This is a genomic window from Streptomyces morookaense, assembly GCF_013030945.1.
GTDB classification, from domain to species: domain Bacteria; phylum Actinomycetota; class Actinomycetes; order Streptomycetales; family Streptomycetaceae; genus Streptomyces; species Streptomyces morookaensis.
In genome coordinates, this window is the sequence record NZ_JABBXF010000014.1 from 1 (window position 1) to 57,336 (window position 57,336).

The following is a 57,336-nucleotide window of genomic DNA, read 5'->3' on the forward strand; positions in this document are numbered from 1 at the left end:
GCGGGCCGGGCGGGCGGCGGCTGCGGAGGCCTGCCGGGAGGCGGGGGGCGGTGTGTGCATCGGGCCGCGGCTCAGTGCGACCGGCTTGCGGAGTGACGGGCCGCCGGGCCCGGGGGCAGGCCGCCCTTGGGCTGCGTCGCCCGGCTGTCGTTGTCGCCGCTGCTGCCCACCGGGCGCTCGAACCACTCGCCGTTCGCGGGGTCGTGGACGACGATCGCCTCCAGGACCGATTCGGCCGGCGTGACGACGACGACCTTCGCCGGGTCGTACGAGTCCCACGTGTCGCCCCGGGCCCGGGGCGTGCCCTGGACGGCGACGGGCGGTCCCAGCGGGTTGCCGCAGGCGCAGCGCACCCGGGGGGTGCCCCGGTCGTCGACGAGGACGGCGGTGCCGGTCTGCAGGACGGACTGGAAGCTGGTGACGGAGCCGTCCTTGTAGCCGTGGTCGGTCACCCGGGTGTCGGCGCGCAGATGGACGGGGGTGAGGCCGCGCAGATAGGCGGGGAGGACGTCCGGGTCGATGCCGGCCGCGGCGGCGAAGGCGCGGCCCTTGCCCTGGTTCCCGGTGAAGTAGTCGATCTGCTGTTCGACATCGCAGCCGGCGGCCTTGCGGGTGCCCGCATAGAGGCCGGGCGTGGCGCCCGGCAGGCTGCGGGAGTCGCCTGCCACGGCGGCGGCGCCGGCGTCGTCCATGACGGAGGAGTACCCTCCGGCGCTGCGGGCCGTCGAACGGGTGAAGGGGTCCTTGCCGTCGGCCGAGGCGGCCTGGAGGAAGACCTCTCCCGAGCCGCCGCCCTGGCGGAGGAACCAGACGGCGAGGGCGGCGGCCAGCAGCAGCGCGCCCATGACGATGGCGGTCCTGGACCGCCACCACGGCGCGCGGCCGGCGAGGCGGGTTGCTGACGGCGGTTCGGACGACACGGCCGTGTCTCATCTCCTGTGCTGAAGCCGGTTCATTCTGCTTTGTACCGCATTCATGATTGATGCGGCTTTTTGTGGGGCTCGCAAGCCGGGGCGCCCCGTAAGGGGGCGCACTCCCGGTCAGGGGGCGCCCGGTCAGCGCCCCGTCAGGGGCGCGGGGAACTGCGCGACCAGCCCCCACCGGCCCGCAGCCGACGCACCACCCAGGAGGTCCGGGGCGCAGCCCTGGGGGCACCCCCAGCGGTAGCTGGGGGAACCTCGGCTGCGGGCGCGTCGTGCTTGCTCGCGCAGTTCCCCGCGCCCCTGACGGGGCGCCTGCTCGCGCCCACGCGGCGGAGCCGCTTAGGTTGGCCGCAGCCGTACCGGAGAAGGACGGAGACTCCATGAGCCGGCCATTGCGCGCCTGGGGCGAGGCCCTCGCGGCCGTGGTCGCCGGAACAGCGGCGATGGCGGCCGTAGCGGCCGCAGGCCTCTGGGCCGCAGGCGCCGACGGCCTGCCCGGCGACGCCTTCCCCTCGGTGGTCGCCGCCACGATGGTTGCGGCGGTCGGCGGCTCGGTGGAACTGACCGGCGGCGCGGGCTTCTTCGGGCACACCGCCGCGGAGCTCACAGTCGTACCGCTGTCGGTGACGCTGGCCTGGGCCCTGGCCATGGGCACGGTCTTCCTGCACCCGCTGCGGCACCGGGCGGTGACGGGCGGGACGGAACTGCTGGGCCGGGTCGCCCGGACGGCCGTGCTGTGGCTGCTGGTCCTGCTGCTGCTCACGCGCGCCGCCCGGCACACCTTCACCCTGCGCATCGGCGGGGACATCCTCAACGACATCGGCGAGGCGCTGGGCGTGACCCCGGCCGTGGGTTTCCGGGCGGACCCCGGCCCCACCCTCGGCTTCGGGCTGCTGTGGCTGCTGGCCGTGCTCGCCGCGGCCCTCGCGGTGTCCCGGCGGGCCCCGCTGCCCCCGCGGCTGCTGCCCCTCCAGGACGCGGTCCGGCCCGCCGCCTTCGCGATGCTCGCCGTGCTGCTGGCCTACGTCGTACTGGGCGTCGTCGTCGGCGTGGTCACCCTCTTCACGCACGGCCACCCCGCGCAGACCTGTGCGGTCCTGCTGCTCGGCCTGCCGAACCTGGCCTGGATGGCGTTCGGCGTCGGGCTCGGCGGCTCCTGGACGGGCCATGTGCCCGCCGGCATCGGGCTGCCGATGCCCTCCGCCCTCGCAGCGGTCCTGCGCGAGCCGCACCGGGGCGAGGCCACGGTGAACGCCGCCACGCTGGCCGAACACGACGGCCGGGCCTGGGTGCTGGTCGCCCTCGCCGTGCTCGCCCTGCTCGCGGCCGGCTTCCTGGCCGCGGTGCGCGCGCCCGCGCGGACGCGGACCTGGCAGCACGCGGTGCACCTGGCGGTGGCCCTGGCCGTGACCCTGCTCGCGACAGGACTGCTGACGAACGTCTCGGCCCGCTACGGGCTGTCCCTGCTGGGTCTCGGCGACCTGGGCGGCTTCGGCAGCGGCGAAGTGCGGCTGCACGCACGCCTGCTGCACCTGGTGGGGCTGGGAGTGTTGTGGGGGCTCGCGGCGGGCGTGCTCGGGAGCCTGCTCGCGGTACGAGTGCGCAGGCGGGGGGAAGTCGAGGAAGAGGTGGAGGGGGAGGGCGCCGGTCCCTGACACCGGACGGAGGGATTCCGGTGCCGCGTACGCGAAGGGAATCCGACGTGACCCCGCAGGACCACCGGCAGTTGCCCGTCTTCGTCTACGGCACGCTGCGCCCCGGCCAGTGCAACCACGACCTCTTCCTGCGCGGCCGCACCACCGCCGTCCGGCCCGCGCGGCTGCACGGCGCGGTGCTGTACGAGGGGCCGGGCTATCCGTACGCGGTGGCCGATCCCGCGGGCGACGTGCTCGGCGAGATCATCACGCTCGCGCCCGCCGATTATCGCCATGTGCTCGCCGCGCTCGACGTGTTGGAGAACCACATGCCGGGCGATCCCGCCAGTCTCTACGACCGGGTCGAGCGCGAGGTGCGGCTCACCGGCTCCGGCGAGGCCGTCCGCGCCTGGGTCTACCTGGCGGCGGACCGGGTCGCCCGGCGGCTGCGCGCCTCGGGAACGACCGTGCCGGGCGGCAGTTGGCCGGGGCCGCGTCTCACATAGTGATCACTTCCCGAACGGCGGCAACCCTCCGGCAGGTTGACCCGTCTTGAGGTGCAACGGAACGGGAAGTTGCCCACTCGTTACGGGCCGTTGGTCCTTTGTTAACAGTTGATCAACTGTCCGGACAGGTCACCCTTCCCCTCTTTTCATGCGCATGCCAAAGCGGCATTGTCCTCGGCGGGACCACAGGTCCCCGTGGTGCCGATGTGACGGCACCACGTGCATTGCGCGCGTCCGGGCCTGCCCGGACCGCCCAGGACAAAGGGCGCAGACCCCATGCGTACAACCCCCACACACAGACGAATAGTCACCGTCGCCGTCGCAGTCGTCGCGGCGGCGACCATGGCGGGCACGGCCACGGCCGCCCCCTCGCCCGCCTCCGCGGCCAAGGTGACCTCGGCCTCGGCCCGGCCCACCGGCAGCGCGGAGACCCAGCTCGTGAAGGCGGCCCGCGCCGCGGCCTTCGCCCACGCCGGAGCCACCGGTGTGAGCAAGGCCGACACGCTGACCGTCAAGGACGCCCTCGTCGACCCCGAGGGCAAGCGCCACGTCCGCTTCGAGCGCAGCCACAAGGGCGTTCCCGTGATCGGCGGCGACATCGTCGTCCACCTCGACGCCCAGCAGAAGTACGTCGGCGCGAGCCGCGCCGTCCACCACGACGTGACCGTCCCCACGGTCAAGCCCAAGCTGGCCGCCCACGAGGCCGCCGCCAAGGCCGCCGCCTCCGCCGAGGGCACCGCGGGCTCCGCCCAGCTGGTCATCGACGCCCGCGAGGGCAAGAGCGTGCTGGCCTACCAGGTCACCGTCACCGGCAGCCGCAACGCCGAGGCCGGCAGCGCCCATTCGGTGGTCGTCGACGCCGCCTCGGGCAAGGTGCTCAGCAACACCCCGCTCACCGACGGCTTCATCTCCCCGCAGCTCCAGGCCAAGCTCCGCGACCTGGGCCTGCAGGCCGCCCCGCGCACCGGCGCGAGGACCCCGGCGAAGAAGCCCGCCAAGCCCACGACCGGCAGCTTCCCCGCCCCGGCGACCGGCAGCGGCACCTCGTTCTACGTCGGCACCGTGCCCCTGCTCACCACGCAGACCGGCCAGAACTCCTTCGTCCTCAAGGACTCCTCCCGCGGCAACACCGAGACCCGCGACGCGGGTTCGCAGGAGCTGGGGGCCTTCGCCAACGGCAAGGAGCTGACGACCACCGACAACAAGTGGGGCAACGGCACCACGTCGGACGTCAACACCGCCGCGGTGGACGCCCAGTACGGCATCACCAGCACGTTCGACTACTACAAGAACGTCTTCGGCCGCAACGGCATCAAGAACGACGGCGCCGGCCCGCACGCGCTCGTCCACTTCGGCAGCAACGTCGGCAACGCCTTCTGGTCGCCCGACTGCTCCTGCATGCTCTACGGCGACGGGGACGGAGAAACGTTCAAGCAGCCGCTGGTGGCCCTGGACGTCACCGGTCACGAGCTCACCCACGGCGTGGTCGAGGCCACCGCCAACTTCCAGCCCACGCGCACCGACGCGCGGGGCAACCAGTTCGGCGAGGCGGGCTCCCTCAACGAGTCGTTCGCGGACATCTTCGGCACCGCCGTGGAGTTCAAGACGAACAACCCGCAGAACCCGCCGAACTACCTCATCGGCGAGAAGCTCGGCCTGGAGCAGACCTTCCTGCGCCGCCTCGACCACCCCTCGCTCGACAAGCTCGAGGGCACCGTCGACTACTGGGACAGCGGCTCCTACGACCGTGAGGTGCACGCGGGTTCGGGCGTCTCGTCGCACGCCTTCTACCTGCTCGCCGAGGGCAGCGGCCAGAAGACCGTCGGAGGCGTGGCGTACGACTCCCCGACCTACGACGGCTCGACCGTGACCGGCATCGGCCGCGACAAGGCCGAGCAGATCTTCTACCGGGCGCTCACCCGTTACCTGGTCTCCAGCTCCGACTTCCACGACGCGCGCACGGCCACGCTGCAGGCGGCCGCGGACATCTACGGTCAGGGCAGCACCGAGTACCAGACCGTCGACAAGGCGTGGGCCGCGGTCAATGTGACCGCGGACAATGCGCCGCAGGGCAACGTGCAGCGCTGACGCTCCGCTGGAAGCGTGGTCCGTCGGCTGCAGGCCGTCTGTGGCTGATCGCGCAGTTCCCCGCGCCCCTTACGGGGCGCGGGGTTTCTGTTCTACGAGTCCCAGGACGGGAACGCGTATCCGTCCCACAACGCACGTTCGTTGTCCCTCGGCGCACTGCGTACCACGGGGTTCAGGTCCCAGAACCTGGTTGCGCGGTCCGTGCCCCAGTACGCGCGCCAACCCGGATTGCCCGTGCGGGCGAAGGAAGCCCAGGCGTCCATCATCGCCTGCGACAGCCGGGTGAGTTCCGGCCGCTGCGCCGCCAGGGTCTCCTTGCCGCGCGGCACCCAGCCGAGGTCGAGCGTGCCGAAGACGAACGGCAGCTCCAACTGGTGCATGGCGCCGAGGTTCTGTGCGTCCGGTACTCCCTTCGCGTACGGCACATGCCAGTCGAACTGGTAGACGTACGAGGGCCGCCAGCGGGACTGGGCCTGGGCCAGCCGGACCGAAGGGATCCGCCAGATCTGGTCCGTGAGCATGGCGTTCACGACCCGGCCCTCGGCCAGTCCCGGGCGGTCGGCGGCGTAGACGTCGTACATCTGCTGCTTGCGCGCCGCGAGCGGGGCGGGGAACACCGCATACGCGCTGAGCGGCAGTTCGAGGATGCCCGGCTGGAACAGGGCCCAGAAGTCCGTCTCGTTGCTGTTGCTGCCGGTCATCACGTCGACGTTCCGGGCGCTGCCCGCCGCGACCCGGTCGAGCACCTGGCCGGGCACCAGCGAACCGTCCACGTACGGCCCGAAGAAGACCGCGCCGGCCAGTCCGGGCGCCGCTGCCCGCGCCGTGCGCTGGAGTTCCAGGATCTGCCGGGTGTCCAGCGCGGCGAGGTCGCCGACCCGGTGGATGCCGCCCGCGGTGAAGACGCGCTGGGCCGCGGACTCGGCCGAGTGCCGGGTGTGCACGAGGTAGCCGGGCCCGCTCTCGGTGACCGCCCGGCGGAACAGCCGCTCCGGGTGCTCGCCCGCCAGCAGCGCATTGATGGACACCGAGCCCGCCGACTGCCCGAAGACCGTGACATTGCGCGGGTCCCCGCCGAAGGCGGCGGCCTGTTCGCGCACCCAGCCGAGGGCGGCGGCCTCGTCGCGCAGCCCGTTGTTGCCGGAGCCGGCGTACGAGCGGTCCAGGGAGCCGAGTTCGGTCCAGCCGAGGATGCCGAGCCGGTAGTCGGCCGAGACCACGACCGCGTCGCCGCGTGCGGCGAGGGCGGCTCCGTCGGTCATCGCGTCGCTCGCGCTGTTGATGACGTTCTCGCCGCCGTGGAGGAACACCATGACGGGCCTGTGCGCCCCGCGCGTCCGCGGGGCCCAGATGTTCACGTGGAGACAGTCCTCGTCGCCCTGCCCGTTCCCGTCGGCCAGATCCTGCGGGCACGGCGGCTTCGCGACGTCGGCGTTCAGCGTCCCCCGCCGGGCCGCGGGCGGCTCGGGCGGGCGGAAGCGCCGGGGCCCGGTGGGTGCGGCGGCGTACGGCACGCCGAGATATGCGCAGGTGCCGGCGCGGACCGTGCCCTGCACCGGGCCCTGCGACGTGGCGGCCCGGCAGTTCTCCGCATCGCCCGCCTGTACGGACGCACCGCCCGGCAGGCAGGTCACGGCGCCCAGCGCGAGGGCGGCGAGGGCCACGGCGGCGCGCCCGCGCAGCCGGCTGTCCCGAGGGAACACGACGTCACTCCTTCGTCGTCGGCGGCACCGGCGCGAGGGTACCGGGCCCGCCCTCCAGCTTCGCGGCACCGACGGCTCCGGGGCCATCCCCCGTCCGAGGGGCGGGAGCCGTATCCTCCGGCGCGGGGCCGTGCCATGCCACGCCCCGAATGGACGGAACCTCTGACTCCGCTTATCCGGCGTCCAGTTCGCGTCCGGAATTCAATGGCGCCGCAGTTGAACTGACCGTTCAACTGTCACAATTCGTCGATCACGGCGGCGCCTTCACCCAGGACGGCCCCGGCCTTCCGGAAGGGGCGGCGGGCGTGGTGCCCGCTCTTCTCGCCGCCACCACCGGCAACGCCCCCACCTGGGACCGGGCGTTGCTCCTGGCCCGGCAGGAGGGATGCCCCCGGGCCCTTCCGCACCCCTGTAGCGGAAGGACCCGGGCTGACGTTCTTGATCCTCCGACAGGGAAGCTGTCGCGTACAGTGACCGATTATGCTGGTATCGACACCACTACTATCCGGACCACCACCCATACCCGCCGCCGGCCCTCGAGAGACGGGGGTTTGATGGCTGACCTTGAACGACGCCGCGCCCTGGCGGAGTTCCTCCGGTCCCGCCGGGCCCGGATCACCCCCGAGGACGTCGGCATTCCGGGCGGCTCCCGCCGCCGCACGCCCGGCCTGCGCCGGGAGGAAGTGGCCCAGCTCTCGGGGGTGAGCGTCACCTGGTACACCTGGCTGGAACAGGCCCGCGACATCACCGTGAGCCGCCAGGTACTGGAGAGCCTGTCCCGCGCCCTCCAGCTGAACAGGGACGAGCGCCGCCATCTGTACGCACTGGCCGACGAGCCCCTGCTGGAATACCCCTGTCCGGCAGACGCTCCCACGCCCGCGCTGCAGAAGCTGGTGGACGCCCTCGACCCGCACCCGGCCTACCTCAGCGACGCCAACTGGGACCTGGTGGCCTGGAACCGCTCCATGGCCGGCCTCATCGGCGACCCGGGCCGCCTGCCGGCCGCCGAACGCAACCTCATCCGGCTGACGTTCAGCGATCCCGGCATGCGCACGCTGATGGCCGACTGGGCGGGCCAGGCCCAGTCGCTGCTGGCCCAGTTCCGCGCGGACTCCCGGCAGCGCATCGGCGATCCGTACCTGGACCGCATCACGGGCGAACTGCGCGAGTCGAGCCCGGAGTTCCGCGACTGGTGGGACAAGCACGACATCGCGGAGTTCCACTCGACCCAGCGCGAATTCCTCCACCCCGAGCTCGGCAGCCTCACGTTCGACTACGTGATGCTGGAGGCCCTGGAATCCCCGGGCATGAAGCTCTTCACCTCCATGCCGTCGGACACCGCGACGACGGCCAAACTGCCCGCCCTGCAGGAGTACGGCACGAGGCACTCCCTCGCCGCACCCCTCGCCTAGCCCCGCCCGGCGGCGGGCACCGGCGGGTGTCCGCCGCCGGGCACGACGAAGAAGAACGACAGATGACTTCGTGGGACACGATGCTGGATGCCGCAGGCATCCACGACCCGCAGCTGCGCGCCGACTTCACACGCGGGCGCGTCCTGGTGGCCGGCTACCGCCGCCAGGCCTATCTGGCCGTCCGGCTGCTGCTGCCCCCTGCCCTGGTGCCGCACGTCGTCGCCGCGACGGCCTTCATGCACCACACCGACCGGCTCCTCGACGAAGCCCGCCCCCTCGCGGAGCGCATGGCCGGGCACGCGGAGTGGGAGAAGCAGGTGCGCGAGGGCCTGGCCACAGGTTCCGCCGGTCACCCGATACTCCGCCCGCTGCTGCACACCGCCGCCCAATACCCCGTGCTGCGCGGCCACATCGAGGACTTCCTCGCCGCGGCCCCGGCCGACCTGTCCTTCAAGGGCTTCGCAACCGAGGAGGACTACGCGCACTACGTCGACTCCTACTCGTTGCCGGCCTTCATGCTCATCGCCTCCCTCCTCGCCCCCGACGACCGCACCGACGCCTTCCGGGAGGCCTGCCGTTCCTACATCGACGGCAGCCAGCGGCTGGACTTCGTCAACGATCTGGCCGAGGACCTGCGGGACGAGCGCCTGGGCCTCTCCGAGGAGACCCTGCGGGAGCACGGTGTGGCCCGTACGGACCTGGAGGACGGGCGGGACACCCCGGGGGTGCGGGCGCTGCTGGCCCGCCATCTGGGGTCGGCGCGCGAGGACTTGGCGGCCGCGCGCCGCATGGCCGGCTTCGTGGCGCCGGTGCACCGGCCGTTCGTCCATGCGGCGGTGCGGATCGAGTTGCTCACCGCCGACGCCGTGGCGGCGAAAGGGGCGGGGATTCTCCGCGGTCCGGCCCACCCCTCGGTGCCCGCGGCCCTGGCGGTACTCGTCGGCGAGTACCGCCGGACACGACGGGTGCGCCACGCGGCGTAGGCGGCTCCGCCCCTACTTCCCCGCGCCGATCGCGAACGGCAGTTCCCGGGAGGAGAAGGACTGGTCGCCGTTCGACACGGCGATGCCCGACTCCGCGGTGGCCACGTCCGCCGGAGCCGTGCGGGACACCGCGACCCGCAGCCGGTAGTCGGCCGTCGCGCCCGGTGCGACGGAGCGGGACGACGGGCGCAGCGGCGTGCTCATGCCGGGGTCGCAGCCGTTGGCGACCAGCGGGACCCGTTCCCAGCCGTGGCCGGCGCGGTACTGCTGGAGGATCAGGTCGGCCGGGCGCAGGGCGTGGCTCCTGCCGGCCCCGTACGCGAAGTACGAGACGGCGATGGCCGGATACGTCCGGCCGGTGGTGTTCTTGACGGTCAGGGTGAACGGGCGTGCCGCCCCGCCCCGCGTCAGCGTGACGCCCTTGGCCGGCCAGCCGGTGACCGTCGTCGTCGGCCGGGTCGCGGCGGACGTGCGGGCCGGGGCCCGGTAGGTGTGGCCGCGGCCGTCGTCAACGGTCGCGGTGACGGTGAGCGTGCCGGGGCGGTCGAGGTCCTGCAGCCGCAGGGCCACCGTCTGCGGGTGGCGGGCGTCCGCGGACGTCGTCACGGGGAAGGTGAAGACGCCGTGAGTCGGCGCACTGCCGCCGCCGGGGCCCGTCTTGAGGTCCGTCCAGGTCCGGGTCGCGGGCACGTAGCGCTGCACGACCAGGGAGTCGGTGCTGAAGCCGCGGCTGTCGACGTCCAGCCGCACCGTCCCCTTGCGGACCGGCGTGCGCAGGGTGACGGCGGAGGAGGACCAGAGCCCGATGGGCAGTTCGGGGGCCAGGCTGTAGGAGATCTGCTGTGCCGCGTTCCCGACGGCCTTGAGGTCGGGGGCCGGTGCCGCCTCGGGCACGGCCGCCGCCCGCCCGGCGAGGGCCCCGCAGGCGGTCCGGACCGCCGCCCGCCCGCCGGCCGCCTGGCCGGCTCCCGCCGCGCTCATGACGAGCGCCAGTCCCGCGGCCAGGACCACGGCCGGTCTCGCGGCGGACCGCAGTGCCGACGACGACCGTTGTTGCGCGAATTTGTGCGTCATCCCGTGCTCCCCGCATGCGAGTTGTCCGTACGACTGTGCACCTTCGGCCTCAGAGAGTGCCTTCCACAGGGGATGGTTCCCCACCAGGAACAGAATTCCCTCGGATGTCGGTGACGATCCGGTGGATCAGGGCGGACGGATCGGGCTGCAGGTAGAAATGGCCGCCCTCCAGGACGTGCGCGCCCACGAACCGGCTGCTGTGCGCCGCCCAGGTCTCCATCAGGTGCGGGAGGGCGCCCTTGTCGGCGTCGCCCGAGAACACCGACAGCGGAACGGGCAGCGGTACGGCCGCCCGCGGCTGCCAGGTCTCGGCGAGCTGCAGGTCGGCGCGGAGGATGGGTTCGAGGTAGGCCCAGAGCCCGGGCTCCTCCAGGACCTCGCGCGGTGTGCCGCCCATTTCCAGGACGGCGGTGCGCAGTTCGGCGTCGGGCAGGTCGAAGCGGCGTCCGTCGCGGCGCGGGTGGTGCTCGGGCGCCCTGACGGCGGAGAGGCCCAGCCAGCACGGCAGCGGCAGGCCGTGGTCGCGCAGGGCGAGGGTCAGTTCGTAGGCGGCGATGGCGCCCATGCTGTGGCCGAAGACCGCATAGGGCCGGTCCGTCCAGGGCCGGACGTCCTCCAGGAAGACGCCGGCCAGTTCGTCCGCCGTGCGGGCCGGGGCGCCGCGGCGGGTGCCGCGGCCGGGCGCCTCCAGCAGGCACAGTTCCCACTCGGGCGGCAGGTGGCCGGCCCAGGCGCGGTACGGGACGTGGGAGCCGCCCGCGTGGTGCAGGACGAAGAGGCGAAGGCGGGGGTCCGGGACGGGACGGGGGCGGATGACGGCGTCGGTCGTGCTCACTGATCAACTCTGCACGAGCCGTTCGAAGGGCGTCAAGGCACGCGGTGACGGGCGACCCGCGCCCCGACGGGGCGCGGGACCTGTCGGCGTTACTTCGGGTCGGCCGGTGCGAGTTCCTTCACCCGGATCTTCTTCGCCGGGTCCTTCTGCATGGCGTCCCTCTTCACAGGGTCCTTCTTCGCCGGATTCTTCCTGCCGGTCGTCTTCTTGCCGTACCCCTTCTTGGCCGGGTCCTTCTTGGGAGCATCCCGCTTCGAGGGGTCCACCTTCTTCATGCACTTGTGGATCACATCGAGGTGCCGGGCGACGACCGGCCGCGCGTCGCGGGCCGCGTCGCGCGAGGCCGCGTCCTGGCCGTGGGAGATCTCGTCGTCGAGCAGCGTCATCGCCTGCATGTGCCCGGCTTCCTCGGCCGTCAGCCAGAGCTTGTCGTACGTCTTGGTACGGGCGTTCGCCCTGAGCGTCTTGAGGACCACCTGCTGGTCGGCCGGGATGTCCGAGGACAGGGACACGTCCTGCCGGTGGGCGATGTCACGGATGATCCTGTCGATCTTCTCGTGGTTCATCACCATCATCCTGCCGGCGTCCCGCGTGCACCGGTACACGGCGTGCTTCACGGCATCCTTGCTCGCCTGGATCTGGGCGATGTTGGCCTGGTGGAAGGTTCTCAGGAAGGCTTCGTCGCGGGGGCACTCCGTGGCCAGTGCCGTGCCCGCGGACGCCCCGGCCAGGACGATGGCCGCAATCGCCGTGGTCACCCGGTGTGGCATGCGCATGTTTCGCTGCTCCCTCTGCTCGACGGGGCGTCCCGGTCGACGCCCCACGCAGAGCAGATGCCTGCCCGGCCGCGCCCGGCGTCCGCGCGCCGCACGCCTCCAGTCGCCCCAATGGAGCAGGCAGGAGGGGGGAATCGCGAGGGCGGCGGCCGGGCGGCCGTGCCGGATGCCCGGCCGCCGCCCTCAGACGCCGGCCGTCCGCCGGGCCGGCCGCAGGTAGCCCGCCCAGGTGACCGCGAGGCAGAGCAGGTAGAGGGCGAGGAACGCCGCGTAGGCCGGCTCGCCCGAGCCGCTGTCGAGGAAGGCCTGGCGGAACGCGATGTTGACGAGCACTCCGCCGAGGGCGCCGACCGCGCCGGCGATGCCCATCAGGGCGCTCGCGTGCCGGTGGGACCGCTCCTCGGCGGCCCGCATGTCCGTCCCGGCGGCGGCCCCGCGGCGCAGCTCGGCGCGGAAGATGCCGGGGATCATCTTGTACGTCGAGCCGTTGCCGGCGCCGCTGAGGACGAAGAGCAGCACGAAGCCCGCCAGGAACAGCGGCAGGGAGTGGCGCTGCGAGGCGACCAGGACGAGCAGGGTGCCGGCGGCCATGGCGGCGAAGGTCCAGAACGTGACCCGGGCCCCTCCCCACCGGTCCGCCAGCCAGCCGCCCACGGGCCGCGCGAGCGAGCCCAGGAGCGGTCCGAGGAAGGTGAGCGCGGCGGCCCGTACCGGGGTCGGGAAGGAGTCGGGGAACTGCACCAGCAGCACCTGCCCGAAGGCGAAGCCGAAGCCGATGAAGGAGCCGAAGGTGCCGATGTAGAGGAGGGAGACCAGCCAGGTGTGCGGGTTGCGGCTCACCTCGCGCAGCGGGCGCCCGGCGGGCCGCACATGGGCCAGGTCGTCCATGCGCAGGAACGCAGCCGTGGCCGCGGCCACGACCAGCGGGATGTAGAGGAGCGGGAGGATCCGGGGGTGTGCGGCGCCCGCGGTCGCCAGGACGGCGAGTCCGAGCAGCTGGACGGCGGGGACGCCGAGGTTGCCGCCGCCCGCGTTGATGCCCAGGACGCGGCCCTTGAGGCGCTGCGGGTAGAAGGAGTTGATGTTGGCCATGGAGGAGGCGAAGTTCCCTCCGCCGACCCCGGCGACGGCCGCGACGGCGAGGAGCGTGCCGTAGGAGACGCCGGGGTGCAGGACCCAGGCGGTCAGCGCGGTCGGGACGAGCAGGGCGAGCGCGCTGACGACGGTCCAGGTGCGGCCGCCGAAGACGGCCACCGCGACGGTGTAGGGCAGCCGCAGCACCGAGCCCGCCAGGGTCGGCACCGCGGTGAGGAGGAACTTGCCGGCCGGGTCGATGCCGTACTCGGGCCCGAGGAAGAGGACGAGCACCGACCACAGGCTCCAGACGGAGAAGCCGATGTGCTCGCACAGCACCGAGTGAACGAGGTTGCGCCGCGCGACACGGGCGCCGGTGGTCTCCCAGAACACCGGGTCCTCCGGCCGCCATTCGGTGATGCGGTGCGGCCGCGCGGCGGGGGCCTCGGTGATGCGTACGGGCCAGACGGGCAGCGCGGCCGGGGTGTCCTCCTCGTCGAGACAAGCGCCCGAACGCAGGTCGAAGGCCTGCTTGTACATGGGCGAGGCGACCACCGGCACTCCGGCCCGGCTGCCGAGGATGCCCCGGGAGATCACGTGGGCCCCGCTGAACGGGTCCTGGTTGCCGACCGCGTAGAGCTCGCCCGCGCGGTCGCGGAAGAGCGCCACCTGGTGGCCGTCGACGAGCACGGTCACCCCGCGCCCGGGCTGCAGTTCGTCGTAGCCGCACACGGGCCGCCAGCCGCCGCCCGCGTCGATCTCGACCGTCCGTGTGCTCATCGCGCCGCCACCTCCGCCGCCGTGGCGGGGCGGATCTGCCCGCGCTCGGGCATGAAGCGCACCGTGGGGTCCGGGATTCCGGGCGCGTTGGCGAACGACACGAAGCGGCGCAGCCGTTCGGGGTCGTCGAGGGTGGCCCGCCATTCGTCCTCGTAGGTCGCGATGTGCCGGGCCATGAGGTCGTCGAGTTCGGCGCAGATGCCGAGTGCGTCGTCCATGACGACGGCCCGCAGGTGGTCGAGTCCGCCCTCCAGCCGTTCCAGCCAGGGGGCGGTGCGTTCCAGGCGGTCGGCGGTACGGATGTAGAACATCAGGAACCGGTCGATGGTGCGCAGCAGGGTGGCGTGGTCCAGGTCGGCGGCGAGCAGGTCGGCGTGGCGCGGGGTGGTGCCGCCGTTGCCGCCGACGTAGAGGTTCCAGCCCTGGGCGGTGGCGATCACGCCGAAGTCCTTGCTCTGCGCCTCCGCGCATTCGCGGGCGCAGCCGGAGACCGCGGCCTTGAGCTTGTGCGGGGCGCGCAGGCCGCGGTAGCGCAGCTCCAGTTCGATGGCCAGGCCGACCGAGTCCTGCACGCCGTAGCGGCACCAGGTCCGCCCGACGCAGGACTTGACGGTGCGCAGGGCCTTTCCGTAGGCGTGGCCGGATTCGAAGCCGGCGTCCACGAGGCGGCGCCAGATGTGCGGGAGCTGGTCGACGGTGGCGCCGAAGAGGTCGATCCGCTGCCCGCCGGTGATCTTGGTGTAGAGGCCGAAGTCGCGGGCGATCTCGCCGATCGTGATGAGTCCGGCGGCGGTGATCTCGCCGCCGGGGACGCGGGGCACCACCGAATAGGAGCCGTTGCGCTGGAGGTTGGCGAGGAAGTGGTCGTTGGTGTCCTGGAGTGCGGCCTGTTCGCCGTCCAGGACGTGGCCGTTGCCGAGGGCGGCGAGGATGGAGGCGACGGCGGGCTTGCAGATGTCGCAGCCCTCGCCGCGGCCGTGTTCGTCGATCAGGCGCGAGAACGAGGTGATGCCCTTGACCCGGATGATCTCGTACAGTTCGGCCCGCGTGCGGTCGAAGTGCTCGCACAGCCCGCGCGGCCGGGACGCCTGCGGGCCGAGGGCCTCGCCGACGATGCACTCCAGCGCCTTGGTGCAGGAGCCGCAGCCGGTACCGGCCTTGGTGAGCCGCTTCACCGAGGGCACGTCCGTGCAGCCCTTGTCCGTGACGGCCGAACACAGGGCGCCCTTGGTGACGTTGTGGCAGGAGCAGACGACCGCCTCGTCCGGCAGGGACGCCGGCCCCGCCGCGGCCGGTCCGGCGGAGGCGGGCAGCACGAGCTGTTCGGGCGGGGTGGTGAGCGGGTTGCCGGCCGCGGCGAGCGGGCGCAGCAGGTCGTAGGAGTCGGCGTCGCCGACGAGGACGCCGCCGACGAGCCGGCCCTCGGGGTCGATGCACAGCTTCTTGTAGACGCCCTCGCGGCTGTTGGAGTAGAGCACTTCGAGGACGCCGTCGCCGGTGCCGTGCGGGTCGCCGAAGGCGGCGACCTCGACGCCGAGGAGCTTGAGCCGGGTGGCGGTGTCGGCACCGGTGAAGCTGCCGCGGCCGCCGGTGAGTTCGGCCGCCGCGGCCTCGGCCATGGCGTAGCCGGGGGCGACGAGCCCGTACACGCGTCCGTCGGCGGCCAGGGCGCATTCGCCGATGGCGAGGATGTGCGGGTCGGCGGTGCGGCAGGCGGCGTCCACGACGATGCCGCCGCGTTCGCCGACGGGCAGTCCGCAGTCGCGGGCCAGCCGGTCGCGGGGGCGTACGCCTGCGGCGAAGACGACGAGGTGGGCGTCGAGGGAAGTGCCGTCGGACAGCACCATCCGCCCGGCGGAGCCGTCGGCCGCGGCTTCGACGGCCTTCGCCGCGGTGCCGGTGCGGACGCCCACGCCCATGCTCTCGATCTCGCGGCGCAGTGCGGCGCCACCGCCCTCGTCGACCTGGACGGCCATCAACCTGGGGGCGAATTCGACGACATGGGTGGTCAGGCCCATGGCCAGCATGGCACCGGCCGCCTCCAGGCCGAGCAGTCCGCCGCCGACGACGACGCCCGTGGTGACCCCGGGCTGTCCGGCCCGGGCGCGGATGGCCTCCAGGTCCTCCAGGGTGCGGTAGACGAAGCAGCCGGGGAGGTCGTGTCCGGGGACGGGCGGTACGAAGGGGGCGGAGCCGGTGGCCAGGACGAGGGTGTCGTAGGCGACGGTCCGCCCCGAGCGGGTGGTGACGGTGCGGCGGTCGCGGTCGATCGCGGTGGCGGGGTCGCCGAGGTGCAGGTCGATGCCGTGCGCGGCGGCGAAGCCGTCGGGCCACAGGGAGAGTTCCTCGGCCGTGGTGCCGGAGAACCACGAGGTGAGGTGCACGCGGTCGTAGGCGGGCCGGGGCTCCTCGGCGAGCACGGTGACGCGCTGTGCGAGCGGGCCGCGGTCGGCGAGCGCCTGGAGGAAGCGCTGGCCGACCATGCCGTGGCCGACGAGCACGAGGCGGGGACGGGGGTCGTTCGGGTCCCTCATGCGGGGGCTCCTTCGGCGGAGAAGGCGGGCGGGGGGTGTCCGGTGAGCAGGTGGACGGGGTCGGGGAGCAGGGGCTGCCCGTGTCCGACGGCTTCGGCGATCTCGCCCACGGCGGCGAGGTCGCCGATGAGGGCCGCCCCGACGAGGCGGGCGTCGCGCAGGATGAGGCTCTTGTGGATGCCGCGGGTGGCGTCGGAGAGGCGGAGGGTGTCGGTGTCCGGTCCGGGGGACGCGGAGGCGCCGAAGGCGGCGATCTCCAGTGCCCCGGCCGTGAGCCGGAGCCGGTCGGGGGATCCGTGGTAGCGGGGGCGGGCGCCGGACAGCCGGGCGGCGAGGATGTCGGCCTGTTCCCAGGCGGGTTCGGCGCGGCCGTGCACGGTGCCGCGATGCTCGGCGCAGTCGCCGATCGCGTACACCCCGGGGGCGGAGGCGGCCAGGGTGTCGTCGACGACGATGCCGGTGCGGACGGCGAGTCCGGCGGCGCGGGCCAGGCGGGTGCGGGGCCGGACTCCGCAGGCGAGCAGGAGCGGGCCGTCGTCCGGCACGCCCGTGGTGTCCGCGCCGGTGCGGACGTCGACGCCCGCGGCTTCGAGGGTCCGGCGCACGATGGTGGCGGCCTGCGCGTCCAGGTGCCGTTCCAGCAGGTGCGGTTCGCGGTGGACGAGCCGTACCGCGCACCCGAGAGTGGCGAGGGCCTGGGCGGCGGCGATGCCGAGGACTCCCCCGCCGATCACGGTGGCCCGTCCTGCGGCCTGCGCGTCCCGGACGATGCCGGCGCAGTCGGCCAGGGTGCGCAGTACGTGGGCGCCCGGCCGGAGTTCGCGGCCGCCGGGGGCGAACAGGCCGGGCACGGGCGGCAGTACGGGTGCGGCCCCGGTGGCGAGGACGAGGGTGTCGTAGGCGGCCGTCTCGCCGGTGGCGGTGCGCAGCGTGCGGGCGGCCGGGTCGAGCGCGACGACTTCGGTGCCCGTGCGGACGGTTGCCCCGCCGGCGGGCAGCGTCAGCGTGTCCGGCGCGTACCGGCCGGTGAGCACCCCGGCGAGCAGGGCACGGTTGTAGGGGGCGTGCGGTTCCTGCCCGTAGAGGGTGATGTCCAATGCCTCGGTGTGCAGGCGCAGTTGCTGGGCGAGGCGGGCGGCGGCCATCCCGGCGCCGACGACGGCGATGCGGGCGGTGGTCACGAGGCCTTCTCCACGCGCACCGCGCACACCTTGAACTCGGGCATCCGCGACACCGGGTCGAGCGCCGGGTTGGTCAGGGTGTTAGCACGCCCCTCGCCGGGCCAGTGGAAGGGCATGAAGACGGTGTCGGCCCGGATCGCGGCCGTCAGCCGGGCCGGCGCCGTGACCCGGCCGCGCCGGCTGACGACGGTGAGCCCGTCGCCGTCGGTGACGCCGAGGCGGGCCGCGAGGCGGGGGTGCAGTTCGACGAACGGGCCGGGCGCGGCCTCGGCGAGGGCCGGGGTGCGGCGGGTCTGGGCGCCGCTCTGGTACTGGGCGAGCACCCGGCCCGTGGTGAGCCGGAGCGGATAGTCGGCGTCGGGCTCCTCGGCGGCGGGCCGGTGCGAGACGTCGGCGAAGCGGGCCCGGCCGTCGGGGGTGGCGAAGCGGTCGAGGAACAGGCGCCGGGTGCCCGGGTGTTCGGGCTCCCCGGGGCCGCTCGCGGGGCACGGCCAGAAGACGCCGTCCTCGGCGGCGATCCGTTCGTAGGTGATGCCGGAGTAGTCGGCCTGGCCCCCGGCGGAGGCCGCCCGGAGCTCCTCGAAGACCTCCTGCGGCTCGGCGGGGAAGCCCTCGGGCACGCCGAGCCGTTCGGCCAGTCCGTGCAGGATCTCCAGGTCGGTGCGGACTCCCGGGGGCGGGGCCAGGGCGGCCCGGCGCAGGATCACCCGGCCCTCCAGGTTCGTCATCGTCCCGTCCTCCTCGGCCCATTGGGCGGAGGGCAGGACGACGTCGGCGAGCTCGGCGGTCTCGGAGAGCACCACATCACAGACGACCAGGCAGTCCAGGGCGCGCAGACGCTCGGTGACGTGCTGCGCGTGCGGTGCGGAGACGACGGGGTTGGAGCCCATGAGCAGCAGTGCACTGGCCCCGTCCGGGGTGCCGAGGGTGTCCAGGAGTTCGTAGGCGCTGCGTCCGGGGCCGGGCAGCTCGTCCGGGTCCACGCCCCACACCGCGGCGACGTGGGCGCGGGCCGCGGGGTCGGTGATCGAACGGTAGCCGGGCAACTGGTCGGCCTTCTGCCCGTGTTCGCGGCCGCCCTGCCCGTTGCCCTGCCCGGTCAGGCAGCCGTATCCGGCGGCGGGGCGCCCGGCGCGTCCGGTGGCCAGGCAGAGGTTGATCCATGCGCCGACGGTGTCGACGCCTTTGCTGTGCTGTTCGCCGCCGCGGGCGGTCAGCACCATGCCGGTGCGGTCCGGTGTGCCGCAGAACAGCCCGACGGCGCGGCGCATCAGGGCCACGGGCACGCCGGTGAGGTGTTCGACGCGCTCGGGCCAGTGCGCCATGGCCGCGGCGCGTGCCGCCTCGTACCCGGTGGTGCGGGCGGCCACGAACTCCTCGTCGACGAGCCCTTCGGCGACGACGAGGTGCAACAGGCCGAGGGCAAGGGCGAGATCGGTGCCGGGGGCGGGCTGCAGGTGCAGGTCGGCGAGGGCGGCGGTGCGGGTGCGGCGAGGGTCGACGACGATCAGCTTTCCGCCCGCCTCCTGCAGTTCGCGCAGGTAGCGCACCGCGGGCGGCATGGTGTCGGCCAGGTTGCTGCCGACGAGAACGACGCATCCCGCACGCGGGATGTCCTCCAGTGGGAACGGCAGCCCCCGGTCGAGCCCGAACGCGGCGCGTTGCGCGGCGGCCGCGGAGGACATGCAGAACCGGCCGTTGTAGTCGATGGCGGCGGTGCGCAGGGCGACGCGCGCGAACTTGCCGAGCAGATAGGCCTTTTCGTTGGTGAGCCCGCCGCCGCCGAACACACCCACCGCGTCGGAGCCGTACCGGCGCGCGGCGGCGGCGAGCCCGTCGGCCGCGCGGTCGAGGGCCTCCGGCCAGGAGGCTTCGCGCAGTTGCCCGGTGTGCGCGTCGCGGACCAGCGGCGCGGTGAGGCGGGCGTGGGCGGCCAGGATCGCGGGGGCGCTGCGGCCCTTGCCGCACAGCGCGCCCCGGTTGACGGGGAAGTCCGGGCGCTCCTCGACCTCCACGGGAGCGGGCTCCCCCGAGGTCGGCCGCAGGCGCATGCCGCACTGGAGGGAGCAGTACGGGCAGTGCGTGTCGGTCGCCCCCGACGGCGGAGTGGTCATGCCGAGAAGCGTCACGGGTCCGTGTTCCGGCGACAAGACCGCGGCGTTACCTCGTTCGTACAGTTCACGCACCTGCACCGGGGGCCGGTGTGCGCAGCGCGACACATGCCCGTAGGAAAACGTCCGTCGAACTAACGGTCGCGTGACACTGCCGCAACGACGGGTTAACGCCGTTACGCGACCCTCGCCCCATGACCGCCGGCACGACCCCGGAACCTCTGACGGGCTTCACCGTGGGCGTCACGGCGGACCGCCGCCGCGACGAACTCACGGCACTCCTGCAACGCCGCGGCGCCTCCGTCGTCACCGCACCCGCCCTGCGCATCGTGCCGCTCGCCGACGACCGGCTGCTGTACCGGGCCACCGAGGCCTGCCTGGCGGGCGGCGGCCCGGACTTCGTCGTCGCCACGACGGGCGTGGGCTGGCGCGGCTGGATGAGCGCCGCCGAGGACTGGGGACTGGGCACGGCCCTGGCCTCGGCCTGCCGGAAGGCCGTGGTCATCAGCCGGGGCCCGAAGGCGGCGGGTGCGCTGCGGGCGTGCGGCCTGCGCGAGAGCCACGCCCCCGACTCGGAGGCGCTGGACGACGTCCTGACCTGGCTGCTGCAGCACGACCTGCAGGGGAAGCGCGTCGTCGTGCAGGAACACGGCGCCCCGCTGGAGGAGTTCTCCGCCGCACTGCGCGCCCGGGGCGCCTCGGTCGTCGCGGCGCCCGTGTACCGGTGGGGCCCGCCCGAGGATCCCGAGGCCCTGCGCCGCCTCGCCGAACAGACCGCCCGCCGGGAGATCCACGCCCTGCCCTTCACCAGCGCCCCCGCCATCGAGGCCTTCCTGGCCGCGTCCGAACGCGCCGACGTCCTGGACGCGTTGCGCGGCGACGTGCTGCCGGTGTGCATCGGCTCCATCTGCGCCCGCCCGCTGCTGGCGGCGGGCGTGCCGTGCGTGTGGCCGGAGCGGGGCCGGCTCGGTGCACTGGTGCGGACGCTCGTGCGCGAGCTGACCGGGCGCTTCCGGCGCGAACTGGCCACCCCTGACGGGAACTTGGTGCTGCAGGGCAGCGCGGTGCTCGCGGGCGGTACGGCCCTGCAACTGCCCCCGCTGCCCGCCGCGGTGCTGCGCGCCCTGGCCGAACGGCCCGGCGCCGTGCTCAGCCGCGCGGACCTGCTGCGCCGCGTGTGGACGGGCCCGCAGGCGCGCCCCTTGCCGGACGAGCACGCGGTCGAGGCGGCGGTGGCGCGGCTGCGCACGGCACTCGGGCCGCACGGCGACCTGGTCCGTACCGTGACGAAGCGCGGCTACCGGCTGGCGGTCGCGCCATGATGCCGCTGCTGGCCGTGGTGCACGGCACCCGGGACCCGCAGGGAACGGCCACGACCGCCGAACTGCTGCGGCAGGTCGCCCGGTTGCGCCCGGAGGTGCCGGTCCGCATGGCGTCCGTGGACACCGTGCGGGAGGCCCTCACGGACCTCGGCGGCGACGTGGTGCTGGTGCCGCTGCTGCTCGGCGCGGGCTACCACGTCCGCACGGACATCCCGCGGGCCGTCGCGGCGGCCCCGCGGGCCCGGGTCCGGGTGGGCCCGCCGCTGGGCCCGCACCCCCTGCTGGCGGTCGCCCTGGAGGACCGCCTGGCGGAGGCGGGGGCGTCGTGCGGGGACGCCTCCGCCGTCGTCCTCGCCGCGGCGGGCTCGACGGACCCCGCGGCGAACGCGGCCGCACGGGCCACCGCCCGGCTGCTCTCGGCCCGCCTGGGCCGCCCGGTCATGGCGGCCTTCCTGCACGGAGGAGCCACCGCCGCCCCCTCCCCTGCCGCTGCGGTGGCCTCCCTCCGGAAGGCGGGCCACGCCGATGTCGCCGTGGCCCGCTACCTCCTCGCCCCGGGCTGGTTCGCCCGCCGCGCGGAGGACGCCGGGGGCTGTGCGACATCGGCGCCCCTTGGGGCGCACGAGGCCGTCGCGCAGCTGGTGTGGGAGCGGTACGACGCGCAGGTGCGGGCTCAGCCCGCCGCGGGCAGCGTCCGCGCGAGCCGCTCCGGAGCCGTCAGCTCCGCCGCCCCCGCGGGCACCGGCACGGCCGCGAAGATCGCGTCCTGTTGGGCCTGAAGTTCCTTCGCGCGCTCGGGCGTCGTGCTCGGCAGACGCTGCTCCTCGTAGAGCTTGTGGGTCGCCTCCTGGGCCCACTTGCTCTGCGGGGTGTGGAACTGGACCTCGAAGACGTGGCCTTCGAGGGGGTCGCGCCAGGCCGAGTTCACGGCCTTGTATCCCTGCTTGCGTCCCCAGGTGTTGGACCACTTGACGCTGTCGTTGCCCCAGGCCGCCAGCACGCTCGACGCGAGGGCGACACCGTGCACGTACCGGCCGTCCGGCCACTGCAGGGTGTAGCGGACCGAGTCGTTGATGCGGGCGAGGGCCTGGTCGGCGGTCTCGCCGGGGGTCTCCTTCAGGGAGGTGGCGACCTTGCGCTTGAGGGAGTCGGGCGACTTCAGGCGGTGGTCGAAGCCGACCACGGTGGCGTCGCTGATGCGGGCCGCGGCCCGGACCATGGGGCTGATGCTGCGCTCGGCGCGCTGTGCGTGGTCGAGGAAGTCGTCGACCTTCCGGTTGTCCTCCGCGTTCAGGGACAGGCCGTCGCCCTGCCAGCCGCCACCGCCCTCCGCCGGGCGCAGGGACACGGACTTGGCCGGCTTCTCGACGGGGGCCGCCGCGGCGCCGGTGACCGGGCCGAGGCCCAGGGCGGCGGTGAGGAGGGCGGCTGTGGTGATGCGGTTGATCTGCATCCGCCAGATCCAACCGGAACCCCTCGTTACGGCGGGCCCGTACGCGCCCCGCAAACGTTCTTTGACTTGAACGCAGCGCTACGGGGCGCAATACCGTCTGTCCGGAGAGACACTGTTCCGAGGAGACGGCATGGGCATACGCCACAGGACCCCGCAGTCGCTGCTCCCCTCCCTGCTGGTCGAGGAGCGGGCCCGGCCCGCACGGATACGCAAGCGTCCCGGGGCCTGGCGGCTGGCCGTGGCCACGGTGTGCTTCGGCGCGTTCATGGGGCAGCTGGACGCGAGCATCGTGACGCTGACGTACGGCGCCCTGCGGAGCGAGTTCCGCATCTCGCTGGCCGCCGTGGAGTGGGTCTCGCTCGCCTATCTGCTGACGCTGGTGGCGCTGCTGGTGCCGGTCGGCAGACTCGCGGACGCGCACGGCCGCAAGCTGTTCTACCTGTACGGCTTCGCCGTGTTCACCGTGGCCTCGGGCGCCTGCGGGCTGGCCGGTTCGCTCACGGCGCTCGTCGGCTTCCGGGTGGCGCAGGCCGCGGGGGCGGCCATGATGCAGGCCAACAGCGTGGCCCTGGTGACCACCAGCGCACCGCGCGAGAAGCTGCGCAGCGCACTGGGCGTGCAGGCCGCGGCACAGGCGCTCGGCCTGGCGCTCGGTCCGACGGTGGGCGGTGCGCTGGTGAGCGCGTTCGGATGGCGGTGGGTCTTCGCCGTGAACGTGCCGGTCGGGATCGTCTCGCTGGTCGCGGGCCACTATCTGCTGCCGCGCACGCGCAGCCGCACCCCGGCGGCCGGATTCGACTGGCCCGGCCTGGCGCTGCTGGCCGTCACGACCACGTGTCTGCTGCTGGGCGTCTCGGCCGCCTCGGGCCTGCCGTTCCCCGCCTGGGCCGTGGCCGCACTGTTCGCGGCGGCCGCGGTGACCGGCCGGGGCTTCGCGGTTCGCCAACTGCGGGCCGCAAGGCCCCTGGTGGACCCCGCGCTGCTGCGGCGACGGGAGATCGCGACGGGGCTGGCCGGGGCGCTGTGCAGCTATCTGGTGCTCTTCGGCCCGCTGGTGCTCGTTCCCGTCGTGCTGACCGCCCGCGGTGCCTCCGAGCTCACCGCGGGGCTGGTGCTCACGGCCCTGCCGGCCGGCTTCGCGCTCGGCGCCACCTGCGCGGACCGCGTCCTGCCGGCCACGACGGCGGACCGGGGGCGGTGCCTGGTGGGCGGGGTGATCTGCGCGGGGACGCTGGCCACGATGACGGCCCTGCCGCCCACGGCCGCGGTGCTGGCCCCGCTGCTGGTCGTGCTGGGGGTGGGGCTGGGGACGTTCACCCCCGCGAACAACGCGATCGTCATGGCGGCGATACCGGCCCGCTCGTCCGGAACCGGTGGCGGGCTGGTCAACATGGCGAGGGGGCTGGGGACGGCCCTGGGCATTGCGCTGGTCACCCTTGCGCTGCATCTGGGTGGCAGCGAGGCCCCGGGCAACGACGGCCCACGGTGGGCCGTCGTCGCGTTGCTGCTGGTGTCGCTGCTCGCCCTCGCGGCCGCTTGGGCGGGCGCGCGGCCTGATCAGCGCCCCGTAAGGGGCGCGGGGAACTGCGCGACCAGCCCCCATCGGCCTGCAGCCGACGCACTACCCCAGGGGTCCGGGGCGAAGCCCCGAGCACTTCGCCTGCGGGCGCGTCGTGGCCGGTCGCGCAGTTCCCCGCGCCCCTGACGGGGCGCGCCGGGCCTCGCTCCACCACCTCGTCAGCGCTCGCCGCGCAGCTGCTCCAGCTCGCGGCGGTCGCGCTTCGTCGGGCGGCCCGTGCCCCGGTCCCGCTGCCCCGGTGCCGCGGCGAACTCGCGCGGGGGCGGGGGCGGGCTGTTGTCCACGTAGCACTCGGCGGCGACGGGGGCGCCGACCCGCTTCCGAACGATCTTCGCAATGACGGCGACGCGCTCGCGCCCCTCGTGCCGCAGCCGCACCTCGTCGCCCACGCGCACCGGCTGGGCCGGCTTGGCGCGTTCGCCGTTGATCCGGACATGGCCCGCGCGGCAGGCCGTGGCGGCCAGGGAGCGCGTCTTGACGAGACGCACGGACCAGATCCAGACGTCCGCCCGCACCGTCCCCTCGTCTGCTGTACTCATGCCCGCACTGTAGGCCATTGCGGACACCTGTTCCCGCTGCAGCACGGCTGGTCAGCGGCGGCGCGTGCCCCTACCGTCGGACCATGTCCCTGCCGCCCGCGCCACCCCCTGCCGGGGAGCTGCACCGGCCGGACCCGGTCGTACTGGGCGGCATCGCCGACGGCACGGAACTGGGTGCGGCCTTCCACCCGTACCTGCGCGACTGCATGGGCCTGGTCTGCCCGTTCGCGTCCCAGGCGCTGCTGGCCGGTGCGGTGCACTACGCGGAGCTGCGGGTGACCGGCCGCACGGCGCTGCGGGCCGTGGCGCGGGCGCTGGCCGGATATCTCGCCTGGTTCGACGGGGCCATGCGCCGGGAGCGGGACGAACAGCCCGGGCTGGTCGTGGCGTTCCCGGGGCCGGCGGGGCCGGTGCTGCCGCTCATCGCCGCGGCGCACGAGGTGGTGCGGCCGGCGGTGTACGCGCGGGGTTGCACATCCTCGCTGCTGCACTCGGCCGAGGCGCCCTGCGCCGTGCCCGCACCGTTCTGCGTGCTGCGCCGGATCGTTCCGGCGGATCTGCTGCTGTCGATGCGGGTGTCACGCATGTTCCCCGTGTACTACCGGCTGTACGCGGCGGAAGCCCGGCGCACCCGGCTGCTGACGGCGGAGATCTCCGAGCGGTGGAACCGGGCGTGCCGGGAGCACGGCCTGGCGCCCTGACAACAGGCCGCGGGCGCTTGTGTGTTGACTTCTCGGCCGCCCCATGCCACTCATGACGTGTTCACATCAGACCCCCCGGCTCTTCGTTCCGGCGGCGACCCCGCCGCGGACGGAAGGGAGCACGGCGATGAACACGACTCCGAGAACACACCGCAGGCGGACGGCGGTCGGCGCGGCCCTGGTGACGGTGCTTGCGGGCGCGGGCCTCGGCCTCGGCGCGCCGCAGGCCACAGCCGCCGACCCCGTCTCCGTCGGCTACACCTGTACCGGCCCGGGCGCGCCCAGCGGCGTCCAGTCCCTGCAGGTCACCATGACGGCCCCGGCGAGCGTCCCGCAGGGCGGCAACGCCGACCTCTCCATCAGCGTCGTCACGCAGCTGACGGTGCCCATCGACGTTGCCGCAGGCAGCGTGACGGGCGAGATGACCGTCAACCTCGGCGGCGCCGGCTCCGGCAGCGTGACCGCCACGGGCTTCACCAACCCCGATGCCATACCGAGCGGTTCGACGGCCACGCTGACCGGCGGCACCGCCTCGGTCCAGCTCACCGCCGCGGGCACGACGACCTTCGCGCCGGGCGATGCCGCGGTGCACGTCTTCGGCGTGACGGTCAACTGCACGGTCTCCGGCGACGCCCCGGTCGCCGCACAGACGAACGTCACCGCCTCATAGCGCACGCGTGAGGGCGGCGGCGCCGAAGGATACGTCGAAGCGGTCGCACCAGATGCTGACGCTCCTGTACGCATCCAGGTCCAGCCCGGCGGGCAGCGGGTAGTTCTGGTCCCCTTTGTTGCCCTTGAGCCTGCCGAGCTCGGTGTGGGCGCCGTCGTCGAACACGAACCAGCCGGCCCGGCCCTGCCGCACCGGAGCGTCGGTGATCAGCACCCGCAGGTCCGGGCCGTTGCTGGTGTCGAGGTTCTCCAGCCGCAACGTGCGGCTGCCGTCGGGCAGTTCCAGGATCCGCACGGTGCCGCTGGTCGCGTGCTCGTGACCGATGAACTCGCCGGTCGCCAGCGTGCGGGCCCCCTGCTCGCGGGCGACGGGGGCGGCCTCGCGCACGGTCTCGTTCACCCACAGCTTCCACGGCTGGAACCAGACCGCCCCCACGGCCGCCGCCACGAGCCCGCACACCAGCAGCCCGATGCCGACTCGCCCGGCCAGTACCCGTCGTATGCGCCCCATTACAGCCTCCTGCAGCTTCCGTCCCCGGTGTCACTGGTGAAACGGCGGGCGGGGCGGCCCGTGCTCCGGGAATCCCATGACGGAAGTCTTACGGCAGGGTGAGGATGCGGGGCCCCTCCTCGGTGATGGCCACCGTGTGCTCGACGTGCGCGGCGCGCGAACCGTCGGCGCTGCGGAGCGTCCAGCCGTCGGGGTCGACGACGTACGCGTTCCGGCCGCCCGCCATCAGCATCGGCTCGATGGCCAGGACCAGGCCGGGGCGCAGCGGGTAACCGCGGCCGCGGCGGCCCGAGTTGGGGACGTCCGGCTCCTCGTGCATCCGGCGGCCGATGCCGTGGCCGCCCATGTCCGCGGGCATCCCGCAGCGGGCGGCGCGGGCGACCGTGCCGACGGCGTGCGAGATGTCGCCGATGCGGCCGCCGACGACCGCCGCGGCTATGCCCGCCTCCAGCGCCCGCCGGGCGGTGCCGATCAGCTCCAGGTCGGCCGGGGCCGCGGTGCCGACGACGAAGCTGACGGCGGCGTCGCCGGTCCATCCGTCGAGCTCCGCGCCGCAGTCGATGCTGACCAGGTCGCCGTCGCGCAGCCGGTAGTCGTCGGGGATGCCGTGTACGACGGCGTCGTTGACCGACGCGCAGATGACGGCGGGGAACGGGGTGGGGGCGAAGGAGGGCCGGTATCCGAGGAAGGGCGAGCTCGCCCCGGCCTTGCTCAGCACGGCCCGGGCCGCCTCGTCCAACTCCCGCAGGGCGACCCCCACGGCAGCCGCCTCCTGCACGGCGGCCAGCGCGTTCGCCACCACGCGGCCCGCCTCCCGCATCGCCGCCAGGGCCGCTTCCGACTTGATCTCCACCATGGGTACTGCTCCGATCGAATCCAATTCTTATACCGGTTGGCGCCAGCGGTATTAATATCACGGTCATGGTGAGAACTCCTCTGACCCCGTGGGAGCGGCAGCGCGGCGAGCAGCTGGGCGCACTGCTGCGGGAGGCGCGCGGGGCGCGCAGCATGGTGGAGGTCGCGGCGGCGGCGGGCCTGTCCGCCGAGACGCTGCGCAAGATCGAGACAGGCCGGGCACCGACACCGGCGTTCTTCACGGTGGCAGCCGTGGCCACGGTGCTGGGGCTGTCCCTGGACCAAGTGGCTGCCGCCTGCACGGAGGGCCTGGACGAGATGGCGCGGCTCGCGGGATAGGTTGCGGCGCCCGACAGGCGCCCCCGTAAGGGGCGCGGGGAACTGCGCGATCAGCCACGGCGCGCCCGCGGCCGACGTCCCTGGGGCTCCGCCCCGGACCCCTGGGGTGGTGCGTCGGCCGCAGGCCGTCCGTGGCTGAGCGCGCAGTTCCCCGCGCCCCTTACGGGGCGCATGGTGCGGCGCTTATCGGCCGATCGGCCGACACGGCAAGCCCCTCCCGTTCGTACCGTGGACACGGAGGAGGTGTTCCCCATGTCCCACACCGCCGCAGCCATCCGGCTGCTGGCCCGGAACCCCGAGCGCGGTGTCACCGAACACCGGCTGATGGCATACCTCGGACTGCCCGCCGACTCCGTCCGCGCCCTGCTCCGCGACCTCCGGTCCGAAGGACTGGTGCGCGACGACCCCGACGGCGACGCCTGTCTGCCCGCCGGGCCCCTGGCCCCGGCGGAGCCGGCACCGGCCCCGCCCGACTGCAACGACCTGCGCGCGTCCGCCATGAACTGGGCCGACGCGCTCGCCGCCCGCAGCGGCATGAGCGTCTTCCTTGCCGTGCCCCACCCGGTCGGGGTGCAGATCGTGCACCACGTCTTCCGCCCCGACAACACTCCGCAGCAGCTGCTCACCGGCAGCATCTGCCCCGCCACCAGCGCCCTGGCCAGGGCCGTCGCCGCCCCGTACGACCGGCGCTGCGTCTTCGCGGCCGACACCGGCCGGTCCGACGAGGCCTCGCTGGCGATCGCCGTGCCGTGCACGGCCGCGTACACCGTGGCCCTGGGCCTGACCGGCCCCCGCCGCCGGCTGGATCCCTCCTGCGACGGGTCCGCCCGCTACGAGAAGCTGTTGCGGGACACGGCCGGCGCCATCACGGACGCGCTCAAGGGGCGGCCGGCCTGCGGAACGCACGCCGGTACGCCTGCGGGCTCGTGCCGACCAGGCGTTTGAACCGGTCCCGGAAGGCCGTCGGCGACCCGAACCCCGTCTGGGCGGCGATGCGCTCCACGGAGTGCGCGGTGGTCTCCAGCAGGTACTGCGCCTGCTGGATGCGGACCCGGTGCAGCCACTGCAGCGGCGTCGTGCCCGTCTGTTCGCGGAAGCGGCGGTTGAGGGTGCGGGCGCTGGTGCCGGCGTGCGCGGCGATGCCGGCCAGCGTCAGGTCGCGGCCGGCGTTGTCCCGCATCCAGCGCAGCAGCGGCTCCAGGGTGGTCCCGTCGGGGGCGGGCGGCGCGTGGACGATGAACTGCGCCTGCCCGCCGTCGCGTTCGAGCGGCATCACGCTGAGCCGCGCGGTGTCGGCGGCCACCGCCGAGCCGTGGTCGCGCCGCACCATGTGCAAGCAGAGGTCGAGCCCGGCGGCCGCACCGGCCGAGGTCAGGATCGCGCCGTTGTCGACGTAGAGCACATCCGGGTCGACGTCGATGCGCGGGTACCGGGCCGCGAGGAACGGTGCCGCGATCCAGTGAGTCGTGGCCCGGAGACCGTCGAGCAGTCCGGCGGCGGCGAGGGTGAAGGCGCCCGCGCAGATCGAGGCGATCCGGGTGCCGCGCCCGGCCGCCCGGCACAGTGCGTCCAGCACCTCGGCCGGGACGGGTGCGGTGACGTCGACGGTGCCCGGCACGACGATCGTGTCCGCGTCGGCCAGTCCGTCGAGCCCCCAGGGCGCGCGCAGCGCGAACGCCCCGGCGTCGACCTCCTCGTGCGGCGCGCAGACGCGCACCCGGTAGGCGGCCCGGCCGTCGGGCAGCCGGGCCCGGCCGAACACCTCGACGGGGGTGGACAGGTCGAAGCCGATGACCCCGTCCAGTGCGAGAACGGCAACGGTGTGCATGGCCGTACGGTACGCGTCCGCCGGGCGCCTGAGGACGGCGCAGGGGCGGTGCGTACCGCCCTCACCTGCGAACTCCCCGCATCTCAAGCTGTGGCGGGAATCCGTTGAAGCCTGGCATTCCTGCCACTGTCCGCCCTCCGCGGCCCCCGGTTAGCGTCGGGCCCGGCGCGCCCCGCCCGGGGCCGCCGTGGCGTGAAAGGACTGATGCCGGATGCTCGCCCAGGTCGTACTCTTCGACGGCTTCGACCCCCTGGACGTCGTCGCGCCCTACGAGGTGCTGGAGGCCGGGGGCCCGGCGACCGGGGGCGCACTGCGCGTGGAACTGGTCTCCGCGGAAGGCGCCCGCGAGGTGCCGAGCGCCTTCGGGGCCGTGTCCCTGCGGGCCGTCGGCGCGTTCGACCCCGACCGCGCGGACCTGGTCGTGGTGCCGGGGGCGGCGGGCCGGATGCCTGCCGGCGAGGGCACGGGGCAGGAACCGGCAGCACCGGACGACGGCGTTCCGTCCATCCCCGACGTCCTCGCCCGCGCCCTGCGCACGCCGCTGCCCGCGCTGCTCAAGTCCGCCCTCGACAGGCCCGGTTCGACCGTGGCCACCGTGTGCGGGGGCTCCCTGCTGCTTGCGATGGCCGGGCTGCTGAAGGGGCGCCATGCCGTGACCCACCACCAGGGGATGGAGCACCTCGCGGCCTGCGGAGCCGTGGCGGTGGACGCCCGGGTCGTCGACGACGGCGACCTCGTGACCGGCGCCGGGGTCACCTCCGGCCTGGACGTCGGACTGCATCTGCTGGAGCGCGAGTTCGGGCCGCGGGTGGCCCACGCCGTCGAGCAGTTGCTCTCCCACGAGCGGCGGGGAATCGTCTGGCGCGCCACCGGGCTCGTGCCCGCAGCGCTCTGAGGGCGGTTGCCATCGTGAACGCGTTTCTTCTCTCCGCCCACGTCCTGGCCGCGGTCATCGCCGTCGGCCCGGTGACCGTGGCGGCCAGTATGTTCCCCGCGGCCGTCCGGCACGCCGTGGCCACACCGGAGGACGGACGGAACCTGGCCACCGTCCGCATGCTGCACCGGATCTGCCGGGTCTATGCCGTCGTCGGCGTCGCCGTACCGGTCTTCGGGTTCGCCACCGCGAAGAACATGCATGTGCTGGGAGACACCTGGCTGATCGTCTCCATGGCGCTGACGGCGGTGGCGGCCGTCGTCCTGGGGGCGCTGGTGCTGCCGGGGCAGGGTGCCGTGGTGGCCCGGCTGGAGGGCGGCGGCGCCGGGCCGCTCTCCGCGCCGCCGGCCCGACTCGCCCTGTACGCCGGGCTGTTCAATCTGCTGTGGGCCGCCGTCACCGTCCTGATGATCGTCCGGCCCGGTTCCACGACGGGCGTCTGAACGGCCGCCCACGGCACGGCAGTCACCCCCGCCGGAAACGGTCGCGGTAGGCGGCGGGCGACACCCCCGTCTCCCGGGAGAACGCCCGCCGTATCGTCTCGACCGTGCCGAAGCCGCACCGTTCGGCGATCACGTCGACTCCGTCCACCGTCCGCTCCAGCATGGTCCGCGCCACCGCCACCCGGGCCCGCTCCACGTACGCCCCGGGGCTGGTGCCGACGGCCTGGCTGAACAGGCGGCTGAAGTGGCGGCGGCTCATGCCCAGCCGGGCGGCCATCGCGGGGACGGACAGATCGCCCGACGGGTCGGCGTCGATGCCCAGGACGAGGTCCCGCAGGGCACCGGCCCGCAGCAGCTCGCCGCGGGTCCGGCTGCCGAACTGGGACTGCCCGCCGGGGCGCTGCATGAAGACCACCAGGAACTTGGCGACCGCACAGGCCAGTTCGGCACCGTGGTCGTCCTCGACGAGGGCGAGGGCGAGATCGATGCCCGCGGTGACGCCCGCGGAGGTGGCCAGCGCCCCGTCCCGGACGAAGAAGGCGTCGGGTTCCACGGCCACCGCCGGGTAGGCGGAGGCCAGTTCGGCGCAGAAGGCCCAGTGCGTGGTGGCACGGCGCCCGTCGAGCAGCCCCGCCGCGGCCAGCACGAAGGCGCCCGTGCACACCGAACCGATGCGCCGCGCCCCCGCCGAGAGCCGCTGCACGTGCCGCAGCAGGTCGCTGTCCGCGACCGCGTCGGCGTACCCCCAGCCCCCGGCCACCATCAGCGTCTCCGGGGGCTTGCGCACCTTCATCAGGTCGGCGGAGACGGCCAGATCGAGACCGGCCGAGGTGCGGACGGCCCGTCCGCCGACCGAGGCCAGGCGCACCCGGTAGCCGGCGCCGGCCGCGCGCGCGGCCCGGTCGAAGACGTCCAAAGGCCCTGCGACGTCCAGCATTTGCACGCCGTCGTAGACGACGAGCAGGACGTCGTGTGCGTCGCGCGTCATCACCCTGCCGCTCACGTCGGCCATCGTGGGTCAGCCGCCGGTCCGGGCGCAGCCGAAGCGGCACCTATACACCTTTATGGAGTAATGTCCGCGCTTGCGCGGGAACGCACGGACCCTAGGGTGGGCAGCAGCCATGAAACCGCACCCACGCCGCACCGGAGCGGCCGAGGCGCCGCCGCTCCCCCTCCCGGCCCGCACGCTCGTCGGGGCGGCCTACGCCCTGCTGGTCACCGGCGTGGTCACGGACATCGCCAGCAACCCCCGGTCGACCATCTCCCCCGCGCTCGCCACCGCCCCCGTGCTCGCCGGGATCGGCACCCGGCGCGCCCGGGTACCCCTGGCGGCCGGGGCCGTGGCCCTGCTGCTCGTCATCTGGCTCGCCAAGGCCGACCCGGGCGTGCCGTTCGCCGTCCACCTGACCTCCGGCGTCACGGTGCTGGCCATCACCTGCATCAGCACCGCCAACGTCGTGCTCGTCTCGACGCGGGAGCGCGAACTGCTGCAGTCGCGGTCGGTGGCCGAGGCCGCGCAGCTCGCGCTGCTGCGCCCGGTCCCGGAGCGGACGGGCCGGCTGTGGGTGGCGGTGCGCTATCTGGCGGCCGCGGCGGACGCCCGGGTGGGCGGGGACCTGTACGAGGTGCTGGCGACCCCGTTCGGCACCCGGCTGATCATCGGCGATGTGCGGGGCAAGGGGCTCGCGGCCGTCGAGACGGCGTCCGACGTGCTGGGCACGTTCCGCGAGGCGGCACAGGTCGAGCCGGACCTCGCGGTGGTGGCGCAGCGGCTGGACGCCACCGTCCGGCGGCGCGGCGCGGGCGAGGAGTTCGTGACCGCGGCCCTGGTGGGGGTGGCGGATTCGGGGAACCTCGCGGAGCTGGTCGACTGCGGGCATCTGCCCCCGCTGGTGCTGCGCGCGGGCACGGTGACGCCGATCGAGCCGGCGCTGCCGCTCGCCGATCCCCCGCTGGGCCTGTGCGACCTGACCGGGAGCACGTACCACCGCCAGGAGTTCGTCCTCGCCCGCGGCGACACGCTGCTGCTGTACACGGACGGGGCGACGGAGGCGAGGGATGCGGCCGGCCGCTTCTATCCGCTGGAGGAGCGGGTGGCCGGGATGCCGGAGTCGTCTCCGGAGGCGCTGCTGGACCGCCTGGTGGCGGATCTGCTCGCGTGGTCGGGCGACGAACCGGCGGACGACGCGGCCTTGTTGGCGTGCCGCGCCCCGTAAGGGGCGCGTGCTCGCGCCCACGCGGCGGAGCCGCTGGGGGCACCTCCCAGCGGTAGCTGGGGGAGTGAACAGCCCCGCGCCCCTGACGGGGCGCAACCGCCTACTGCTCGGTCCTACTCGGTCCGCAACGCCGTGGCGGTCCGGGTCCGTGCCGCCCAGCCGGCCGGCAGCAGTGCGCCGAGCAGGGCGATCACGATCCCGCCGGCCAGCAGGGGGACGAGCAGCCCGGCGGTGTAGACATGGGACACGCTCGGCGGCAGGTGCCGCCCGATCGCGTTCCCCATCGGGGTCAGCGTCGCCTTCTCCACCGCGACCCCGAGCGGGACCCCGATCAGCCCGGCGATCAGGCCGGTGAGGGACACCGAGGTCAGCACCATCGCGATGGTCTGCTTGGGTGTCATCCCGAGGGCCTTGAAGATCCCCAGATCATGCACCCGCTCCCGGGTGTCCTGAACCACCATGCTCAGCACCCCGAGCGCGGCGACCGCCACCACCATCAGCGTGAGCGTGGCCACCAGGGCGCCCATGGTGATCACCACGATGTTCTTGCCCCCGTCCGAGTGCGGCTGGACCGAGGCGTTCAGCGGGGTCAGTGCGGCGGCGGCCGAGGTGGACCAGTCCGATCCGCTGACGTTGTCGGCCAGCTCGACGTTGAACTGCTCGATGTGCGGGGCCAGACCGGCGGCGGTGAAGGTGGCCGCATCCGTCATGACCGTGTAGTCGCCCACGTTGGTGTCGAAGTTGATGCCGACGACCTTCAGCGGCAGTTGCTTGTTCTGCTGCACCACGGTGACGTCGTCACCGACGTGGATCCCCACCGTCGTGGCCAGCTTGTCGCCGACCACGGCCTCGCCGGGCGCCGAGAACCAGCGGCCGGACAGCAGCTCCATCTTCGTCCAGGAGACGTCGCCGGTGACCGTGAACACCTTCGGCAGTTCGCCGCCGGGCGGGGCGCCGACGATGGTCGCGCCGCTCTCGCCCCAGCCGAACGCGGCCTTCGTGCCCGGGGTCCCGGCGAGCGCGGCGGCCACCTTGGCGGCGTCCAGGTGCGGCCTGCGCGGGTCGTTCGGGCCGTAGCGACCCCAGGGCACGCCTACGTCGGCTGTGGGTATCACGAACTCCGACGCGACGTTGAAGCCTGAGGTACTGGTGTCCAGGTACTTGTTGAACGAGGACCCCAGCCCCACCGCGAACGTGACACCCACCATGCCGAACAGCACCGCCGCACCGACCAGTACGACCCGGGCCGGCCGGGCGAACGGCTGGGCCAGACCCAGCGACATGGCCCGGGGCAGCGGCAGCCGCGAGGCAAGACGCTGCGCCGTCCGACCGGCCCCGGCCTTGGGGGCGCGGCCGGCCACCAGGGCCTGCACCGTCGGCATCCGGCCGGCCCGCAGTGCCGGGATCAAGGCCGTGGTGCCGACGATCAGCAGGGTGCCCAGCGGCACCACGGCGCTGACCCACAACGGAATCGTGGCACCGGCCGCGCCGAGCTGCTTGGTGGCCCCGTCCAGGATCGGCACGGCCAGGAGGTTGCCGAAAACCGTGCCGAGCACCACGCCGAGTGTCGCCGGGATCATGGCCTGCGCGGTGTAGGCGCGGGCCACCTGCGAAGGGGTGAAGCCCAACGACTTCAGAATCCCGATGCGCCGGATTCCCGAGGCCACAGCCCCGCTGACCACGATCGCGATGATCAGCACCGACATGAACAGCCCGAGGATCCCGAAGCCGATCAGGAACGGCACGAAGGCCTTGGCGTTGCCGGTCGCCTGCTGCTCCGCGGTCAGATACGACTGTCCGCCCTCGACCGCGCCGGCCGGCGCAGCGGCGGCCACCGCCTGCTTGTCGGTGGCGATGTCGGCGTCGGTCCCGGCCTTGGCGAACCGGTAGAGCATCTGCACGTCGGACTTGGCGCCGGCGGCGGTGAGCCGCGCGAAACCGTCGGCGGTGGCGAAGGCGGTCGCGCTGTTGGTCACCGAGCCGCCGAAGCCGACGACCTTGAACGACGGCTTGCCCGGCAGGGAGGAGAACACCACCGAATCGCCGAAGCAGACGGTGGCGAAGTGCTGCCACGGCAGGGCGATCTCTCCCGGGCCGGTCGGCCAGCGCCCCTGGGTCAGCACGAGTTGGTCCATCCCGGATGTGCTCCCCGGGTCGGGCCGGGTGGTGACGGTGATCGGACCGTTGTCGTGACCGGCGAAATCCTTGTCGGGGCAGTCCGTGCCGACGGTCGTGTCCAGGGCGGCGGCGATCGGGTACGGTCCGGCCGCCCCGGTGACGCCGGCGGCGTGCGCGGTGGCTGCGGCCTGCGCGGCCGTGGCCTTGGAGCCGTCGAACTGGACCGCCAGGTGCGCCCCGTTCCGAGCACTGAAAGCGTGCTCGAACGGGGCCTGCACGACGGCCAGCAGGCCGAGGGAGAGTACTGAGGACGTCACCGCGGCGAACGTCGTCAGGGCCATGACGAGGGACTGGACCCGACGCCGGCCCACGCCGGAGCGTACGACCTTGCCCAAGGCGCTCACCGGCTCACCGCCGGCAGCATGCGGGCCACGGCCCGGAATCCGACCTCGAAGAGACGCCGGGGCATCGGCGGTTTGCGCAGTGTCATCCGACCGCTCCCGCCGGACGGGTCAGCGGCGTGCGGGCGGCCAGGCCGGCACCGCTTCCGTCGTTGACGACGTCCCGCTCGACCGCGCCGTCCACCAACTCGATCGTGCGGCGCGCGGTGCTCGCGGCCAACTGCACATCGTGGGTCACCAACACGATGGTCTGGCCCTCGCTGTTCAGGTCCAGCAGCAGCCGGCGCACGTCCTCGGCCGAGCTCGAGTCCAGCGCGCCGGTGGGCTCGTCGGCCAGCAGCAGCGCCGGCTTGTTCATCAGGGCCCTGGCCACCGCCACCCGCTGCCGTTGCCCGCCGGACAACCGCTGCGGGTAGGCCTTGGCATGCCGGTCGATGCCCAGCGAGCCGAGCAGCTCGACGGCCCGCCGCTTCGCCTCGCCCTTGCCCATCCCGGCCAGCTGCGCCGGAACCATGACGTTGTCCAACACGGTCAGGTCGTCGAGCAGATTGAAGAACTGGAAGATCATGCCGATCGAGGCCCGGCGGTACTTCGCCGATCCGGCCTCACCGAGCTGGTCGACGCGGGTGCCGTCGACGGTCACGGTGCCGCTGGAAGGCTTGTCCAGACCGGCGATCAGATTCAGCAGCGTGGACTTCCCGCTGCCGGAGTGGCCGAGGATCGCCACGCACTCACCGGACGCCACGGACAAGGTCACACCGGCCAGCGCGGGCGGGCCGTCGTCGTACTTCTTCATCGCGTCTTGGAGCGCGATCATCGGCGGATTCGTCATGGCCATGAACCTAGGAACGGACCATGACCCATCGCGTCGGCCGGCGGATGTCACCTCTCCCCCCAGGCCATCGGCCCGGCGGTGTACCCCGCGTACATCCCCGGGGCGACGCGCAGGGCCGACGCCACTGAATACGATCTTCGTATGGAAGAGCTTCTGCGGCGTCTCTCGACATCGAAGCGCGTGACCCGGCTGATGTCACAGACCGTGGTGCCGGCCACCGCCTGCTGCTACGCGATGCTGCTCCCCTGGACGATGCCGACCCCTGCGGACGGCCTCTTCCGGTTCCCCGACCTCGGGCCCGTCCAGATGCTGATTCTGTACGTCGTGCTCGCCCTTCCGGTTCTGCTGGTGCGCCGTCTGCCGGCGACCGTCTTCGCGGTGATCCTGGGCGAATCGGTCCTCGGCGCCGCCTTCGGCGCGCGGCCCGCGATCGTGTTCGTCCTGCTCGTCGCCTTGAGCGGGTACCTCGCCGCCCGGCGGCCGAAGGCTGCCGCCGTCGGCTCCGTCGCGGGCGTCGCGGCCGCGTTCGTCAACGACATCCACGGCTACCCCGGGGAGACCGTCGGCGACGCGGCCCAATGGACCGGGGGGCTCGCGTTGTGGTTCGCGGTCGCGTGGGTCTTCGGAGGGGTGTATCGCAAACGCCGTGAATACCTCGAAGCCCTGCACGAGCAGAGGGCGGCCCGCGCCGTCATGGCCGAGCGGCTGCGGATCGCCCGCGAACTGCACGACAGCGTCGCGCACAGCATCGGGATCATCACGGTGCTGTCGGGAGCGGCGGCGCGGGTCGTGGAGACCAGGCCCGAGCAGACGCGGCAGGCGCTGACCGGCATCGAGACCACCAGCCGGGAGACGCTGCTCGAGCTGCAGCGCATGCTCGGGGCGCTACGCCGCGCCGAGCCGGACGACGCCATGCCGCAGGCCGCTCCGCTGGCGCCGGGCGGCAGCCTGGCCGACGTCCCGCTGCTCGCCGAACGCACGGCCGACGTCGGGGTGCAGGTCCACGTGACCTGGCAGGGCGAGCGGCGTCCACTGCCGCCGGAGATCGAACTGTCGGCGTTCCGGATCATCCAGGAGTCGGTGACCAACGTGGTGCGGCATTCCGGGGCGCGGATGTGCCGGGTCGCGGTCGGTTACGAGCCGGAAGGAGTGAGGATCGAGGTGGTGGACGACGGGGACGACGGTTCCGGCGGGCCGGGCCGTCCGAGGCACTCCGCGGCCGGCGGGAGCGGCTTCGGCCTGCTCGGCATGCGTGAGCGGGTGACGTTGCTGTCCGGCCAGTTCAGCGCGGGCCGGCGTCCGGAGGGCGGATTCCGGGTGACGGCGAGCCTCCCGGCATGAGCGTGCGAGTGCTGCTGGCCGACGACCAGCCCCTGATGCTGGTCGGGCTCGCCATCCTGATCGGCGACACCGACGACCTGGAGGTGGTCGGCGAGGCCGGCGACGGCCGCGAGGCGGTGCGCCTGGTGCGTGAACTGCGGCCGGACGTCGTGGTGATGGACATCCGGATGCCGGGCATGGACGGGATCGAGGCGACCCGCCAGGCGACCGCCGAGCCGGACCCGCCCAAGGTGCTGGTGCTGACCACCTTCGACGACGACGAGTACGTCTACGGCGCACTGCGCGCCGGGGCCAGCGGATTCCTGCTCAAGAGCATGGCCCTGGACGCGATCCTGGACGCGATCCGTGTGGTGGCGGCCGGCGACGCGCTGATCGCGCCGAGCGTGACCCGACGGCTGATCGCGGACTTCGCCGGAACGTCCGGCCCCGCGGCCCCCGAACCGGACGTCGAGCCCGCCGCGGACCCGAGTCCCATCGCGGGGATCACCGACCGGGAACGCGAGGTGCTGGCACTGGTCGGACAGGGACTGACGAACGGTGAGATCGCCGAGCGGCTGGTGATCAGCGCGGCGACGGCGAAGACCCATGTCGCCCGTCTGTTCGCCAAGCTGGAGGCGCGGGACCGCGTCCAGCTGGCGATCATCGCCTTCGACACCGGACTCGTGCCGCGTAGACGGTAGGGCAGGACGAGAAGAACAATCGCCGAAGGATCAACGCGGCGCCGCACTAGGGCTGGAAGAGCACTTCCGGATTGTTCGGCGAGGGGCCGTCCAGCAGCGGACTGTGAATCCCCTTCAGCGTCCGGTCGAAGAACGCCGTCACGTACTCACGCGTGATCACGATTCCGCGTTCGGGGTCGAGGGGCGGCGTCGGGTACCCGGCCTGCTCCTTGAGCAGGTCCACGTCGGTGAAGCTGGGGTGGTCGGCGCCGGTGACCGCCAGCCACTTCTTGTAGCCGCCGAGGGCGCCCCAGGCCTGCCCCCAGTTGTCACGACCGCCGGCCGAGTGGTAGTCGGCCGCACCCAGCATGAGGAACGGCCGGTTGATCTGGCCGGGCATCGGGGCCGGGGAGAAGGTGCCGTCCATGTTCACTCCGGCCCGTACTCTCGGGTCGGCGATCATCGTGGTGGCGGCCGCCGCTCCGCCGATGGAGTGTCCGGCCATGCCGATCTCGTGCTTGTCGATGAGGTGTGCCAGGCGCCACGCGGCATTGCCATGCGTCAACTGGTCGATCACGAAAGACACGTCCAGCGCGCGGCTGGCGGTGACCGGGTCCATGTCGCGCTTCGGGTCGTCGCAGATCGCGCACGGCGGCGTCTGGCCGTTCGCCAGCGTCTCGCCGCTGTCCTCGTGGGTGTGGCCGACGAGCGCGACGACGTAGCCGTGACTGGCCAGTTCGGTCGCGAGCGAGGTGAGCATCATGCGCGGGTCCCCGAACCCGGGTGAGAGGACCACCAGCGGATGCTTGCCGCGCTGCGGCCGCGCGCCGTCGAAGGCGTGAGTGGTGACGCTGGAAAGGGTCTGCGGGGTGATGCCGGAGCTCGCCGGTATCTTCGCGCGCTGGATGTGTCCGGCTGCTTCGGCGAGGGTCATGTAAGGGGCCGGAGTCCCGGTCCCGGGGACGGCCGGGTAGACCATCGTGACGGTCAGTCGGCGAGGGCCGGATGACGGCACCCACGGGTCGGGGCGGCTCGCGTCGGTGAGGTGGATGACGTCCTCGCCGGCGGCGTAGCGGCCGGTCGGCGCAGGGAGCGTGCCTTGGAAGGACCGCGTGGGCGCGGTGGCCGTGGCCGGTGCGGTGTCGAACGTGTGCGTGGCCGACGGTGTGGCAACCGGTGTGGTCGTGGCGGCGAACCCGGCGCCGGTTCCGGTGACGAGGGCGGCGAGCGCCAGCGCCGCGACGGCGCTGATACGGCGATTGCGTTTCATGGGATCGACGCTAGATTCCGCAGCTCCGTATCGAATCAGCTCGTGGATGTAAGCATCCTGGTGTCGTCCGTGTCGTTCGTAGCCCCCGCGAGGTACCGGAGTAATCCGCCGGGAGTACGTCATGCGGCGCGGGGTCGACACGCCCTAGGCGCAGTCCACCCGCACCGGGGGCAGCCTCCCGTCGACAAGGAAGCCGTCGACCGCACGGTCGGTGCACTCCGACCCCCCGGCATAGGCCGCATGCCCCGTCCCCTCCCGGACGACAAGCGCCGAACCGCCGAGGTTCTTCTGCACGGCCTTCGCGTTGTCCAGCGGCGTCGCCGGGTCCACGGAGAAGGAGACGAGCACCATGGCCGGCGCCCCCGGTGCCGTGAGCGGCTCGGCGCGGCCCGTCGCGGCGATGGGCCAGGCCGCGCAGTGGAACATCGCCGTGGCCACGGTGGCCCCGAACAGCGGTGACGCCTTGTCGAACTCGCCGACGTACGCGAGCAGTCGGGACGCACTGCGCGGCCCCGGCCTGTCCAGGCAGTCGACGGCGTTGCGCGGCATCGTCGGATCGTCCGCGGGCACGTCCACCGGCGGAGCGGCCGCCCGGCGCCTGCCCGTGACGGGGATCTGCTCGGCCGCCAGCCCGATGAGGGCCCCGGGCCTGCCGGCCATGGCATCGGCCAGCGCCACGGTGAGGTCCGGCCACTTCTCGGCCTGGTAGAGCGGGCCCCGAATGCCCTGCGCAGCAATGCCGGTGGTGAGCCTGCTGCCGTCGGGCCCGGGCAGCGGCGCGGCGTCCAGCGCCCGCACGAACTGCGTGGTCCTGCCGACGATCTCGTCGGCAGTGCGGCCCAGGGGGCATTCGTTCGCCGCGCAGGTGCGCGCATAGCTGGCGAAGCTGGCGTCGAGCGCCTTCATGTCGCCGCGGGCGACCGCGGTCTGGTCGGCGGCGGGGTCGACGACGCTGTCGAGGACGAAGCGGCCGACGCGGTCGGGGAAGAGCCTCGCGTAGTGCTGGCCGATGAAGGTGCCGTAGGAGACGCCGAGGTAATTGAGCCGTTGCTCGTCGAGGGCGGCGCGCAGCAGGTCCATGTCGCGGGCGACGGTCACGGTGTCCATGTGGCCCAGCAGGGCGCCGGTGACCCGCCGGCAGTCCTCGCCCTGCGCGGCCGCCGCGCGGAACTCGGCGTCCGCCTGCTGCGGGGTGCGCGGGATGAGGTCGCTGCCGTTGCCCTCGGGGCAGTGCAGCGGGGCGGAGCGGCCGGTGCCGCGCGGGTCGAAGGCGACGAGGTCGTAGCGGGCGGCCACGTCGGGGGTCGCCTCGAAGGCCCCGTCGGCGACGAGGGCGGCGCCGGGTTCGCCGGGGCCGCCCGGGTTGAACACCAGCGAGCCCAGGCGGTGTTCGCCGTCCCGGGCCCGGACGCGGGCCACCCGGATCCTGAGGGTGCCGCCCGCCGGGGCGGCGTAGTCGACGGGGACGGTGAGCCAGGCGCAGTCGGCGTCGGGGCGCAGGGTGACGCCCGCGGGCCCCGCGTCCTGGGTGGTGCACTCCCCCCAGTCGAGGCGCTGCCGGGCGAGGTGCGCGGGCAGCGGCGGCAGGCCGGACCCGGCCGCGTGCCCCGGAGTGCCCGTGGGTGCCGCCGACCGCGGCTCCGGCCGTCCCGGGGGGTCGTCCGCGCTGCATCCCCCGGCCACGAGGGCGCCCGCGACGGCCATTGCCGTCACGGTGACGCGCGATGCCCTGCGCGACCGGGTACGTATGCAGGTCACGGTCCCAGTCCAGGGCGCGGCGGGCGGCGGCGCAGCCGGGGAGGGGCCATCGGGATGACCGCGCGGGCCCGCTCCATATTGGAAGGCAACCTTGCAAGGTTGCCTGAATGACGGGCAGACTGCTGCCCTCTGCAGGAACGGCGGAAGAAGCCCGATGCCCAGCACCCTGACCACCCGCACCGCCCCCGCATGCGACCGCATACGGAAGACCGGTTTCGGCCCGCGGTTCGTCGTGCCCGTCGCGATCGGCTCGATGCTCAACCCGGTCAACTCCACCATGATCTCCACCGCGTTGGTCCCGATCGGCCGCGATCTCGGCGTCGGCGCCGCCGGCACCGCCTGGCTCGTCTCGGGGCTGTACGCGGCCAGCGCGGTGGCGCAGCCCGCCATGGGCCGGATCGCCGACCACCTGGGACCGCGCAGGGTCTACGCCGCGGGCCTGGTGCTCGTCGGACTGGCCGGGCTGGCCGGGCTCGGCGCCTCCTCGCTCGGCATGCTCGTCGCCGTCCGGGTCCTCATCGGCATCGGCACCTCCGCCGCCTATCCCGCCGCCATGGCCATGATCCGCGCCCAGTCCGCCCGGCTTGACCGCGAGCCCCCGGGCGGCGTCCTCGGCGCACTGACCGTCGCGGGGCTGGTGAGCGCGGTCGTCGGGCCCGCGCTCGGCGGCCTGCTCATCGGCCTGGCCGGCTGGCGGTCGATCTTCGGCGTCAACGTCCCGCTGGCCGCCGCCGGACTCCTCCTCACCCTGCTGTGGCTGCCCGCGGACGAACCGCGCACGGCACCGCGGGAACCGGTGTGGCAGGCGCTCGACCCGCTGGGCGTCCTGCTGTTCACGGGCGTCACGGTCTCCGCGATGCTCTTCCTGATGCACCTGCGCCACCCCGACTGGCCGCTGCTCGCGCTCGCCCTCGCCATGGCGGGCGCCCTCATCGCCTGGGAACTCCGGGCCCGCAAGCCGTTCCTCGACCTGCGGATGCTGGCCGTCAACCGCCCCCTGCTGCGCACCTACGCCCGCTCCGGGGCGGCGTTCCTCGTCATCTACTGCATCCTGTACGGCTACACGCAGTGGCTGGAGGAGGTCCCGGGCTACTCGGCGACCGTCACGGGGCTGGTGATGCTGCCCATGTCCGCGACGGCGGCGCTGTGTTCGTGGTTCGGGGCGCGGGGCAGGCGGGTCCGCGGACCGCTGGTGACCGGCACGGCCGCCATGACGGTGGCCGCCGCGGCGCTGGTCCTCGTCGGACCCGGCACGCCCGTCCTGCTGCTGGCGGCCGTCGGTGTCGTCTTCGGACTGCCCAACGGGCTCAACGCCGTGGGCAACCAGACCGCGCTCTACGCCCAGGCGCCCGAGGGCCGGATGGGCACGGCGGCCGGCTTCCTCCGCACGGCCCAGTACACCGGCGCCGTCGTCTCCGCCGCGCTCATCGGACTGCTGTACGGGGACCGGGCCGGCACCCACGGCCTGCACACCATCGCCCTCGTGCTCACGGGGCTCGGCGTCGTGCTGCTCGCGGCCACGCTGGCGGACCGGAGCCTGTCGAAAGGTACCCTTTCCAAGTGATCCACGAGCAGCCGCAGTCCCCTGCCGCAGCCGCCCCGCCCGAGCTCGCCGAAGCAGCGGCGAAACTGCGTGTCCTGACGGGGCAGTTGATGAGGCGCCTGCGCGCCGCCTCCGAGGGCGAGGGCGTGACGCTCTCCCAGGCCGCCGTCCTCAGCAGGCTGGACCGGCACGGCCCCGCCACCACGGTCGCCCTCGCCCGGGCCGAGCGGGTCCGCCCCCAGTCGATGGGCGCGACCGTCGGCGCCCTGGAGGAGGAGGGCCTCGTCCAGCGCTCCCCGCACCCCACCGACCGCCGCCAGGCCATCATGTCCCTCACGGACAAGGGCCGCCGCCAGCTGACGGAAGTACGACGCACCCGCGAGGGGTGGATCGCACAGGCGCTGGGCGAGCGGCTGGACGAGCGGGAACAGGCCGTGGTCATCGAGGCGCTGGATCTGCTGGCGCGGCTGGCGGAGGACGAGGCCTGAACTGCCCCGCCCACGGGCAGACTGCGGCCCATGGGGCAGAACATCGTGATCGTCGGTGCCGGCGTCGCCGGTACGAGCGTCCTCGTCCACCTCGTCGACGCCCTCACCCGCACCGGGCTCACCGGTGCCCCCTGCACCGTCCACCTCGTGGACCCGCACCCGCCCGGCTGGGGGCTCGCCTTCGGGGACCCTGATCCGCTGCTGCTGTGCAACAGTGCCGCCGAGATCAACTCCGTCCGGGCGGACCGGCTCGACGACTTCGTCGTCCACCTGCGTGCCCACGGCTGGACGGGCACGCCCAAGGACTGCGTCCCGCGGGTGCGGATGGCCGAGTACTGCCACGAGCGCTCCGCACAGGCCACCGCACGGGCCGCCGCCCACGGGATCGGCGTCCGCCACCACCGCACCACGGCCGGCTCGGTCGGCACCGGGCCCGGCCACCCGGTGCGCCTCGGCACCGGAGAGGAGCTCGCCGGCGACGCCGTGATCATCGGCACCGGCGTCCAACGGCCCCGCGTCCCGCACAAGTTCGCGGAGTTCACCGGGCACCCCGCCTACCTCGACAGCCCCTACCCCGCCCACCGCCTCCGGGACACACTGCGCGCCGGCAGCCGCGTACTCGTCCTCGGCACGCACCAGTCCGCCGTCGACGCCTCCCTGCTGCTGTGCCGCGAAGGGCACCACGCCACCCTCACCTCGCCGTCGGGGCAGCTGCCCGCCGTGCGCCCCTCGCTCGCCGCGCCCGGGCACCCGCTGCCTCCGCTCGACCGCATCGCCGCGCTCGACCCCGCGGACCCGCACCTCGCGGACCGGCTGCTGCGGTGCGCGGTGGAGGCGCTCCGGCTGCTCGGCCCCCGGCCGCTGCGTCTGCAGACCTCCGCCGCCGCCGACCCCGTGCAGCGGCTGCGCGAGGAGACGGCCCTGGTCGAGTCGGGCTCCTGCGCCTGGCCGGACCTGGTGGTGCCGGTGATCGAGGGGGCCATCGCCCTCGGCGGCAGACTTCCCGACCACCGCCTGCGGGCCCTGCTGGCGCACTTCGCGCCCTTCACCGGCCGCTATGCCACGGCGATGACGGTCGTCAACGCCCGCCGCCTGCTGGCCCACTTCGACGCGGGCCGCCTCCGCGTCGCCCCCGCCTACCCCGAGGCCGTCGCCGTCCGCGACGGCGCCTGGCAGGTGCAGTGGCCGGACGGGAGACGGGAGCGCTTCGGGCACGTCGTCAACGCCACCGGTTTCGAGCTGCCCGCCCTGCACTGGAACCGGGACCGCAGCGCACTGCACCTGTCCGGGCCGCAGCCCGGCGGCCGGGCGCTCGGCCGGCTGGAGGCCGACCTCCGGGTCCGGCGGCACCCGCAGGCGCCGCCCGAGCGCGTGTGGCTGGCAGGGGTGGGCACGCACGTCCGCATCCCGTTCTCGAACCACCTGCGCAATGTGGCCCGGCAGGCCCGGCACGTCGCCGAGCAGGTCGCGGCGGGCGCGCCTGCGCGGTGACGGGCGCCCCGGCAGCGCACAATACGGTCGCCCGGGTCCGCCGACCGGCCGCCGAGGAGTCAGATGCACAGCTGGACCACCCAGGACATGCCCAGCCAGGAGGGCCGGCTGGCCGTCGTGACCGGCGCCGGCAGCGGCATCGGCTACGTCACCGCGCGGGAGCTCGCCCGGGCGGGGGCCGAGGTCGTCATGGCGGGCCGGGACGAGGGCAGGATGCGGGATGCCGCCCGGCGCGCGGCCGCCGAGGCGCCGGGCGCGCGAGTGCGTCCCGAGCTGCTCGACCTGGCGGACCTGTCCTCCGTGGAGGCCTTCTCCGAGCTGCTGGGCCGCGCCGGCCGGCCGGTGAATCTCCTGGTCAACAACGCGGCCGTGATGGCCGTGCCGGAACGGCGCACCACCGTGGACGACTTCGAGCTCACCGTCGGCGTCAACCACCTGGGCCACTTCGCCCTCACCGGACGGCTGTTGCCGTTGCTGCTGCGGGCGCCCGGGTCCCGCGTCGTCACCGTCAGCGCGGCCATCGCCCGCAGCCCGCTGGCCGATCCGAGCGACCTGCAGAGCACCCGGCACTACCGGCCGATGGCCGCGTACGCCAAGTCCAAGCTTGCGAACGTGCTGTTCGCGCTGGAGCTCCAACGCCGCGCCGACGCCGCGGGCGCGGGGCCGGTCAGCGTGGCCGTGCACCCGGGCTCCAGCCTGACGGGCCTGCAGCGGCACCTGTCCCGGCCCGTGCGGCGCCTGGCCGATCTCGCGCTGGAACGCTTCGTCGGCCAGCCCGTCGAGGCCGCCGCGCTACCGTCCCTGTACGCGGGCACCGCGCCCGGCATCGCGCCGGGCGGCTTCTACGGACCCACCGGGCGCTTCGAGGCCCGCGGCGCCCCCGGCCCCGTGGAACTGCCCACGGCCGCCGGGGACACGGCCCGGGCACGCGCCCTGTGGGAGACGTCGGAGGCCCTCACCCGGGTCCCGTACATCTGGCCGGGCGCCCCGTACTTCGAGGAGGAGCACCCGTTCTGATGCAACAGCCGCTTCAGTGGCCGGACTTGGGCCTTGCCAGCGCCCCGGCCACGGTTCGCATACTGCCCTCATGTCGACGACCCGGGCGAGAAGCCGAAGAAGCAGCGCGCTCAACCTCCCGAGAACGGCCACCGGATTCGACCAGGTCCTCCACGCGGTTCGCGCGAGGCCGCCGCGCCGGGCACCGGACCTGCCAGGCGAACCGCGCTGGCGCAGCGACTTCGTGGTCATGGACCCCCGGGGGCCGCGGGTGCGGCTCCAGGAGTTCGGCTACACGTCCCGTGAACTCGGCCGCGGCCAGGGCCGGCTGGACGACACCGCACTCGTCGGCCCCGTACAGATCCTGACACCCGAGGGCCTCGCCTGCCTCACCGAGGTGTGCGACCGGCTGGAGGGCGCCGCGGGCGCCAGCCGCTTCATCGCCACGCGCCGGGTGCGCAGCGCCGACCTGATGTCGGCGTTCATCAACAACATGATCCGCGACCGGACGTTCCTGCTGACGTGCTCCCGTCTGGTGGGCGTCCCCCTGATCCCGCACCCGCTGCGCATCCCGACCGCCCAGATCAACTACTTCGAGGGCAGGGGCCCCGGCGCCCGCCCCGACATCGTGCGGTGGCACCGCGACGGCATGGACTACGTCTTCACGATCCAGCTGAACGGCTACGAGGACTACGAGGGCGGCCGGTTCAGCTACTTCCGCGGCCGCACGGACGAGTTCGACGGCGTGCAGGAGGGCGACCCGAGGATCCGCGAGGCGGACTGCGGGGACCGGGGCGCCACCCTGTTCCTGCACGGGAGCCGGATCTTCCATGCGGTGACCCCCGTGACGCGGGGGCGGCGGGTGACGCTGGTCGTCTCGTTCTTCTGCCCGTACTTCGCCCGGCAGGACTCGAACACGTTCTGGCACCTCGCCGGTGACGACGGGATCCCGGCGACGATCCCGTGCTGGCTGCGGCTGAAATGGCCGGTGCGGGACGCGGCGATGGACTATGCGCTGCGGGCGGGGAGCCCGGTGGTGACGTGGGAGGACGTGCGGTAGGCGGAGGGCGCCTCCCGCTCCTACCCCGCCCCCCGCGGCGCATGCCGCAAATACGCCAGTACCGCGCTCACCCGGCGGTGCAGCCGGCTCTCCTCCGCCAATCCCAGCTTGGAGAACGTCGAGTTGACGTGTTTCTCGATCGTCGACTCCGACAGCGTCAGCGCCATCGCGATCGCCCGGTTCGTCTTGCCCTCCGCCATGTGCCGCAGCACATCCAGTTCCCGGCGGGTCAGGGCCGCCAGCGGGGCGTCCGCCGCGCGGGTGTGGCTGCCCATGAGGACCTCCACGATGCGCGGGTCGACCACCGATCGGCCCGCCGCCACCTCCCGCAACGCCCTCAGCAGCTCGTCCAGTTCGCCGATCCGCTCCTTCAGCAGGTACGCCAGGCCGTCCGTCCCCCGCTGGAAGAGGTCGAACGCGTAGTTCTCGTCGGCGTGCTGCGAGAGCATCACGACGCCGATGCCGGGGTGCGCGGCCCGGATCGCGTGGGCCGCCGCGATGCCCTCCGTGTGGTGGCTCGGCGGCATCCTGATGTCCGCGATCACCGCCTCGGGGCGCAAGCGGTCGACGGCGTCGAGGAGTTCGTCCGCGTCGCCGACCGCCGACACCACGGCCACGTGGCCGGTGTCCTCGAGCAGCCGGCGCGTGCCCTCGCGCACCAGGTAGTGGTCCTCGGCGATCACGACCCGCATCGGTTCGTCGGGCGTTTCCGTCGGTGTCACCGGCATCCTCCGTCCTCGCGCACCCGCTCGGCCAGCCGGGAGCGGATCACAGTACCGCCCCCGGCCCGGCTGGTGATCAGCAGATCGCCGCCGACCGCCTCGATCCTGTCCCGCATCCCGGTCAGCCCCGACCCGGCGGCGGGGTCGCCGCTGAAGCCGACGCCGTCGTCGGTGACCTCCACCACCAGCCAGCCGCCGGACCGCGTTATGCGGATGGTCGCGTGTGTGGCGTCGGCGTGTTTGAGCACGTTGGTCAGCGCCTCCGAGACCAGATAGAACGCCGACTCCTCGACCTCGAGCGCGAAGCGCACCCGGTCCAACGAGTCCTCGACGTGCACGGTGACCGGGATCGGCATCCGGCGGGCACGGGAGGTGACGGCGGCCACCAGGCCCTGGTCGGTGAGGACCGGCGGGTGGATGCCGTGGGCGACCTCGCGCAGTTCGTCGATGACGCGGTACGCGTCGTCCTGGACCTCGGTGAGCACCGCGTCGATGTCGCCCCCGCGGGCGAGCCGGTTGCGGGCGAGCCGCAGCTTGGCGACCAGGGCCACCAGGTCCTGCTGGATGCCGTCGTGCAACCGGCGCTCGATGCGCCGCCGTTCGCCGTCCTGGGCGTGCACGATGCGGGCGCGCGAGGCGTCGAGCTCGCCCGCCTGGCGCTGCACCTCCTCGACGCGCGCGGACAGTTCGGCGGCGAGGTGCACATTGTGGACGGCCAGCGCGGCCTGCCGGGCCAGGGTCTCGACCACGTCGTGGTCCTCCGGCGTGAACCGGCCCTCCGTCTTGGGCCCGTACTCGATGAGGCCGAGGACCTCGTGCCCGTACCAGAGGGGGAGGCTCGTCCTGGAGGTCCTGTCCGTCTCCTCGCCCGCGGCGCCCAGGTGCGCCGGAAGTCCCTCGCCACCCAGCCGGATGCGGACCCACTGCAGGTTCAGCCCCTCCTGGAGGCCCGCGGCCAGCTGGGGGGCCAGCCGGTCGAGGTCATAGGCGTGTTCGAGAGCGGTGCCGAACTGGACGATCAGTTCGAAGCTGCTGAGCCGCTTGCCGAAGACCCGCCGCTCGGCGAGCTGGTTCAGCCGTTCCCGCACCGGCTGGAACAGGGCTGTCGCGGTGACGGCGACGAGGACGGACAGGCCGATCGGGAAGTACTGGCCGGCCGTCAGCCCGAGCGTCATCGCCATGCCCAGGTACCACGCGCTGATGATCAGCCACAGCGTGCCGTAGACGACTTCGCGGCGGATGACGATGTCCACGCCGAGGAAGCGGTACCGGAAGGCCGCGTAGACGACGGACAGCGAGATGAGCACATACGGCAGCGCGCCGAGCAGCGAGCCGATGAGGTAGAGGATGCCGGTCTCGCCGTGCCAGGTGCGGAAGAGGCGGCAGCTGCCGCGGCCCAGGAAGAGGACGGCCGCCGCGGTGGCGAGGGGCAGCAGCCGCGCGACGTCCTCCTGCCCGGCCGCGCGGGCCCGCAGGCAGCGGACGACGAGCAGGGCGGCGCCGACCCCGGGCAGCCAGGCCTCGGGGTGGTAGAAGACGGCGAGTTCGACGATGCGGGTGGGCACCCCGGCGAGGGGCAGGACGAGCGGCAGGGTGAGCAGGCCCCAGAACGCGCCCAGGACGACACGCTCGTGGCGGAAGCGGTAACGGCCGTCGGGCAGGAGGGCGAGCAGGCGTACGACGAGGACGCTGAAGGTCAGGTTGTTGACCTCGGTCGGCAGCAGGACGGCTGAAGCCTCCGGCGAGGGAAGGCCGTTCTCGGGCGCGGTCAGGTCCCAGCCGTACCGGGTGGTGAGCAGGGCGGCGGTGTAGCGGATGGCGATGCTCGACGCGAGAGCGGTGCCGACGAGCAGCAGCCGGCGCGCGACCGGGTTGGCGGGAGCGTGCCACCAGGCGAACAGGCCCGCGCAGTAGCACGGCAGGACGGAGCCCAGGATCCAGGGCAGCGTCACGGTGTTGTTCCGCAGAAGTATCGCGCCGGCCGCCACGGCCCACAGAAGGCACAGTCCGCCGGAGATCGCGGCAATGCGCATGGGCCGGCCGGTACCCCTCACCCGCGCCATTATGGGCGGAGTTCATGACCTTGGTCCAGAAGCTGTCCCGCAAACGCGCATGGAGGAAAACCTCCAGTGGAATCGGGGGGTTCCGGGGTGCCCGTCCAATCCGCCGGGGCGGCAGACTCGGTATGTCCGCCGTGGAAAAGTCCCCGATACGGCGGACGGGTGACGGCAGGTCGTTCTGGCGTACGACACCACGAACTCTGCACGAACCGCTCCGTGTTGAAAAGCCGGTGGAAAATCCGAAGGGGAACCATGCTCGAGTCGTCCGGTCCCGAGGTGGTCGTCTGGGACACCACCTACGCCTGCCCACTGCGGTGTTCGCACTGCTATTCGGAGTCCGGACGCCGGGCTCCGCGGCAATTGGGCCACGAGGACATGCTGCGGGTCGCCGATGCCCTGATCACGCTCAACCCCCGCGTGGTCGCCCTGTCCGGCGGCGAACCCCTCGTCGTCAAGGGCATCTTCGAGGTGGCCGCACGGCTGTCCCGCGCCGGGATCAAGACGGCCGTCTACACCAGCGGCTGGATCATGGAACCGTGGATGGCCACGGAGCTCGCCAAGGTCTTCGACGAGGTCATCGTGAGTCTCGACGGGGCCACCGCGCAGATCCACGACCGGATCAGGGGCCGGCGCGGCTCCTTCGACCGGGCCCTGAGCGCCCTCACCCTGCTCGACGCCGCAGCCCGCGAGCGGCGCCGCCGGCGGCGCAGCCCGCTGTGGTTCGGAATCGACTGCGTCGTGGTGCGCAGCAATTTCCCGCAGCTGGAGGAGTTCTGCACGGCCATCGCCCCGCGATTCCCGGAACTCCGCAGCGTCACCTTCAACGCGGCGGTTCCCGAAGGCCTCGCCAGCCGCCCCGAGTTCGGCCATTTCGAACTTCTCGACGACGAACAGGTGGCGGAATTGACGAGCACGGAACGGCACGCCCGGCTCCAGGCCCTCGCCCCGGAATCGGTGCGCGTCTTCACCACCGACAACAGCAATCTCGTCATGCGCCCCGACCGCTTCGCCAGCGGCGTCGACGCACGGGTGATGCAGGTCGAACCGGACGGCGACGTACGGGCCCTTCCCGTCTACGAAGGAACGGTCGGAAACCTGCTCGAGGAATCCCCGATGGAACTCTGGCAGCGCGGCATCGCGCGGCTGAACGACCCCTTCGTCGTCGAGACGCTCTCCGCCGTGCGCACCATGCAGGACTGGGCGGAGGCGGTGCGGCGGATGGACTACCACTTCGGCTCCCCGGAGGTGCGGTCCCGGATCGATCGCCGCTCGGTCCGGACGAACCCCCCGGAATTCAGCGCCCTCGCGCTGTGACCCATCGAGTCCTCGCCCCGAGGAGGACGTGCCGTGTTGACGTTCAAGGACTACGACCGCTTCTGCCGCGCCGACCCGGTCTTCTACGACCGTCCCGAGCGCTACCCGGACGCGGGCGAACGGCTGGCCGCGGCACGGCGGCTCGTCCCCGAGGGCTGGACCCGCGGCGAGGCGGGCTGGTGGGTCACCCTGCGGCCCGGCAAGGAGACGGGCCCCGGGCAGGGCTGGCAGATCCATGTCTCCGTCACGCTGCCCGAGGTGGTCCGGGCCGTCGAGATCGTCTGGGGCTACTGCATCGAGCGCCGGCTCCCGTTCGACTTCGTCCGCAGCCGGGCCGCCGCCCGCGAGCTCAACGGCGACCGGGCCGACCGGCTCACCGGCGGCAGACTCATCACCGTCCACGTCGACGGCGAGGACGAGCTGGCCCGCATCCTCCCCGAACTCGGCGCATTGCTCGACGGATTGACCGGCCCTTACGTGCTGGGCGGGCTGCGGCACGGGCCGGGCCCGCTGTACGTGCGCTACGGGTCCCGGGACGGGCGGATGTGCCCCGACGGCGAGGGCGAGTTGGTGCCCGCGCTGCTCACCCCCGACGGCACACTCGTCCCCGAGCCGCGCCGCCCGGTGTTCTCCCCGCCCGACTGGCTGAAGCTGCCCGAGGTGCTGCGCCCCGACCTGGAGGCCCTGCACGCCGCCCCCGCGGGCGAGTTCCCCTACCGCGTCGAGCGGGCCCTCGGCCTCGGCAACGGGGGCGGCACCTACCGCGCGGTGGACCTGCGCACCGGCAACCCGGTGCTGCTCCGCGAGGCCCGCCCGCACGCCGGGCTCGATCTGCGCGGCGAGGACGCCGTCACCCGGCTCGGCCGGCAGCGCTCGGCACTGGAGCGGCTCGCGGGACTGGAGTGCGTACCGCGGCTCGTGGACCAGCGCACCTACGCCGAACATCACTTCCTGGCCGAGGAGTTCATCGAGGGCCGCACCCTGCTGCAGGCCGCCTCGGCCGCCTTCCCGCTGACCTCGGCCGAGCGCGCCGCCCGGGAGGCCGGGTCCTACACCACATGGGCGCTGGGCGTGCTGGAGCGGATCGGCCGGGCGCTGGCAGCCGTGCAGGGGCGGGGCCTGCGGCTGGGCGAACTGCCGCCGAAGAACGTCGTGCTGCGGCCCGACGGCCGGGTCGCGCTCGTCGGCTTCGCCTCGGCGACCGGCCTGCACGACACCCGCCCGGCGGCGCCGGGCGAACCGGGGTTCAGCGTGCCGCCCGGCTGCCGCGGCCCGGAGGCGGTGCGCCATCTGCTCGACTGCCTGCGGCTGTGGCTGTTCCTGCCGGTCCCCTGGCGCGACCCCGCCAAACTGCACACCCTCGTCGCGGCCGTCACCCGGTACTACCCGGTGCCCCCGGGCTTCGGCCCCGCCCTGGTGCACGGGCTGTGGCCCGCGGACCGGCCCGCCGAACCGGACCGGGCAGGCGCCCTGTTGACGGCGGACCCACCGGACTGGCCCGCGCTCCGGACCGCGCTCGTGCAGGGCATCCACGCCTGCGCCACACCCGACCGCGAGGACCGCCTCTTCCCGGGCACCCCCAACGGGCGCACCCTCATCGGCGGTTACCCGCTCGGCTACGGCGCGGCCGGAGTGCTGTACGCGCTGCACCGCGCGGGCGCGGACGTCCCGGAGCCGTACACCGCCTGGCTGGCGGCCGCCACCGCCCGCGACCGCCGGCCCCGGGCCGGCCTGTTCGACGGGCTGCACGGCGCCGCGCTCACCCTGGACCTGCTGGGCCGGCGCGAGGCCGCCCGCGAGCTGCTGGACCGCTGTCTGGCCATGGACGAGCGGGCGTTCACCTTCGACCTGGCGGGCGGCCGGGCCGGCATCGCCCTGACCCTGCTGCACTTCGCCGCCGCCACCGGCGACACCGCTCTGCACGATGCGGCGCTGCGCATGGCCGCCGACCTGGCCGAGGCGGTCGAGGAGGGCCCGCTGCCCGGCAGACCGGGCCGGCCCGCGCCGTACGGGCTGCTGCACGGCGCAACCGGGATCGCCCTGTTCTTCCTGCGGCTCTACGAGGAGTGCGGGGAGCGGCGCTTCCTCGAACTGGCCGACCGGGCGGTGCGGCTCGACCTGGGCAGGCTGCGGACGCTGCCCGACGGGCACGTGGCGCTCTTCGACGGCTCCGCCCACCTTCCGTACCTGCACGGGGGCAGCGCCGGGCTCGCGTTCGTCCTGCGCGACCTGCTGCGGCACCGCCCCGACGGGCAGCGGGCCGAGGTGCTGGCCCGCATCCGCCGGACCTGCGACGCGGTGTACGTCCGTAACGCGGGTCTGCTGCGCGGGCGTTCGGGGTCGGTTGCCGTGCTGGCCGCACTGGACGACCCGGCGGACCGCCCGGCCCTGCTGCGGCAGATCCGCCTGCTGTCCTGGCACGCCCAGTCCTTCCGCGGGCACCTCGCCTTCCCGGGCTTCCGTGCGCTGCGCCTGTCCGCGGACCTGGCGACCGGTTCCGCGGGCGTGCTGCTGGCGCTGAGCTCCGCGTTCGAGAGGACCGGCCCCGTCCTTCCCTTCCTCGATCCGAAGGGAGGTGAACGGCGTGTCGGAAATCCTGGAGCTGCAGGAGATGGAGGAGGAGACCCCCGCCCTGTGGCCGTGTAGCAACAGTTACCAGAGCACCCTCGGGCAGGTCTGACGGCCGGCCCCGGGGGAGGCGCGCCGGCCGTCCATCCATCGCCCCACGGGGACGGCCGGCGCGCGGGCGCGACCAGGAGCCCCGTCAGGGGCACAGGGCTGTATCGATATGCGGCTCCGCCGCGTGGGCGCGACCACGTGCCCCGTCAGGGGCGCTGGGGGAGGAACTGCGCGACAAGCCCCCACCGGCCCGCAGCCGACGCACCACCCAGGAGGTCCGGGGCGCAGCCCCGGTGACGCCGGGGCTGCGCCCCTACCCGGAGGAGGACCACCATGCTCACCCAAGGCCACCTGGCCGCGAACCCCGTCTTCGCAGACTCCCCCGACCGCGTCGAAGACGCGGCCGACCGATTCGCCCGGGCCGACCGCCCCCCACCCCCCGGCTGGTGCCGGGACGAGCGCGCCGGCTGGGTCTCCCTCCGCCGCACCGGCGCCCGGCTGCCGCCGCAGGGCTGGAAGATCCACGCGTCGGCGACGGCCGACGAGGCCGCGCGCGTGGTCGATGCGGTGTGGGAGTACTGCGTCGAGCACGGCCTCAGCTTCAAGTTCCTGCGCAGCAGCACCCTGTTGGCGCTGGTGAACAGCAAACGGGCGCCGCGCTCGGCCGGCGGCAAGCTGATCACCATCTACCCGCGCTGCGAGGAGCTGCTGGAGCGCGCACTGCGGGAGCTGTCCGCGCTCTTACGGGGCGTCAAGGGCCCGTACATCCTCAGCGACCTGCGCTGGCACGAGGGCCCGTTGTACCTGCGCTACGGGGGCTTCGCCCCGCGCTTCTGCTTCTCGCGCGACGGCGACTACGTGCCCGCCGTGGTGCGCCCGGACGGCGAACCGGTGCCGGACATGCGCGGGGCCGTGTTCCGGGTGCCGCCGTGGGCCGGCGTCCCGCCGTTCATCGCGGACCGGATCCGGGCCTCGCGCAGCGGCCAGGGCGCCCGGCTCCCGTACCGGGTCGAGAAGGCGCTGCGCTTCTCCAACAGCGGCGGCGTCTACCGTGCCGTCGACCCCGGCACCGGGCGCACGGTGGTGCTCCGGGAGGCGCGCCCGTACACGGCCGTCGACGACCGGGGCAGGGACGCGGTGGCCCGGCTGGCCCGCGAACACGCCGTGCTGCAGCGCCTGTCCGGACTGGACTGCGTGCCGCAGGTCCTGGGGCGCACCGTCCACTGGGAACACCACTTCCTGGCCCAGGAGTTCGTCGAGGGCGAGCCGCTGACGGAGGCGGTCGCCCGGCGCCACCCGCTCTTCCGCCCCGACCCGGACCCCGCGGAGCGGGCCGCCTACGCCGCGTGGGCCTGCGGGATCCTCGACCGGATCGGGGCGGCGGTGGCCGCGCTGCACGCGCGGGGCATCGTCTTCGGGGACCTCCAGCCGGGCAACGTGCTGATCCGGCCGGACGGCAGCGTGTGCCTCGTCGACTTCGAGACGGCGTTCGGCACCGGCGAGGACGCCGTACCGGCCATGGGGACACCGGGTTTCGTCGCCCCGTGGGCACGGTCGGGCACCGCGGTCGACACATACGGGCTGGCGTGTCTGCGCCTGGCGGTCTTCTGCCCGCTGACGGAGCTGATGCGCTTCGACCCGCGCAAACCGGGGCAGTTGATCCGGTTCACCGAGGAACGCTTCCCGGTGCCGCGGGCGTTCGCGGCGCGGCTGCGCGAGGAGCTGGCGCCGCCGCCGGGCACGGCCGTCGAGCCGCCTGCCGTGGCCTGGCCCCCGGACGGCCGGGAGGCGGCGCAGTGGGAACCGGTGCTGGACTCGCTGTGCGCGGCGGTCCTGCGCAGCGCCACCCCGGAACGGGAGGACCGGCTCTTCCCGGGCGATGTCCGGCAGTTCGACGGCCAGGCGACGGGCCTGGCGTACGGCGCGGCCGGGGTGCTGCACGCCCTGCACGTCACCGGGTACGGCACGCGCCCGGAGTTCGCCGGGCACGCCGACTGGCTGGTGCGGGCGGCCGAGCGGGCGCAGTGGCCGCGGCCGGGTCTCTACGACGGGCTCGCCGGGGTGGCGCACGTCCTGGGCGAGTGGGGCCGGGTGCAGGAGGCGCGGGCGGTGCTGGAGCGGCTGGCCGCCTTCGATCTGCGGGACTGCGGGACGGGCCTGTTCGGCGGACTGGCCGGGATCGCGCTGGCGTTCCTGCACGCCGGTGACGCCGAGACCGCCGTCCGGCTGGGCGACCGCGTCGCCCGCGCGCTCGACGGGGACGGCGACGGCATCGCCGCGCCCGGACTCATGCGCGGATGGTCGGGCCCGGCCCTGCTGTTCGTGCGGCTCTGCGCGGCGACGGGCGAGGAACACTGGCTGCGGTGCGCGGAAACCGCCCTGGCCCGGGACGTCGCGCGGTGCGGCGCGCCGCACGGACGGTACGTCCAGGTCAGGGACGGGGAGCGCCGGGTGCCGGACCTGGCTGCGGGCAGCGCGGGGATCGGCGTCGTCCTCCACGAGTTCCTGCGCCACCGGCCCGACCCCCACTTCGCGCGGCTGCGGGACCGTATCCGCGACGGACTGCGGACGGAACTGCTGCTGTCGCCGGGCCTGTTCACGGGCCACGCCGGGCTGCTGTACGCCCTGGCGCACCTGGGCGGACCGCAGGAGCTGCGGGAGGTACATCTGCGAGGGCTCGGCCTGCACGCCGTCCCCTACGAAGGCGAGTTGGCGTTCGCGATGGACGGACTCCTGCGGCTGTCCATGGACTTGGCGACCGGGGCGGCGGGGGTGCTGCTGGCGGTGCACGCGGCGGTACGGGGCGGGGGCGGACTGCCGTTCCTGGACTCCTGAGGGGGCGCGCGCCGGGTCGCGTGCTGCGAGTGCCGGGCGGGACGGGGCGGAACAGCACGGTCCGGCGGGTAGGAAGGGAGCCGTCCCGCATTATTCCTCCCCCAAGTCACCGAAGAGGTGGGCATGTTCGGTAGGCACGGTGTCCGGATCTCCCTGTGCGCCATGGCGCTGTCCGTCGCATCCCTGGGGCTCGCCCCGGCCGCCCAGGCGCACGCGCATGCTCCCCTGTCCTGCTCGGGCGAGGAGAGCACGTCCTACACCCCGGGCCTGACGCTCGAACCCCGGGACGTCGCGATCGCGGCACACCCCGCCTACACCTGCACGGACCGCCCGGGCCACGAGGTGAGCGCCACGGGCACCATCGAGGGCAGCTCCCCCGGCGCCAGTTGCCTCGCACTCGTCAGCGCCGGAGGACGGGAGGTCGTGCACTACGCGGGCGGCGGCGAGTCGGTGATCCGCTACACCTCGGCCTTCGGCACCCGGGCCCTGGGCGTCTACACCCTCCGCCTCCAGGGCACGGTCACCGAGGGCCTGGGCAAGGGGCACCGGGCGGTGCGCAGCATCCAGACACTGCCGGGCGCGCTGCCGACGGACTGCCTGACGTCGGAGGGCCTGCGGCAGGCCTTCGCGGGAGTGGAACTGGAGATCGACCCGTCCTGATGCGACGTCCCCTTGCGGAGCGCCTCGCCCGCACGCGGTGGGGATAACCCCACCCGCACGCTGCGGATCACATGCCCGTGATCCTGGAGATTCCCCCATCGTCTGCCGGTCCACGAAAAACCTACGTTTGACCTGGTTCCCACTGGACGCAGATCGATGAAGG

47 protein-coding genes are annotated in these 57,336 nt (G+C 73.6%); 26 read left to right on the top strand and 21 right to left on the bottom strand.

Annotated elements, in window-relative coordinates; genetic code table 11:
* Positions 1-71: 71 nt before the first annotated feature.
* Positions 72-920, bottom strand: coding sequence for a DUF6777 domain-containing protein (locus tag HG542_RS07885; RefSeq protein ID WP_171079375.1), 849 nt, complete (start codon positions 918-920; stop codon positions 72-74).
* Positions 921-1,303: 383 nt separating this feature from the next.
* On the opposite strand from HG542_RS07885, the gene HG542_RS07890 reads away from it, so the two are divergent.
* The 3 genes from HG542_RS07890 (at position 1,304) to HG542_RS07900 (ending at position 5,151) form a co-directional block, all read left to right on the top strand.
* Positions 1,304-2,578, top strand: coding sequence for a streptophobe family protein (locus HG542_RS07890; protein ID WP_171079376.1), 1,275 nt, complete (start codon positions 1,304-1,306; stop codon positions 2,576-2,578).
* A gap of 47 nt (positions 2,579-2,625) precedes the next feature.
* Positions 2,626-3,063, top strand: coding sequence for a gamma-glutamylcyclotransferase family protein (locus tag HG542_RS07895; RefSeq protein WP_171079377.1), 438 nt, complete (start codon positions 2,626-2,628; stop codon positions 3,061-3,063).
* 276 nt (positions 3,064-3,339) lie between these two features.
* A complete protein-coding gene (locus HG542_RS07900) occupies positions 3,340-5,151 on the top strand; it encodes a M4 family metallopeptidase (protein ID WP_171079378.1) in 1,812 nt (603 codons plus the stop codon).
* A gap of 92 nt (positions 5,152-5,243) precedes the next feature.
* Here HG542_RS07900 and HG542_RS07905 read toward each other — a convergent pair whose 3' ends face one another.
* The gene (locus tag HG542_RS07905) at positions 5,244-6,854 is read right to left on the bottom strand and encodes a carboxylesterase/lipase family protein (protein ID WP_171079379.1); all 1,611 of its coding nucleotides are present in this window, start codon (positions 6,852-6,854) and stop codon (positions 5,244-5,246) included.
* Between the two features lie 554 nt (positions 6,855-7,408).
* Between HG542_RS07905 and HG542_RS07910 the strand changes: the two genes are divergently transcribed.
* Positions 7,409-8,266, top strand: a complete 858-nt coding sequence (locus HG542_RS07910) for a helix-turn-helix transcriptional regulator (RefSeq protein ID WP_171079380.1) — start codon at positions 7,409-7,411, stop codon at positions 8,264-8,266.
* A gap of 62 nt (positions 8,267-8,328) precedes the next feature.
* Positions 8,329-9,249 carry a phytoene/squalene synthase family protein gene (locus tag HG542_RS07915; protein ID WP_171079381.1) on the top strand — a complete coding sequence of 307 codons (921 nt, stop codon included), beginning with the start codon at positions 8,329-8,331 and terminating at the stop codon, positions 9,247-9,249.
* Between the two features lie 12 nt (positions 9,250-9,261).
* Here HG542_RS07915 and HG542_RS07920 read toward each other — a convergent pair whose 3' ends face one another.
* The 7 genes from HG542_RS07920 to HG542_RS07950 form a co-directional block, all read right to left on the bottom strand.
* Positions 9,262-10,323 carry a hypothetical protein gene (locus HG542_RS07920; protein WP_171079382.1) on the bottom strand — a complete coding sequence of 354 codons (1,062 nt, stop codon included), beginning with the start codon at positions 10,321-10,323 and terminating at the stop codon, positions 9,262-9,264.
* Between the two features lie 49 nt (positions 10,324-10,372).
* Positions 10,373-11,158, bottom strand: coding sequence for a thioesterase II family protein (locus HG542_RS07925; RefSeq protein ID WP_171079383.1), 786 nt, complete (start codon positions 11,156-11,158; stop codon positions 10,373-10,375).
* A gap of 89 nt (positions 11,159-11,247) precedes the next feature.
* On the bottom strand, positions 11,248-11,934 hold the full coding sequence (locus tag HG542_RS07930; RefSeq protein WP_171079384.1) for a DUF4142 domain-containing protein: 687 nt from the start codon (positions 11,932-11,934) through the stop codon (positions 11,248-11,250).
* A gap of 183 nt (positions 11,935-12,117) precedes the next feature.
* On the bottom strand, positions 12,118-13,788 hold the full coding sequence (gene nirD / locus HG542_RS07935) for a nitrite reductase small subunit NirD (RefSeq protein ID WP_171079385.1): 1,671 nt from the start codon (positions 13,786-13,788) through the stop codon (positions 12,118-12,120).
* A complete protein-coding gene (nirB, locus tag HG542_RS07940; RefSeq protein ID WP_171079386.1) occupies positions 13,785-16,322 on the bottom strand; it encodes a nitrite reductase large subunit NirB in 2,538 nt (845 codons plus the stop codon). The genes nirD and nirB overlap by 4 nt, the downstream gene beginning before the upstream one ends.
* Positions 16,319-17,503 carry an NAD(P)/FAD-dependent oxidoreductase gene (locus tag HG542_RS07945; RefSeq protein WP_171079387.1) on the bottom strand — a complete coding sequence of 395 codons (1,185 nt, stop codon included), beginning with the start codon at positions 17,501-17,503 and terminating at the stop codon, positions 16,319-16,321. Before HG542_RS07945 ends, nirB begins: the two co-directional genes overlap by 4 nt.
* Positions 17,500-19,617 (bottom strand): molybdopterin oxidoreductase family protein, encoded by a 2,118-nt coding sequence (locus HG542_RS07950; RefSeq protein ID WP_171079388.1) that lies wholly within the window; start codon positions 19,615-19,617, stop codon positions 17,500-17,502. The genes HG542_RS07945 and HG542_RS07950 overlap by 4 nt, the downstream gene beginning before the upstream one ends.
* 191 nt (positions 19,618-19,808) lie before the next feature.
* Here HG542_RS07950 and HG542_RS07955 point away from each other — a divergent pair, with 191 nt between their 5' ends.
* Together HG542_RS07955 and HG542_RS07960 are read left to right on the top strand one after the other, a co-directional pair.
* A complete protein-coding gene (locus HG542_RS07955) occupies positions 19,809-20,936 on the top strand; it encodes a uroporphyrinogen-III synthase (protein WP_171079389.1) in 1,128 nt (375 codons plus the stop codon).
* Positions 20,933-21,715: a sirohydrochlorin chelatase gene (locus tag HG542_RS07960; protein ID WP_171079390.1), complete on the top strand. Its 783-nt coding sequence runs from the start codon at positions 20,933-20,935 to the stop codon at positions 21,713-21,715. The genes HG542_RS07955 and HG542_RS07960 overlap by 4 nt, the downstream gene beginning before the upstream one ends.
* Here HG542_RS07960 and HG542_RS07965 read toward each other — a convergent pair.
* Positions 21,610-22,389: an ATP nucleotide 3'-pyrophosphokinase gene (locus HG542_RS07965; protein ID WP_171079391.1), complete on the bottom strand. Its 780-nt coding sequence runs from the start codon at positions 22,387-22,389 to the stop codon at positions 21,610-21,612. The genes HG542_RS07960 and HG542_RS07965 overlap by 106 nt on opposite strands.
* 130 nt (positions 22,390-22,519) lie before the next feature.
* Here HG542_RS07965 and HG542_RS07970 point away from each other — a divergent pair, with 130 nt between their 5' ends.
* On the top strand, positions 22,520-24,094 hold the full coding sequence (locus HG542_RS07970; protein ID WP_171079392.1) for an MFS transporter: 1,575 nt from the start codon (positions 22,520-22,522) through the stop codon (positions 24,092-24,094).
* Positions 24,095-24,126: 32 nt separating this feature from the next.
* On the opposite strand, the gene HG542_RS07975 is transcribed toward HG542_RS07970, so the two are convergent.
* A complete protein-coding gene (locus HG542_RS07975) occupies positions 24,127-24,507 on the bottom strand; it encodes an RNA-binding S4 domain-containing protein (protein ID WP_171079393.1) in 381 nt (126 codons plus the stop codon).
* A gap of 83 nt (positions 24,508-24,590) precedes the next feature.
* Here HG542_RS07975 and HG542_RS07980 point away from each other — a divergent pair, with 83 nt between their 5' ends.
* Entirely contained in the window at positions 24,591-25,208 is a 618-nt protein-coding gene (locus HG542_RS07980; RefSeq protein ID WP_171079394.1) for a DUF6875 domain-containing protein, read from the top strand.
* Between the two features lie 127 nt (positions 25,209-25,335).
* Positions 25,336-25,878 carry a hypothetical protein gene (locus HG542_RS07985; RefSeq protein WP_171079395.1) on the top strand — a complete coding sequence of 181 codons (543 nt, stop codon included), beginning with the start codon at positions 25,336-25,338 and terminating at the stop codon, positions 25,876-25,878.
* On the opposite strand, the gene HG542_RS07990 is transcribed toward HG542_RS07985, so the two are convergent.
* Positions 25,873-26,388: a DM13 domain-containing protein gene (locus HG542_RS07990; RefSeq protein WP_171079396.1), complete on the bottom strand. Its 516-nt coding sequence runs from the start codon at positions 26,386-26,388 to the stop codon at positions 25,873-25,875. The two genes, HG542_RS07985 and HG542_RS07990, sit on opposite strands and share 6 nt — an antisense overlap.
* Before the next feature lie 88 nt (positions 26,389-26,476).
* Entirely contained in the window at positions 26,477-27,244 is a 768-nt protein-coding gene (gene map / locus HG542_RS07995; protein ID WP_171079397.1) for a type I methionyl aminopeptidase, read from the bottom strand.
* Positions 27,245-27,309: 65 nt separating this feature from the next.
* Here map and HG542_RS08000 point away from each other — a divergent pair, with 65 nt between their 5' ends.
* Together HG542_RS08000 and HG542_RS08005 are read left to right on the top strand one after the other, a co-directional pair.
* Positions 27,310-27,582, top strand: coding sequence for a helix-turn-helix domain-containing protein (locus tag HG542_RS08000; RefSeq protein WP_171079398.1), 273 nt, complete (start codon positions 27,310-27,312; stop codon positions 27,580-27,582).
* Between the two features lie 252 nt (positions 27,583-27,834).
* Positions 27,835-28,527 carry an IclR family transcriptional regulator gene (locus HG542_RS08005; RefSeq protein WP_229922456.1) on the top strand — a complete coding sequence of 231 codons (693 nt, stop codon included), beginning with the start codon at positions 27,835-27,837 and terminating at the stop codon, positions 28,525-28,527.
* Here HG542_RS08005 and HG542_RS08010 read toward each other — a convergent pair.
* Positions 28,460-29,410: a GlxA family transcriptional regulator gene (locus HG542_RS08010; protein ID WP_171079399.1), complete on the bottom strand. Its 951-nt coding sequence runs from the start codon at positions 29,408-29,410 to the stop codon at positions 28,460-28,462. The two genes, HG542_RS08005 and HG542_RS08010, sit on opposite strands and share 68 nt — an antisense overlap.
* Positions 29,411-29,621: 211 nt before the next feature.
* Between HG542_RS08010 and HG542_RS08015 the strand changes: the two genes are divergently transcribed.
* The gene (locus tag HG542_RS08015; protein WP_171079400.1) at positions 29,622-30,305 is read left to right on the top strand and encodes a DJ-1/PfpI family protein; all 684 of its coding nucleotides are present in this window, start codon (positions 29,622-29,624) and stop codon (positions 30,303-30,305) included.
* A 14-nt stretch (positions 30,306-30,319) separates the two neighbouring features.
* Positions 30,320-30,787, top strand: coding sequence for a hypothetical protein (locus HG542_RS08020; RefSeq protein WP_171079401.1), 468 nt, complete (start codon positions 30,320-30,322; stop codon positions 30,785-30,787).
* Positions 30,788-30,809: 22 nt separating this feature from the next.
* Here the strand turns inward: HG542_RS08020 and HG542_RS08025 are convergent, their stop codons facing one another.
* A complete protein-coding gene (locus HG542_RS08025) occupies positions 30,810-31,775 on the bottom strand; it encodes a GlxA family transcriptional regulator (RefSeq protein ID WP_171079480.1) in 966 nt (321 codons plus the stop codon).
* Between the two features lie 133 nt (positions 31,776-31,908).
* On the opposite strand from HG542_RS08025, the gene HG542_RS08030 reads away from it, so the two are divergent.
* Positions 31,909-33,003 carry a PP2C family protein-serine/threonine phosphatase gene (locus tag HG542_RS08030; RefSeq protein WP_171079402.1) on the top strand — a complete coding sequence of 365 codons (1,095 nt, stop codon included), beginning with the start codon at positions 31,909-31,911 and terminating at the stop codon, positions 33,001-33,003.
* A 113-nt stretch (positions 33,004-33,116) separates the two neighbouring features.
* Here HG542_RS08030 and HG542_RS08035 read toward each other — a convergent pair whose 3' ends face one another.
* On the bottom strand, positions 33,117-35,525 hold the full coding sequence (locus HG542_RS08035; protein WP_171079403.1) for an ABC transporter permease: 2,409 nt from the start codon (positions 35,523-35,525) through the stop codon (positions 33,117-33,119).
* Between the two features lie 82 nt (positions 35,526-35,607).
* A complete protein-coding gene (locus HG542_RS08040) occupies positions 35,608-36,354 on the bottom strand; it encodes an ABC transporter ATP-binding protein (RefSeq protein WP_171079404.1) in 747 nt (248 codons plus the stop codon).
* 144 nt (positions 36,355-36,498) lie between these two features.
* On the opposite strand from HG542_RS08040, the gene HG542_RS08045 reads away from it, so the two are divergent.
* Both HG542_RS08045 and HG542_RS08050 read left to right on the top strand, forming a co-directional pair.
* Positions 36,499-37,698 (top strand): sensor histidine kinase, encoded by a 1,200-nt coding sequence (locus HG542_RS08045; RefSeq protein ID WP_171079405.1) that lies wholly within the window; start codon positions 36,499-36,501, stop codon positions 37,696-37,698.
* Positions 37,695-38,378, top strand: coding sequence for a response regulator (locus HG542_RS08050; protein ID WP_171079406.1), 684 nt, complete (start codon positions 37,695-37,697; stop codon positions 38,376-38,378). Before HG542_RS08045 ends, HG542_RS08050 begins: the two co-directional genes overlap by 4 nt.
* A gap of 46 nt (positions 38,379-38,424) precedes the next feature.
* Here HG542_RS08050 and HG542_RS08055 read toward each other — a convergent pair whose 3' ends face one another.
* On the bottom strand, positions 38,425-39,627 hold the full coding sequence (locus tag HG542_RS08055) for an alpha/beta hydrolase family protein (RefSeq protein ID WP_171079407.1): 1,203 nt from the start codon (positions 39,625-39,627) through the stop codon (positions 38,425-38,427).
* Positions 39,628-39,771: 144 nt separating this feature from the next.
* Positions 39,772-41,331: an alpha/beta hydrolase gene (locus HG542_RS08060; protein WP_171079408.1), complete on the bottom strand. Its 1,560-nt coding sequence runs from the start codon at positions 41,329-41,331 to the stop codon at positions 39,772-39,774.
* 208 nt (positions 41,332-41,539) lie between these two features.
* Here HG542_RS08060 and HG542_RS08065 point away from each other — a divergent pair, with 208 nt between their 5' ends.
* From HG542_RS08065 to HG542_RS08085, 5 genes are all read left to right on the top strand, one after another.
* Positions 41,540-42,949 (top strand): MFS transporter, encoded by a 1,410-nt coding sequence (locus HG542_RS08065; protein ID WP_171079409.1) that lies wholly within the window; start codon positions 41,540-41,542, stop codon positions 42,947-42,949.
* A complete protein-coding gene (locus HG542_RS08070; protein WP_227723939.1) occupies positions 42,946-43,416 on the top strand; it encodes a MarR family winged helix-turn-helix transcriptional regulator in 471 nt (156 codons plus the stop codon). Before HG542_RS08065 ends, HG542_RS08070 begins: the two co-directional genes overlap by 4 nt.
* Positions 43,417-43,446: 30 nt before the next feature.
* On the top strand, positions 43,447-44,907 hold the full coding sequence (locus tag HG542_RS08075; protein ID WP_171079410.1) for an FAD/NAD(P)-binding protein: 1,461 nt from the start codon (positions 43,447-43,449) through the stop codon (positions 44,905-44,907).
* Positions 44,908-44,970: 63 nt separating this feature from the next.
* The gene (locus tag HG542_RS08080; RefSeq protein ID WP_171079411.1) at positions 44,971-45,924 is read left to right on the top strand and encodes an oxidoreductase; all 954 of its coding nucleotides are present in this window, start codon (positions 44,971-44,973) and stop codon (positions 45,922-45,924) included.
* A gap of 70 nt (positions 45,925-45,994) precedes the next feature.
* The gene (locus tag HG542_RS08085; protein ID WP_171079412.1) at positions 45,995-46,963 is read left to right on the top strand and encodes a 2OG-Fe(II) oxygenase; all 969 of its coding nucleotides are present in this window, start codon (positions 45,995-45,997) and stop codon (positions 46,961-46,963) included.
* A gap of 20 nt (positions 46,964-46,983) precedes the next feature.
* Here the strand turns inward: HG542_RS08085 and HG542_RS08090 are convergent, their stop codons facing one another.
* Together HG542_RS08090 and HG542_RS08095 are read right to left on the bottom strand one after the other, a co-directional pair.
* Complete coding sequence (locus HG542_RS08090; RefSeq protein WP_227723943.1) at positions 46,984-47,685, bottom strand: response regulator; 702 nt, start codon at positions 47,683-47,685, stop codon at positions 46,984-46,986.
* Complete coding sequence (locus HG542_RS08095; RefSeq protein ID WP_171079414.1) at positions 47,682-49,718, bottom strand: GAF domain-containing sensor histidine kinase; 2,037 nt, start codon at positions 49,716-49,718, stop codon at positions 47,682-47,684. The genes HG542_RS08090 and HG542_RS08095 overlap by 4 nt, the downstream gene beginning before the upstream one ends.
* Positions 49,719-49,997: 279 nt before the next feature.
* Between HG542_RS08095 and HG542_RS08100 the strand changes: the two genes are divergently transcribed.
* From HG542_RS08100 to HG542_RS08115, 4 genes are all read left to right on the top strand, one after another.
* Positions 49,998-51,059 (top strand): radical SAM protein, encoded by a 1,062-nt coding sequence (locus tag HG542_RS08100; protein WP_171079415.1) that lies wholly within the window; start codon positions 49,998-50,000, stop codon positions 51,057-51,059.
* Between the two features lie 33 nt (positions 51,060-51,092).
* Positions 51,093-53,705, top strand: coding sequence for a class III lanthionine synthetase LanKC (gene lanKC / locus HG542_RS08105; protein ID WP_171079416.1), 2,613 nt, complete (start codon positions 51,093-51,095; stop codon positions 53,703-53,705).
* Between the two features lie 306 nt (positions 53,706-54,011).
* Complete coding sequence (gene lanKC / locus HG542_RS08110) at positions 54,012-56,513, top strand: class III lanthionine synthetase LanKC (protein WP_171079417.1); 2,502 nt, start codon at positions 54,012-54,014, stop codon at positions 56,511-56,513.
* Positions 56,514-56,636: 123 nt separating this feature from the next.
* Complete coding sequence (locus HG542_RS08115) at positions 56,637-57,173, top strand: hypothetical protein (protein WP_171079418.1); 537 nt, start codon at positions 56,637-56,639, stop codon at positions 57,171-57,173.
* Positions 57,174-57,336 lie beyond the last annotated feature (163 nt).

Coding starts and splice junctions, on each gene's coding strand:
- HG542_RS07955 (WP_171079389.1), top strand. CDS start 19,809: ATGACCGCCGGCACGACCCCGGAACCTCTGACGGGCTTCACCGTGGGC.
- HG542_RS08040 (WP_171079404.1), bottom strand. CDS start 36,354: ATGACGAATCCGCCGATGATCGCGCTCCAAGACGCGATGAAGAAGTAC.
- HG542_RS07890 (WP_171079376.1), top strand. CDS start 1,304: ATGAGCCGGCCATTGCGCGCCTGGGGCGAGGCCCTCGCGGCCGTGGTC.
- HG542_RS08025 (WP_171079480.1), bottom strand. CDS start 31,775: ATGACGCGCGACGCACACGACGTCCTGCTCGTCGTCTACGACGGCGTG.
- HG542_RS08045 (WP_171079405.1), top strand. CDS start 36,499: ATGGAAGAGCTTCTGCGGCGTCTCTCGACATCGAAGCGCGTGACCCGG.
- HG542_RS08000 (WP_171079398.1), top strand. CDS start 27,310: ATGGTGAGAACTCCTCTGACCCCGTGGGAGCGGCAGCGCGGCGAGCAG.
- HG542_RS07930 (WP_171079384.1), bottom strand. CDS start 11,934: ATGCGCATGCCACACCGGGTGACCACGGCGATTGCGGCCATCGTCCTG.
- HG542_RS07970 (WP_171079392.1), top strand. CDS start 22,520: ATGGGCATACGCCACAGGACCCCGCAGTCGCTGCTCCCCTCCCTGCTG.
- HG542_RS08095 (WP_171079414.1), bottom strand. CDS start 49,718: ATGCGCATTGCCGCGATCTCCGGCGGACTGTGCCTTCTGTGGGCCGTG.
- nirB (WP_171079386.1), bottom strand. CDS start 16,322: ATGAGGGACCCGAACGACCCCCGTCCCCGCCTCGTGCTCGTCGGCCAC.
- HG542_RS07910 (WP_171079380.1), top strand. CDS start 7,409: ATGGCTGACCTTGAACGACGCCGCGCCCTGGCGGAGTTCCTCCGGTCC.
- HG542_RS08055 (WP_171079407.1), bottom strand. CDS start 39,627: ATGAAACGCAATCGCCGTATCAGCGCCGTCGCGGCGCTGGCGCTCGCC.
- HG542_RS07900 (WP_171079378.1), top strand. CDS start 3,340: ATGCGTACAACCCCCACACACAGACGAATAGTCACCGTCGCCGTCGCA.
- HG542_RS08030 (WP_171079402.1), top strand. CDS start 31,909: ATGAAACCGCACCCACGCCGCACCGGAGCGGCCGAGGCGCCGCCGCTC.
- HG542_RS08010 (WP_171079399.1), bottom strand. CDS start 29,410: ATGCACACCGTTGCCGTTCTCGCACTGGACGGGGTCATCGGCTTCGAC.
- HG542_RS08050 (WP_171079406.1), top strand. CDS start 37,695: ATGAGCGTGCGAGTGCTGCTGGCCGACGACCAGCCCCTGATGCTGGTC.
- HG542_RS08080 (WP_171079411.1), top strand. CDS start 44,971: ATGCACAGCTGGACCACCCAGGACATGCCCAGCCAGGAGGGCCGGCTG.
- HG542_RS07980 (WP_171079394.1), top strand. CDS start 24,591: ATGTCCCTGCCGCCCGCGCCACCCCCTGCCGGGGAGCTGCACCGGCCG.
- HG542_RS07960 (WP_171079390.1), top strand. CDS start 20,933: ATGATGCCGCTGCTGGCCGTGGTGCACGGCACCCGGGACCCGCAGGGA.
- HG542_RS07985 (WP_171079395.1), top strand. CDS start 25,336: ATGAACACGACTCCGAGAACACACCGCAGGCGGACGGCGGTCGGCGCG.
- nirD (WP_171079385.1), bottom strand. CDS start 13,788: ATGAGCACACGGACGGTCGAGATCGACGCGGGCGGCGGCTGGCGGCCC.
- HG542_RS08075 (WP_171079410.1), top strand. CDS start 43,447: ATGGGGCAGAACATCGTGATCGTCGGTGCCGGCGTCGCCGGTACGAGC.
- HG542_RS07990 (WP_171079396.1), bottom strand. CDS start 26,388: ATGGGGCGCATACGACGGGTACTGGCCGGGCGAGTCGGCATCGGGCTG.
- HG542_RS07965 (WP_171079391.1), bottom strand. CDS start 22,389: ATGCAGATCAACCGCATCACCACAGCCGCCCTCCTCACCGCCGCCCTG.
- HG542_RS08085 (WP_171079412.1), top strand. CDS start 45,995: ATGTCGACGACCCGGGCGAGAAGCCGAAGAAGCAGCGCGCTCAACCTC.
- HG542_RS08005 (WP_229922456.1), top strand. CDS start 27,835: ATGTCCCACACCGCCGCAGCCATCCGGCTGCTGGCCCGGAACCCCGAG.
- lanKC (WP_171079417.1), top strand. CDS start 54,012: ATGCTCACCCAAGGCCACCTGGCCGCGAACCCCGTCTTCGCAGACTCC.
- HG542_RS07975 (WP_171079393.1), bottom strand. CDS start 24,507: ATGAGTACAGCAGACGAGGGGACGGTGCGGGCGGACGTCTGGATCTGG.
- HG542_RS07950 (WP_171079388.1), bottom strand. CDS start 19,617: ATGACCACTCCGCCGTCGGGGGCGACCGACACGCACTGCCCGTACTGC.
- HG542_RS07920 (WP_171079382.1), bottom strand. CDS start 10,323: ATGACGCACAAATTCGCGCAACAACGGTCGTCGTCGGCACTGCGGTCC.
- HG542_RS08065 (WP_171079409.1), top strand. CDS start 41,540: ATGCCCAGCACCCTGACCACCCGCACCGCCCCCGCATGCGACCGCATA.
- HG542_RS07915 (WP_171079381.1), top strand. CDS start 8,329: ATGACTTCGTGGGACACGATGCTGGATGCCGCAGGCATCCACGACCCG.
- HG542_RS08015 (WP_171079400.1), top strand. CDS start 29,622: ATGCTCGCCCAGGTCGTACTCTTCGACGGCTTCGACCCCCTGGACGTC.
- HG542_RS08060 (WP_171079408.1), bottom strand. CDS start 41,331: ATGGCCGTCGCGGGCGCCCTCGTGGCCGGGGGATGCAGCGCGGACGAC.
- HG542_RS08115 (WP_171079418.1), top strand. CDS start 56,637: ATGTTCGGTAGGCACGGTGTCCGGATCTCCCTGTGCGCCATGGCGCTG.
- map (WP_171079397.1), bottom strand. CDS start 27,244: ATGGTGGAGATCAAGTCGGAAGCGGCCCTGGCGGCGATGCGGGAGGCG.
- HG542_RS08100 (WP_171079415.1), top strand. CDS start 49,998: ATGCTCGAGTCGTCCGGTCCCGAGGTGGTCGTCTGGGACACCACCTAC.